Origin of the sequence: Sphingobacterium sp. BIGb0116 (assembly GCF_024808035.1) — a bacterium.
Classification (GTDB): domain Bacteria; phylum Bacteroidota; class Bacteroidia; order Sphingobacteriales; family Sphingobacteriaceae; genus Sphingobacterium; species Sphingobacterium paramultivorum.
In genome coordinates this window covers 1-57,671 of sequence record NZ_JANUDT010000005.1, presented here as the reverse complement: position 1 = coordinate 57,671, position 57,671 = coordinate 1, and the positions used below count along the sequence as shown (strand labels likewise).

Genomic DNA, 57,671 nt, shown 5'->3' with positions numbered 1-57,671 from the left:
CCAAAAATTTTACCCTTTGGGATTTGAATGGATACATCGTCCAATGCACGGTGATTGGCGTAATCTTTGGTGACATGATTGATTTCGAGTAACATCTATTTTAAGGTTTAATTTATTCGTTCTTTGGCTTTTTAAGAGCATTCCCTCTTTTTCCAAAGGCTGACGTTTATTTATGTTATTAGTATCTTGTACAGCTGAATTGTTACAGCACCCCTGAAAAATTTTATGCATATTTTCGCTTCGGAATGCGCTTAGTCGTTTGACTAATCGTTTGTAATGAAAGTTAAAAATAATTAGGGACATTTTATTATCCTGCCCATAAAATCGGAAGTGAAGCTTTTTTATGGAATAGAAGGGGTACAAATCTTGTCAAAGGGATTCATTTAACGTACCTTTGTTCCATGGAAGTGAAAAAAGCCGAATTCGTGTGTAGTAACACGAGAGTTGACAAATTACCTGCACCCAATTTGCCGGAGTATGCGTTTATCGGACGTTCAAATGTCGGTAAATCATCGTTGATCAATGCAATGACCAACAAGAAAGGACTTGCCAAGACCTCCCAAAAGCCTGGTAAGACTCAGTTGATCAATCATTTTGTCATCGACGATACATGGTATTTGGTGGATTTGCCAGGTTATGGTTTTGCTAAGGCCTCTAAAACAAGTCGTAATGAATGGGAAAAGTTCATCCGTAGGTATCTTACCCATCGGGACAATTTGCAATGTGTTTTTGTGTTGGTGGATAGCCGTCATGAACCACAAAAGATTGATCTTGATTTTTGCTGTTGGTTGGGCGAATGCGGTTTACCATTTATGTTGGTTTTCACCAAAGCCGATAAGCAATCGACTGTTAAATCCGATGCGAATATTGCGAAATTTAAAAAATCATTGCTCCAATGGTTTGAGGAGGTGCCGCCGATTTTCCTAACGTCAGCGGAGAAGAAAATGGGTCATGAGCCTATTTTAGAAGCTATCGATGAAGTTAATGGCCGATTTGTTCGCCCTGAACTCGACGGAAACGAACAGTTTTAGCTAGATTTTAAGTTCAGATGAAAAAATACTTGTCCTTAGTTTTATTTGCTCATAGTGTATTTGCATTGCCATTTGCCTTTATTGGCTTCTTTTTGGCATTGCACACAACGGACTATGCCTTTTCGTGGAAATTATTGGTTTTGATGCTCGTGTGTATGGTGACGGCCCGTAATGCTGCCATGGCATTCAATCGTTATCTGGATAGAGATATTGATGCCATTAATCCAAGAACGGCCATGCGTGATATTCCTGCTGGAAAAATTTCCGCTAAAAATGCATTGGTTTTTACGCTGGTAAATTGCCTGATTTTTATTGCAGCGACGTATTTTATCAATTCTCTTTGCTTTATGTTGTCGCCCATAGCACTTTTTGTCGTGCTTTTTTACTCCTATACAAAGCGTATAACGCCCTTATGTCATCTTGTATTGGGAGCAGGGCTGGGATTGGCTCCAATAGGCGCATATATGGTTATTACAGGACAATTTGCGACCGTTCCGGTACTTTATGGTTTCGCTGTGTTGACCTGGGTGAGTGGCTTCGATATTATTTACGCTTTGCAGGACGAAGCCTTTGATCGGGCAAATCATCTTAATTCGATACCCGTGTGGTTAGGAACGAAAGGAGCTATGCGCGTTTCGGAATGTCTGCATGTGTTTTCTTTTATATTTATTTTGATACCAGCATTTTTGATGCCGGTAGGTTGGATTTATTATTTAGGTGTGGCCTTTTATGGGGCATTGCTGATTTACCAGCATACCCTGTTTTCATCGACTAATTTAAGTCGGGTCAATCGCGACTTTATGACAACCAATGGTTATGCCTCGGTGATTTTTGCGGTATTTTACCTCTTGGATATCTGGTTGATCAAATAAACGTTTTAGCATAAAATAAGAAAGGCTTTAGGAATTCCTAAAGCCTTTCTTATTTTTGCATCTAAACCAATACACATGCTATGAAGAAAAGTATTCTTTTCACGTCTATTTTATGTTTGTCATTGTCTTCGCAGGCGCAAAAGCTGTCGAATTATGTCATTCAATATAATCAAAGTTTCAATGGGAATACAGCTGCCAATCAAAATGCCATTCTAGTCTATGCCAATGAAAAGGAGACTTTTGTTAGTTCGGCAAAAGAAATGAACGGACAGTTGGCGCCGCCATACGAACGGGTTGTGGTGGAGCGTGCCGGAGGCAATGCCTTACTTAAAATTGCTAAACTCAAAGACGGATCAATCATTCTAACCAAAGATTCGCTCGCGCTTTCGAAGCAAAAATTTAACGCCACAAACGAGACTAAAACAATCTTGGGCTATCCCTGTAAAAAAGTGGAGACGAGCATCAATTCCAATAAAATAGAAGTTTGGTATACCGATAAATTAGGGGTCAAAGGTGCGCCCTCGGAACTTGGTCAGGACCTTGGTCTGGTGCTCGAGGTAATCCGCAATGGGAATACACGTACCTTTGCCACCAAAGTAGAAAAGGTAAAGACTATACCGGATCAACTGAGGCTAAAAGGAAATGAAAAACCTTACGATGAACTTTCCTATAAAGATCTTATCTGGAAGAACCGTTTTATCCAAATACCTGTTTTTCGGAAGGAGAGTATACGTTTTTCGGATGGTGTAAAGTCGGATTCTATTTTGCGTTTTGCTAATGGGACAGTTTTGGTAAAAAAGGTGAAAATCCCAAAAATAAAGACAAGCGACAATGTATTTGTGCAGTTGGTTGAACAATCGAAAGGTGATGCCTATGATCGCACCGGATCAGTTTTTATCATCCCAACCAACAAGGCACAGAGCTTTTTGGATGGTATGATAAATGGTATGGGTACCCTTCCTAAGTATGAAAATGGCAATGGTAAAGCCTATCAAGGGGTTGTAAAAACAACATCCTTTGAGCCTATTGTTGAATTGATGCGTTTCTTTACACCATTTGGTGTTAAGCAGTTTAACTATCTTCAGTTAAAGGATAAGGTTTGGCAAGACTCGGTGCTGTACCGTCAGGACGTAACCGAATTGGCAGGTATGTTGAGCGAGCAGGAGGTGTATGTGGGCGCCTTCATTGGCAACTATGATAAAAATGGACATGAGGTTAGTGTTGAGCTGACGATACATCCGGGCTTCGATGCCGAGTCAAAAGGCAGCCTGAAAAAGACGATGTCTTTGTTTACGACGACCAATGTAATGGAAATGGGCGGTCAGGAGTACGGATCTATGTTTGATAAGGAGAAAGGCCTTACTGTTTCATTTCATTTGGACCAGGATGCTAAAAACGTGCAATTACGCTACATTACCACAGGGCATGGAGGCTGGGGTAACGGTGATGAGTTTGTGCCTAAAGAAAATCGCATTTTCCTAAACGATTCATTGCTCTTTAAATACACCCCTTGGCGCAATGATTGCGGTTCGTATCGTTTGTCGAACCCAGCTTCAGGCAATTTTGCTACAGGGCTGTCTTCATCCGATCTGAGTCGCTCCAATTGGTGTCCGGGTACAGTAACACCACCGATCTATATTGATCTGGGGGATTTAAAAGCTGGAGACCATACGATGCAGGTACAGATCCCACAGGGAGCGCCTGAAGGAACAAGTTTCAGTAGCTGGAATGTGACGGGTACCTTGTTATTCGATTAATTATTTTTTCATTGCTGTCATGTGCAATAGTGTTATCGCACATGGCAGCAATCTTCTCTCGTTTTAGATATTCTCTCGTTTTTAAGACAAAGATTAAAGGGGATAAGCCGTCTCGCTTTTTGTCTCCGATAATACAAAGTAGGTCTGTACGGTGTTTACTTGAGGTAATACAGCCAGTCGATGCCGCAGAAAAATATGATAAGCATCCATATCTTTGGTTGCTATACGTAACATAAAGTCGTAAGAGCCTGCCATTTGGTAGCATTCCATAACCTCGGGAAATTTAGCTACCTCTTTTTCGAATTCATTCAACACTTCAAACGTATGCGCCTTGAGAAAAACCTGGGAAAATGAAATTAACCCAATGCCTATTTTGTGGCGGTCCAAAATTGCCACCGTTTTTTTGATGTAACCCAACCGCTTTAGCTTTCTAACACGTTCATGAACAGCTGCAATAGATTTGTTGAGTTCAAAGGATAGCGCTTTATTACTCATTGAGGCATCTTGCTGTAGGAGACGCAATAATTTTACATCTATTTCATCCAATTCCATAATTTGAATATTTTCGGTACAGCTGTAAAAATACGCTATTGTTCTGAATTATTTATTGTTTTTTATGTCTTTTAATTTAATTTTTATTGAAATTATAGTCATGTGTTGAATATTATCTTGTCAATGGCCAATTTTGCAACAGAATAATCATTTATAAGAAATGGCTGAACAAGAATTATTAAGTGCGTGTTTGTCACCTGCATTGGACAAGAGATTTAAACATCTGTGGCGATTAGTCGGAAATACACCGATGTTGGAACTACAGTATACATACAAAGGTAAACCCGGACGAATTTTCGTAAAATGTGAGAACTACAATCTGACCGGTAGCATTAAGGATAGGATGGCTCTTTATATTTTATATAAAGCGTATATGAATTGTCAGATCCGCCCAAGTGATGTTGTTATTGAAGCTACAAGTGGAAACACGGGGATTGCTTTTTCAGCAATCGGTAAAGCGCTTGGTCATCAAGTAAAGATTATTATGCCCAACTGGCTGAGCAAGGAGCGTACCGATATTATTCGAAGTATGGGAGCCGATATTCAGTTGATAAGCAAAGAAGAAGGTGGATTTTTAGGAAGTATTCGTTTAAGTGAGGAGCTTGCTGCAAAGGGCGGTGTTTTTCTTCCACGGCAATTTGAGAATCAATATAATGCCGAAGCGCATGAGAAAACTACAGGTTACGAGATTGTAAAGCAACTGGAAGAACAGGGCTTAGTAGCTGATGCTTTTGTTGCTGGTGTGGGAACTGGTGGTACGGTAATGGGTGTGGGGAGAAGCTTAAGAAAGGTAAACCCAAATGTCCGTGTACATCCACTGGAACCGGCAGAAAGTCCAACCTTGACTACAGGACATAAAGTAGGTTCACACCGTATTCAGGGAATATCTGATGAATTTATTCCTGCTATTGTGGATTTAGATGAACTCGATACTGTCGTTTGTGCGAATGATGGCGACTCCATTATCATGGCGCAGAAGCTGTCACGTCAATTGGGATTGGCTGTTGGTATCTCTTCCGGAGCAAATGTAATCGGAGCGATTAAATTACAACAGGAGCTGGGTGATGAAGCTGTCGTGGTGACGCTACTTTGTGATGATAACAAAAAATACCTAAGTACTGATTTGGTGAAAGACGAGCCGGTAAAAGAAGGATATCTTTCTACAGACGTTGATTTTTCGGGTTTTCAACCTATTTGCAGATTGGCAAATCCCGTATTTGGAGCCTAAAAAGATTTAGTTTCATATGTTTATAGTTAACTCGGGGAGTCTCTAGCTCCTCGGGTTTCATTTATTCAAAAACCAATATATACCTAAGAATAACACAAAATGAAAGTCAATTTCAAATTATTTATCCTTCTCATGTTGCTGATAGCGCCTGTGGCCATGTTTGCCCAAGCGGATACAACAACAAACAAGTTGGAGGGGCTTGAGTTTACGGATGGTACAATAAGTCCCGATTCACTATCTTTTGAGGAGTCTCCAGATACCGCTGCCGTAAAAGTCGACTCGAACAAGACCACAGTAGCGGTAGTAGCAACAGGTGAAAAAGCTGCTGGTGCAGAAAAGAAATCATTGTGGAGTATCTTTATTGCAGGCCTTATAGGCGGTTTTGCAGCATTATTGATGCCTTGTATTTTTCCGATGTTACCCCTGACTGTGAGTTATTTTACCAAACAGGCGGGGAGTCGTGCCAGTGGTATCAGTAAAGCCCTGTTATATGGATTATTTATTATTGTGATTTATGTAGCCTTGGGGATGATTATCACGATTGCATTCGGATCTGATGCACTCAATGCGCTTTCGACTAACGGCATCTTTAACTTCATTTTCTTTTTGTTGTTGGTTGGATTTGCGGCTTCATTTTTTGGTGCATTTGAAATTACTTTACCAAGCTCCTTCGTCAATAAAATGGATGCCAAATCGGATAAAGGTGGTTTAGTGGGCTTGTTCTTTATGGCCTTCAGCTTGTCATTGGTCTCCTTTTCTTGTACAGGTCCGATTATTGGAACATTATTGGTTGAGGCAGCTTCGAAAGGCGAAAGATTAGGTCCAGCAATTGGGATGTTGGGATTCTCCATTGCCCTGGCCATTCCTTTTGGTTTGTTCGCTATGTTTCCTTCCATGCTTAAATCCTTACCGAAATCGGGTGGTTGGCTGAATAGTGTAAAAGTAGTGTTGGGATTTTTGGAACTTGCTTTAGCTTTGAAATTTTTATCCAATGTCGACTTAGCTTACCACTGGAACTGGTTGGATAGAGAGGTGTTCCTGTCGCTATGGATTGCTATTTTTGCTTTGATGGGTCTATACTTGATTGGCAAGATAAAGTTCTCCCATGACAGTGAACTGAAATTCCTATCTGTTCCCAGAACGATTTTGGCAATTGTTGTTTTTTCTTTTGTGGTCTATATGGTGCCAGGTTTATGGGGAGCGCCTTTAAAATCGATTTCTGCCTTTTTACCACCATCGGCAACACAAGACTTTGATCTTTCTTCGGGTGTAAGTGCTGGTGCTGCTGCACATTCAGACGGAAAGGTGAAAAAATATGCTGAAATTTTTCATGAAAGGGGCACGCCAAAGGGATTCGATCCTTATTATGATTATGAACAGGCATTGGCTACAGCTAAAGAATTAAACAAGCCTGTTTTAATTGATTTTACGGGTTGGAATTGTGTCAATTGTCGTAAAATGGAAGCGAATGTTTGGACAGACCAAGCTGTGGCCAAATTACTAAAAGAAGAGTTTGTTATGGCCGAACTTTTTGTGGATGATAAGACCGAGCTGGCTGCCAACGAACAATTTGTTTCCAAATATAGTGGCAAAAAGATCAATACTATCGGTAAGAAAAACAGTGATTTTCAGGCTGCTACATTCGATAGCAATTCACAACCGCTGTATGTAATTGTTGATCCGACGGGCAAAAAACTGGTGCCTCAGAGCGGTGCCAACTACAATGTAGAAGAGTACAAGGCATTCCTGCAAAGTGGTGTGGATGCATTTAAACATAAAAACTAACCATCGTCATATTCTAATTTTATCCTTCTTGTTATGTGCAAGGGGGATTTTTTTGTTGATAAGACATCGCTTTTTGTGTCTGCAGGGCTAATGCAGAGGGGCTTTCTTCATATTGTCTTCGTATTGTGTTCGTACCAGCTTCGGACGGGGACAATCTTGCAACATATATTGACCAAACCCTGACCAGATATTTCCTGTTCGGGGTCTGTTCAACAACTGTACAGCACCTGTTCAATATCTGTTGCTTGTCCGAAGCAGGTACGAACCTCGTCCGAAGCAGGTCCGAATCTTACCGCGAACCTTATCTGAGGTGAATGTGCCGCCCCTACCAAGTAATCCAGGTTTTCTACCTTCGCGGTCTTCATACCCATCACTACCATCTTATCCACCTATTTATCCTCCAGGTGGCGATGGCGACGGTGGTGGTGGTGGTGGTGCCGATGTTGCGGAAGCATAAGGCAAAAAAAGAAGCCCTGTCATTTGTATGAACAGGGCTTCAAATTATACTATAAATTTATGGAAACTATTAAAAGTCAAATTTGACCCGAGCGCGAATACCCCAAGCTGGTGCATCGACGTGATCAAGATAATTTAGACGTTTTACGTAGTCTACACGTAATATTTTAAAGATGTTGGATAGACCGATACTGGCTTCCATATAAGGTTCTGAACCGAACGTATAGGAGCTTTGTGTGCCATCCGCGTTGTGCTGCCAAGTGAATACCTTTGAACCATAATTCGGGTCGTCAGGATTGTTTTCTTTACGCAGTCCACCATATACCCCCTTGAAACTAAATACTTCGCGTAATTTAAGCTTTTTGATCAACGGAATCTTATTCAACAGAAAACCGTTCATGTAGTATTGTACATTTATTGACGCATTATGATCACTGACAAATTCAAGGAAGTTCATTAAGTTGTATGAATTTAATTGATAAGCATAGGTCTGATTGGCACGATGGATCGTCAAGAAAGGGAATGGTATCTCTTTCCCTGCAATATAATTCCCTTCTGCGGTCACGTCGGCATAGCCAAATTGACTCAAATAAAAGCGCTTGAATGCACCAACATTAAAGTTGTGGTAATTGTATTCACCTTTCGCTAATCCTTTGATTCCAGCGGTATAATTGAACGTGAAGATCGGATATTGATTGAATATAGGTGTCCGGTAAATCTTTCCTTGATAAAACTCTTCATGTGGAGCATATCTGAAATTTACAGACACTTCGGTCGAGTTCAGTTCATTGAACAGTCTACTTTCATTGTTGGCATCGACCATCTGGTAAGTCAGACTTCCAGCAGGTGTTTGTCTGTTGATATTGAAAGCAGCGCCAATAGCCAGGTGATTTAAAAATTCCTTTTTATACTCTAAGCCATAATTTGTCTCATAGATGTAACGGTCATTATCTCCGCGTTTGAAAGATAACAAGAAGTTGTCTTCCTGAATAAATTCCAGTTTTTGTCCCGGAATCTTCGTATCCTTTTTATAAGAGGCCCTGATGTAGTGCATCGGGAAGGAGTATACTGATTTGTTGTTGAACGCATAGGTGCCGCTGAAAAAGTATTTCCACTTTTGATCTTTAAAACCATAGGCAGCATAAGTTTCAGCATAGAAACGCTTGCTTAACGATTCTGTCGTACGTCCGCCGACACGTAAACGGAAACCTTCTACGGGATTAAAGCTATAGAATGTATTGACTGGGCCGATTTCAACTGGGCCAGCTTGTTTGTATCCTGACAGCAATAACGCAGCGATATCCATGAACGAACGGAATGAAGGGATCTTTTGTAATGTATCAATATTATGATAGATGTTCAGTTCGTTTTGCGCAAGGGCAAGCGGACGTTGTGTTTCAAATAAGGATTTTGTCGCTTTCTTATTTTCGACGTTATAGGCAATAACCGTAGACGGACCATCATAGGTACTGTCAGGTTGCTGGATGCCGACCTTGTAATTATTGTAATCCACTGTTCGGCTTCCGCGTATTCCCATGCCTTTTTCTGTTAAAGAAAAATCAATACCCAGGGTGCTTGTTTTTAGGTAGAAGCGACTTTTGCTGTCTTTCTCAAATTTAAGCTGTATCTGAAGGTCACGTACAAAGTTTAGATTAATGTCATCTGCAACAGTCATATTGGCGCCTTGAACAGCGTAGTTGCCGTCTAAAGTAACGTACAGTTGACCTTTGAATAACATGTCTGCCTTGTTGCGTGGAAAGAAGCTTAATTCGACCAACCAAGGTTGTACAGTCTTAATGGTATCCGTAATATAAAACTTATAAAAAGTAGGTGCGGAGTTTGCAATCGGACTTAAAAACTGATTGGTAACCAATGAAATGTTGTTGTCATAAATATCAACTTGTTCGTACAGTTTATTGAAGTAGGCTGTCAAACCATCGTTGTCAATAAATCTAGGGTCAAATTGTGCCCGTTGGTCACCAATGATATACTGTTTGGTTTTGCTTGGATCTTTACGGTAATATACCTTAGACATTTTTTCTTCAATGAACGCTGGCAAAACATATTTGTTGGCTGTTTTAGCCGAGTCGTCCGTTTCAAAAAGAAATTGATAGTTTTTGAATATTTTTTTATTGACAAATTTCTCCGAAAGATTGCTTAGTCCTAAAGACATCTTCTCGTATTGGTCAAATTCAGCATATTGTTGCCCTGAAAGTCTATTTTTTTCCTTATTCTCGATGACTTTTCGGATCAATGCGACAGCAGGATTATCTTTGTTGCTGTATTTTTTCTTTTTGGCCTTGACGACAACTTCTTCCAGCATGTTGTCCTGTTGATCCATCAGAATTTCTTTTGTTTGCGTGGCATCATTGGTAACAAAAGCATCTTTGCTGTCATACCCAATGTAGCTTGCTCTGATTTTCACATAAGATGTTGGAAAGACAAGTTTGTATTCACCATTTGCATTGGTCGATGTTGTGGTTCCAGCAGAAGCCGGGGCGCCAACAACGGCTACGGTAGCATAGGGTATAGGATTCTTGGTCTTTGCATCTCTAACTGTACCGGTTACGGTTTTGTTTTGGGCAAAAGCCATGGACACCGTTAGCACGAGCGTTATCGAAAAAAAGAGTTTAGTTATGAAGGTTGTTGCGTTTATTTTAGCTCTCATTATATTGCTATAATCTTGAAAATTCAAAATTGTTTTCCTGTTTTTACTTTATTTTTGACTTTATAGGTATTAAAATCAAAAATTCAGTGAACAAAGGAAACAAAAAATTAAGAATAATTAAAATTTTATTGTAATGTAATAAAGGAAAGTAATTGAATTACATTTCTGTATAAATAACTGTCTATTAGTTGTTTATGTTAAATTATTGATTTGGGTCAATAAATTTTACATTACATTTTGACTTGGCGATGATTTTCCGTTGCTTTATTTACTGACTTTTGTAACGATATAGTCAGCGCTATCAAAAATCTGGCTCGATTTCGAAGGTCATTTCTTGCTTGGAACGAGGATGAATAAAGGTAATTGAAGCCGCGTGAAGGTGTAATCTATTGGCTTTTCTGCCATAGAGATCATCACCAACGATAGGTGTATTTAGGCCATTTGGATGTACGGCATGCATGCGCAACTGGTGGGTGCGGCCAGTCAAGGGGTAAAACCTGACCCTCGTTTGATTATTCGCTATCGCAATTTTTTCCCATTTTGTCTGCGCTGGTTTGCCATAGGTGTAGCAGACCATTTGCCGGGGTCGATCGTCCAGATCTACGCGAAGTGGGAGGTCGATCAAACCTGATGAGGCTTCGATAATACCATCCAGTAAAGCAATGTATGTTTTTTTGATGGTATGTTGTATAAATTGATCTTGAATAAATTTATGGGCCTCTTTGTTTTTGGCAACAACCAACAAGCCGGATGTAGACATGTCCAGGCGGTGGATAATAATCGGTCCTGCCTTTGGGTAGCGTTGGAGAATACGGTTGTAGACCGAATCCTTTACATATATTCCCGGTACAGACAGAAATTCAGCCGGTTTGTTGATGATAATAATATCCTCATCTTCGTAAATTTGAGGAAGTGCTATATCCAAAGTCGTTTCCTGTTGCATGGGATTGGGATCTACGACTAAGCCTTCGAGCATATACCCTAATATTGGTTCACATTTTTTGCGGCAGGCAGGGTAATAGTTTTTGTGCCTGCGTATTTCAGATGCAGGTGAGCAGCCCCACCAAAATTCGGCCAAAGCAAGGGGTGTTAACTGGTTTTCATAAGCATATTGCAGCAATTTTGGCGCTGCGCATTCCCCCGATCCGGCAGGCGGTGTTGTGCGGTCAAATTCATCGAATATGCCGACTACATTTTTGTGTTGCCCTTTCGCATTGCGAAAATTATATTGTTCGAAAAGCTGTTTTTGAAGATTTCCTGAGCGCATTTTGCGTTCCTCTTTTAGCGCAGTAATCGTCGATAGCAATTGGTGTAAATGGTTACTTCCTGTCTCCAGGGCCAAATGCATTTCATATTGAAAGCGTTGAAGCTGTTGTTTGTCTTTTAAACTCTGGCTCCGCATGTCTTCCATCAATAATTCATACTCCGCATCCGATAAACTGACCTTCAATTTTGTACGGGTTTCTTTTCGTTCCTTCTTTTGAATTCTCAATTTCGATTTTAGTTCATCGAGTGATTTATCCCATCCGTTTTTTAATAGACCAAGATTACGTTGAGCATTTGCTAGCTCTTCACTTGTTTCAAGATTTTCTATTTTTCGGTTCAGTGCATTGAGATGCACCTCTTCGTTTAGAAAAAAACTGTTTTCTTCCAGCATATCGAAGATGGGGGGTACAAAATGTCGGTGTTTGTTGCTCCCGGCCAGTTTTCCCGAAACAGCGGCAAGGTAGCCAAGCTCATTATATTGGTTTTTGACAACCAGAACACCGAACATTTTTCCAATAGCGAGTCCCTCCACGGCGGCGTCTAGGCCAAAATTGTGGGACCAATCGTCTTGGGTTTCGATGTAGTGTTGGAGTTCTTGTGCGGCGGTGACGGCAAGGGGGTGCGGTTCATAGCAAAATGGGAAAGTAAATCGTGTCGGAAGTTCAATAGCTGAAATATCCTGTTTGAATTGATGAAAATATGTATTGTTGTCCATTTTGTCCGCAGCGCTCCCTCAAAATAAAGATGTCCGCAAAAATACAACATTATGTACTTTAAATACTAGCTTGATCGATTTTTGTTTAAAATGTTTCGTGCATAAGGAATGGTCTAGGTTTTAGTGCGGTCAACAAAGATCAAGGTCACTGCAGCTTCGGTATTTTCATTTTTTCAGTATAGCAAACTCTTTGTAGCTATACGAAATGCAATTCAGGTTGGGTACAGTGGGTTGAGGTAATTGTTGTGAATTTGAGTGGCTTTTTATTTGGTTTTTACCGCATTTTTGGGTAAATTTAACTAAGCATTTAAAACATATAGTTAACAAAAGAATATACATATGAAAACTTCAATTGGAATTAAAGATGCGGACTTGAAAAAAGTTGCAAAGTTGCTAAATGTGCTGTTGGCAGATGAACACATTATCTACATGAAAACGCGCAACGCGCATTGGAATGTGGAAGGTGCGGATTTTCATGCTGCTCACTTATTTTTGGAATCACAATACGATGAACTAGCTGAAGTGATCGATGAAGTCGCAGAACGTGTACGTACTTTAGGGCATTATGCGGTAGGTACCTTTGATAAATATTTGAAATTGACTCGTTTAACGGAGTCTACTTCAGAAAAAACCGACAGTCAGTCCTATTATAAGGAATTGTTGGCTGACCATGAATCTATAGCGATGTCAATTCGTGCCGATCTTTCCGTAGTTGAAGGAACAGCGGATAATGGTACGGAGGACTTTTTGGTCGGATTATTAGAAAAGCATGAGAAGATGGCTTGGATGCTTCGTGCGCATTTCATTAAGTAGGCTGTAGAAGTTTATCCACAGGTATTGAAAAAAATTCCGTCTATCCCAATAGGCGGGATTTTTTTTTGTGTTTTGTTGTCAGCGCAGGATTAATTTTCTATCTTAAAGAGGAATTAAGCCTTCAGAAACTTTTTAACATATTACAACTATGCTTGAAGACGACAACCTAAATCAAACCACACTAAATGAGGAGGAAAATGATGGTACTTTGGAGAGTATGCATCATGTGAATAATCCGGTATTGGATTTACCTAAAATTGAAAAGAAATACCTTGAAACCATAGTAGCCCACAATCAAAACGATAAGTCCTATTATTTTTCTGACGGCAAAGCCAAGGTAGAAATTAAGATCGTCACGGACGAGATTGTCAGGGTGCGGCTGGCTCCACAAGGAACTTTTTTGGAGGATTTTTCTTATGCCTTGGCCAAGAAAGATCATCGTGTCAGTATACATCAATGCAAGGAAGAGGCTGACCATTATCTGGTTCATACGAATACAATTTCTTGTAAGATCAATAAGAATGACTTTTTGATTTCTTTTGCTGATCGTTCAGGTAAGCTGTTTAACGCTGATTTGGCACCGATGCACTGGGAAGAAAATCCCGATTTTGGAGGTTACTATGTCTATAGCACAAAAGTGGCCTTTGAAAATGAAGCTTTTTATGGACTTGGGGACAAGGCCACTAAATTGAATCTGAGAGGTAAAAGACTTAAAAACTGGAATTCAGATACCTATGCTTTTGCTTATGATCAGGATCCACTTTACAAAACTATTCCGTTTTATATCGGTTTAAAAGACGGTGAGGCCTACGGCATTTTCTTTGACAATACCTTTAAAACGTATTTTGATTTCGCTGCCGAAGATCCCAGAAAAACAAGCTTTTGGTCCGAAGGTGGGGAACTGCAGTACTACTATATCCACGGTCCGCATATTATCGATGTTATCCGTCGTTATCATACGTTGACAGGTACGCATTACCTGCCGCCGTTGTGGGCAATTGGTTACCACCAGTGTCGCTGGAGCTATTATCCCGAAGCGAATGTCCGGAAGGTTGCTGAGGAGTTTCGGAAGCGACAGATTCCATGTGATGCTATTTACCTTGATATCGATTACATGGAAGGGTACCGCTGTTTTACCTGGAATAAGCAGTATTTCCCCAATCCTAAAAATATGATCAGCGATTTGGCCAATGATGGTTTTAAAACCGTGGTGATGATCGATCCGGGTATTAAGGTTGATGAGAACTACTGGGTGTTCAGGGAAGGGAAAGAAAATAAATATTTTTGTCGTCGAGGGGACGATTATTTTATGGAAGGATTTGTGTGGCCCGGACGTTGTCAATTTCCTGATTTTACCAATCCGGAGGTTCGCCAATGGTGGGGCACATTATACCAGGGGCTTGTGGAAGATGGTGTTGCCGGCTTCTGGAACGATATGAATGAGCCGGCGGTATTTGGTCGCGGAACATTCCCCGACGATGTACGTCACCAATACGACGGCCATCGGGGTTCACATCGCAAGGCACACAATGTTTATGGCATGCAGATGGTCCGTGCCACCTATGATGGCTTAAAGAAATTGTATAAAAATAAGCGCCCATTTACCATTACCCGAGCGGCTTATGCGGGTACACAACGCTATTCTTCAGTTTGGACCGGCGATAATCTGGCGAGTTGGGAACACCTCAAGTTGGGGACCTTGCAATTACAGCGTCTATCGACTTCGGGGATGTCCTTTTGCGGAACGGATATCGGTGGATTTACGGGCGAGCCCGACGGTGAGTTATTTACGCGATGGATGCAATTTGGCGTTTTCTCGCCCTTTATGCGTGTGCATTCTGCCGGCGATACCCGCGATCGCGAGCCCTGGAGTTTTGGGGAGGATTGGGAAAAGATCAATCGGAAATTTATCGAACTCCGGTATAAGTTGTTGCCGTATATCTATACCTGTTTTTGGGAGCAGACCAAGTATGGTTTTCCAATATTACGTCCGATTTCCATGGTCGAGCAGCATATAGCGACCAATTGGCAACGCGAGGAGGAATTCTGTTTTGGGGATAAAATATTGGTGTCCCCAGTATTGCAGCCAGGACAAAAAAGCAAGATTGTCTATCTACCTGAGGGGACTTGGTTCTATTATTTCAATAATGAAATCTACGTGGGCGGTAAGGAACATACCATCGCTACGCCGATTGATGAAATGCCGATTTTCATTCGCGGGGGATCTGTTATCCCTGAATATCCGGTGATGCAATATACTGGTGAAAAGAAAATTGAGGAGCTACAGCTCAATGTTTACTTCGCTGAAGGAGTAACCCGTTCGTATGTGTATTCAGATCATGGCGACACCTTTGCGTATGAACAAGATATCTATCTTGAAAAATGTTTTACGGTTTCAGGGCTCAAAGAATCCTTGTCGATCAAACAAACCAGAGATGGGCTTTTTACGGAGCGATATGAGGAATATAAACTACAGTTGATCGGCCTGCCTTTTCAAGTGAAGAAGGTGAAGACCGATGGTATTGATACAAAAGTACAAGTAGATGAAAAGGGGCGGTATTGGATTAATGTCGCACGAGAATTTGATAACATATTGATAGAAGGTTAAACATGGCCAATGAAGTAATTCCGCATAGTCTCTTTTCTGAATTTGATGTCGCCTTATTCCAGTCGGGTAAGCACTTCAAATTATACGAAAAGTTCGGTTCGCACGAACTGGAAGTCAACGGTGAAAAAGGCGTTTATTTTGCGGTTTGGGCTCCAAATGCAAAATCCGTTTCCGTAACCGGCAACTTCAATTTTTGGGATAAGGAGCATCACGCGCTCTTTGTGCGCTGGGATGGTAGCGGAATCTGGGAAGGGTTTATTCCGGGGCTTGGCAATGGAGAGACATATAAGTATGTTATCCAGACCTATACTGGTGAGCAACTCGAGAAAGGTGATCCTTTTGCCTTTCGGTGGGAAATTGCCCCAAAGACTGCTTCCGTTGTTCATTCGACCTGGTACGAGTGGCAGGATAAGCAATGGATGCAGGAGCGTGCTGTTAAAAATAGGCTGGATCAACCCTGGTCGGTCTATGAGGTACACTTAGGGTCCTGGTCACGGGATCCCGAAAGTCCGGATACTTTGCTCAATTATCGGGAAATAGCCGTGCAGCTCGTTTCTTACGTGAAGGAGATGAATTTCACCCATGTGGAGTTTATGCCTTTAATGGAGCATCCCTATTATCCTTCTTGGGGATATCAGATAACAGGTTATTTTGCGGCGAGTTCGCGTTATGGTTCGGCACAAGATCTCATGTATCTGATTGAGGAGCTGCATGCTGCCGGGATAGGTGTATTGTTGGATTGGGTTCCTTCGCATTTTCCAGGTGATGCACATGGACTTTATCGTTTTGATGGCACGAGCTTATACGAGCATGAAGATCCCAGGAAAGGGTTTCATCCCGATTGGCAATCCTATATTTTTAACTATGGGCGAAATGAAGTGCGTTCTTTTTTGATCAGTAATGCATTTTATTGGTTGGATCGTTTTCATATCGATGGACTTCGGGTAGATGCGGTAGCTTCTATGTTGTATTTGGATTATAGTCGAAATGCAGGCGAGTGGATTCCCAATGAATTTGGAGGAAATGAGAATCTCGAAGCGGTACAATTTTTAAAAGAGCTGAATGAAGCCGTTTACGGACATTTTCCAGATGTGCAGACAATCGCCGAAGAATCTACTTCTTGGCCGAGTGTCAGTCGCCCAACGTATGCTGGTGGATTGGGATTCGGAATGAAATGGATGATGGGCTGGATGCATGATACGTTGGATTACTTTAAAGAGGATCCGATTAACCGCAGTTATCATCATGATCGACTCACCTTTGCGACAGTATATGCTTTCCATGAGAATTTTATGCTGCCGTTGTCACATGATGAGGTGGTTTACGGAAAGCAGTCCCTAATTTATAAAATGCCAGGCGATGAATGGCAAAAGTTTGCCAACTTGAGAGCATTGTACCTCTTTATGTATACTTTTTCGGGAACAAAATTGCTGTTTATGGGCGGTGAATTTGGGCAAACTTCGGAGTGGAATGTAAACCAATCGCTTGATTGGCATCTTTTGGAGTTTGCGTCCCATCAGGGTATGAAACAATTTGTAGCCGATCTGAACGCGGTTTATAAAGCTCAACCAAGTCTTTACCAAAAAGCTTTCGATGCTGCAGGTTTCGAATGGATAGATGCAGGTGATCGTGAAAATTCGATTGTGGTCTATTGGCGAAAGGGATTTGACTCCTGGGATGATACGGTTGTTGTACTTAACTTAACGCCTGTTGTTCGGGAACATTTCCGTATTGGTTTACCTTACGCCGGTGAATGGGAAGTGCTGCTGAATTCGGATGATTTGACCTATTTCGGTTCCGGAATACATAATCTGCATATCCATAGTGAGCACCTGCATTGGATGAACCAAGTACAGTCTGCACAACTTCATTTGCCTCCGCTTGGCGGATATATTCTGAAAAGAAAGAGAGCGGTAGAGGAAGTCAATCCAATTAAACAAGGCGAGCGTATCCCTGTATAAAATCTTGTTATTAAATCTCATGCTGTAAAAGAAGAATGAAAGTATTTCACTTGAGTGTAGAATGTTATCCCGTGGCCAAAGTAGGTGGTCTCGCGGATGTCGTGGGAGCGCTGCCCAAATACCAAACCAAGCTGGGGTGGGAGGCGGCGGTTGTCATGCCCTGGTATGATCGTCCTTTTGTTAGGGATCATGCTTTTAGCCTAGTTCATGAAGGTACTTTTTATCAAGGATCTGAATTGCTGAGCTACGGCGTTTATAAGGAAGATCATCAGGTACTCGGTTTTGAGCTCTACTTGATTAAGATTCCAGGGAAACTCGATCGGCAGGAGGTGTATTGTTATCCCGATGAAGGCGAACAGTTTATCGCCTTTCAACATGCTGTATTGGCTTGGTTTAAGGATAAAGCTATAGTACCTGATATTGTGCATTGCCACGACCATCATGTCGGTTTGATGCCTTTTTTGATGAAGTATAGCAATGACTATAATTTTCTTGCCGATGTTAAAACGGTAGCCACCGTGCACAATGGGCAATATCAGGGCTGGACACATTGGAGCAAAGCCATTCTGTTGCCTGCTTTCGATAGCTGGAAATGGGGATTATTGGAGTGGGATGGTTTAATTAACCCGCTTGCGGCCCTAATTAAATGTTGCGATGCTTACACAACGGTCTCTGAAGGCTATCTGGAAGAGCTTTATGTGGAAGCAAATGGCTTACAGCATCTATTTTATGATGAGCGAAATAAATCCATCGGTATTGTCAATGGAATTGACTGGGAAATCTGGGATCCCAAAATTGATTATACCTTGTTCGAAAACTATGATGTTGTACAAGCTTTTTCTGGCAAATTGAAAAATAAGGAGGCTTTGGCGAAGCAGTATAAAATCAATCCAGATCGACCACTGCTTGTTTTTATCGGCCGATTTGCAACAGAAAAAGGAGCGGATTTACTACCGGAGATAATTTTGGATTTGACGGAGAAATATCGCGATAGATTAAGTATATTTATACTGGGTGCCGGAGACCCAGCGATCCAGTCGCGTGTGAAATCGCTCGTCGATGATGGAATTGATAATTTTGATGTGTTCTTTGGTTATGATGAAAATCTTGCCCATTGGCTTTATGCCAGTGCGGATTTTCTTTTAATGCCTTCCCGTGTTGAGCCCTGTGGGCTTAATCAGCTCTATGCGATGAAGTACGGTACATTGCCGATCGTGCATCAGGTGGGGGGATTAAAAGATACGGTAATCGATCTGAAAAATGATGGTTACGGTATAGGTTTTGATAGTTTGACAATCACTGAAATTAGTGCAGCGATTGTTCGGGCTATAAATTTTTACGACAGTAAAAAGCAGTTTGAGGAGAATCAACGTAAAATGATGCAGTTGGATTTTTCTTGGGATAAATCTGCAGCGAAGTATATAAGTCTATATAACCAAATAATGTAATTTGATATGTCACGTCATAATGTAGTAGCTATCGTCTTGGGCGGAGGAAGGGGCTCACGTCTGTATCCATTGACCGATCAACGGTCTAAGCCAGCGGTTCCCATTGCCGGGAAATATCGCTTGGTGGACATTCCCATCTCGAATTGTCTTAATTCGGGTTTTAACAAGATTTTTGTGTTGACACAATTCAATTCTTCGTCACTCAACTCCCACATTAAGAATACCTACAACTTTAGTATTTTTAGTAAGGGCTTTGTTGATATCCTGGCTGCTGAACAGACCAATGATGGCGATAAATGGTTCGAGGGTACGGCAGATGCCGTGCGGCGATCGTTCCGGAAGCTGGCTAGTATTGATTATGACTATGTATTGATTTTATCGGGGGATCAGCTGTATCAAATGGATTTTGATGCCCTGGTTGACTTTCATGTCGAAAACGAAGGCGACCTGACCATTGCGACTATTCCAGTAAACGCCAAAGATGCCACTGGTTTTGGAATACTGAAATCAGATGAAAAGAATCACATTACCTCCTTTATTGAGAAGCCGAATAGCGAGCAGCTGGTGGATTGGAGTTCAGAAGTGAGTGATCATTTAAAGGGTGAGGGTAGGGAATACCTGGCTTCTATGGGTATTTATGTTTTTTCAAAAGGCGTCCTGAAACGTATGCTGGAAGAGAATCGCGGAATGGATTTTGGAAAAGAAATTATTCCCGATGCAATTGATACGAATAGGGTGCTTAGCTATCAATTTGAGGGCTATTGGACAGACATCGGTACCATAGGTTCTTTCTATGAGGCCAACATTGGTTTGACTGATAATATTCCGGCCTTTAATCTGTTTGATAAAAATACGGTTTTCACCCGTCCAAGGATGTTGCCGCCTTCTAAAATTTCGGGTACAACATTAATCAATTCTGTCATTTCGGATGGCTGTATTATCCAAGCGGATAAAGTAGACCGTTCCGTCGTGGGCGTTCGTTCGCGGATTGGTACAGGATCTGTGGTACGCGGTACATATATGATGGGGTCTGACTATTATGAGGATCTCGTCGATATGGAGGATGCAAAGCGGAAAAATATACCTGTGGTTGGGGTTGGAGAACGCTGTTATATTGAGAATGCTATTTTGGATAAAAATTGTCGTATCGGTAACGATGTACGGATCAATGGCGGACCTCATTTGCTGAATGCCAATCATCCCACTTATACCATTTGTGACGGCATAGTTGTTATCAAAAAAAATGCAGTTATTCCAAACGGAACAACAATAGGATTGACAAGCCTATAAAATTTATAGAACAAGGGAGATAATATATTGTTATCATTGCAAGTTATTCTAATGGAAGTATCGCGAAATACGGCTAATCTACAGGCTCAATTTATGGGCAGATAGCAATAATTGTTTCATGGTACTGTCTTTGCTAGCAAAGAGCATTTTAATATAGTGAAATCGTATGCAATTGAGACAGGTTATCTCCCTTTTTTTTATACTGTTTGTCTTTGTAGGTTGTGATACCTCATTGATGGTTCAAGGTAGTGGTGTCTTGCGTGATGCCTCGCGTAGATTTGAACTTCATAACGGCAATCGAACAGTCGTTTACATTCCAATGCGGCATCTGGGTACGCGTGTGTACTATGATCAAATCCAGCGTGCTGTAGATTCTCTTCAACATTCGGGCTATGTTGTTTTTTATGAAAGCATCGCTTATCAGGTGGATAGTGCGGCACAACGTGATCTGTATGACCGCAAATTTAGAAAGCTTACTGGTAATCGGCTAGGGTTGCAGCAATGTATTGAAATACCGGGCGATACCTCCCGGGTTCTTCGGGCGCCCATGTACCGTAAACTGGGGCAGCGAATCATTAGTCAGCCCGATTATTCTTTTTTTCTGGTGAATTATGAAACGGCGGTGAATGCGGATATTCCCAAAAACAAATTGCTTGACGAGTTTGAATACCTGTATGGTACGATCAACCTGGATGATTGTGATTACAAAACACCGCTTCAGGAACCTTACTCCTGCAAACCTATTAAAGCAGCATTAAAAAACAAATTTGATAAAGAATTTGTCATGAAAAAAAGGGAAGAGAACCTGGCTTCGTTAGTTGCTGACGCTCCACAGCAAAAGATTTTAATCTTATTTGGAACCTCACATTTTAAAGGCTTTTTGCGTAATTTGCAGGCTCGGGATCCCAAATGGATACAGATCAAATAATATGCTAGGAAAACTATTCATTATACTGCTTATACCAGTAACCATTTATGTTGTTTATTACCTGTTAAATCGTACGGCCAAAAATAGCAAAGCCATTAAACGTGTATTAAGCGACGAAGGCAAGGAAATTCTAGAAAAAGAAGTTGCCTATTACCGCAATCTGTCCACTGCGGACAAAGCGGAATTTGAAACCCGCTGTTTAAAATTTTTGGATACGGTCAAGATTGAAGGTGTGGGTGTAGCGGTTGAGCTGAAAGATTATATGATGATTGCCGCCAGTGCAATTATTCCAATATTTGCCTTTAAGAAATGGACTTATCCCAATTTGACCAATATTATGGTTTATCCTTCCCAATTCAATACTGCATATGAATTTGAAGGCCATGCTGACCGTAATATTATGGGTATGGTGGGTGAGGGAGCCATGAACGGACAAATGATATTGTCTAAATCGGCACTGGAGTATGGCTTTAAGAATCCAAAAGATGGACAGAATACAGCGATACACGAATTTGTGCACTTGATCGATAAAACCGATGGCACAGTGGATGGCATTCCCACACATTTGATGGATAAAGCTTCAGTCATTCCTTTTATGAATCTGATACGGGAAGAAATTACCAAGATAAAGGAAAATAAATCTGATATTGATGTATATGGCATGACCAATCCAGCTGAGTTTTTTGCGGTTGCGTCTGAATATTTCTTTGAGAACCCCGCGAAATTCAAGACCCATCATGCCGAGCTCTATAAAGCACTTTCTGAAATTTTTGAACAAAGTTAGTTATAGATAAATAAAATTTTAGTATTTTTAAGGCAAACAGAAGTTGTTTGCCTTTTTTCTGCGAGCACCCTGCTCCTGGGCTAGAAAGAAGATCATCGCTTCGCTAAAGTTTTGTTAATTATAACTGTTATGCCTAAAACTACAATTTATTCTTCTATTGCCCTGGCTTGTATGCTATTTTGTGGCAGTAATCCGGGATTTTCCCAGCAGCGTTTTGCTACAGGGACAACATTTACTGAAATGGCCGATCCCACAAAGGATACTTTATCCAACTGGTCGAATGTTAAAGCCGGTCTACATGCTTCGTTTGTATCGATAGACAAACGTTATCCCAAATCTGTTAATCCAAATCTGACAACACAACGTACGGCGACTGTGGATGCCTGGAAAGGTGAGCAAGTATCGGCGCAAGTATTGTTATGGACCAGTGCTGCCGCAGCAGATGTTGCTGTATCGGCAAGTGAATTAAAGTCTACAACAGGCAAGGTGATCGGTAGCGATGCGGTACAAGCACGTTTTGTTCGTTATGTCATGACTGATGAATTTGCAAGTGGTTGTGGCCATCGTAAACCAGAAGATTTTAAAGCTTCTCTGTCGGCAGATATGTTGGATGATCTGAAAAGCTATGACCTTGAAGCTAAGAAAGTCCGTCCTGTATGGATTACAGTAACGGTTCCCAAAGAAGCTGCTGCTGGACAATATAAAACGACAATTTCGGTTAAGCAAAATGGTCAGGTAAAGGAACAGTTACAACTTACGGTCAATGTGCAAAATCATGTGCTGCCACCTGCATCCCAGTGGACTTATCATTTGGATCAATGGCAACACCCTTCTGCTGTGGCTCGCGTCAATAATGTGAAGATGTGGAGCGATGAGCATTTTGAAGCGTTGAAGCCTACTATGAAACAACTTGCAGCTGCAGGGCAAAAAGTGATTACTGCGACTTTAAATAAGGATGCCTGGAACGTACAGACCTATGATCCTTATGCGGATATGATCACCTGGAAGAAGGCAAAAGACGGTTCCTGGACCTACGATTATACTGTTTTTGATCGGTGGGTAAACTTTATGATGGATCTGGGGGTCAACAAACAGATCAATTGCTATTCGCTTTTACCATGGAATAACGAGGTACATTATTTCGATGAGAGCAAAAATGAACTGGTCAATGTTATTGCGAAGCCCGGTACAGCTATATTCGAGGAACTATGGACGCCTTTCTTAAAGGATTTTAGTAAACACATTACCGCAAAGGGCTGGTTAAAGATTACCAATATTGCGATGGATGAAAGAGGCCGGGAGGAAATGGATCCAGCAATAGCATTGTTGGAAAAAGTAGCGCCCGAATTTGGTGTTGCATTTGCAGATAATCATAAAAGCTACCAACGCTATCATAAAAGTACCGATATCAGCGTTGCCGCTGGAGATCCTTTTGATCAGAAAGATCTCATTGAGCGACGTAAAAAAGGGTACATCACGACATTTTATGTTTGTTGTTCGGACGAATTCCCAAATCAATTCACGTTCTCGGATCCAGCAGAATCCACCTATATGGCTTGGTATGCGCTAGCGGCAGGCTTCGATGGAGCATTGCGTTGGGCATTTAACTCCTGGGTCAAAGATCCGCTGCATGATTCAAGGTTCCGTACATGGCCAGCGGGAGACACTTATATTGTTTATCCACAAGGAAGAAGCTCTATCCGTTATGAGCGTATGTTGGAAGGTATTCAAGATTATACCAAAGTCGGCATTCTTAAAGCAAAGTTGGAGAAGTCAAAAGATCAAGCTAACCTAGCGAAGCTAAATGCGAAAATCGCAAAATTGAATACCGCTAAACGCTATGCGGACTGGAATAAAGATCTCAATGATGCGAAGCGTTTTGTCGATGAATTGTCGCGACAAATCAACTAAGGATTTATCAAGTCTATAATTTTAAAAAAGCTGTTTCAATCAATTTGAAACAGCTTTTTTGTTGATTACAATCTTTTTCTATTTTAAGTGCAGCGCACTGTTGGCTGAAATTTTCAGCGCAGTGTGTCCTTGCTCCCCATTGAGGCTATCGTTGTACATTCGATCGGTTTATACGCTTGGGTAATACAGTATTGTTCAGGTAATATCCCAAACCATTACGCTAAATTATTGTTGTTATTAAGTGGCGATAACATAATTTGCATAAGGTCGCTGTCACAAAATCTTAAATTATAGTATAGGTATGAAAAATGTAGCACACCAGATTGTGGGTCTTTTAAAGGATGCGGGAATTCAGCGTATTTATGCCGTAACGGGCGATAGTTTAAATTTTTTCAACGAAGCTGTTCATGCAGATGGAACGATGCAATGGATACATGTAAGACATGAGGAAGTGGGGGCATTTGCCGCAACGGCAGAGGCTGATTTGCACGGGATCGCCTGTTGTGCGGGAAGCAGTGGACCAGGACATGTGCATCTGATCAATGGGGTTTATGAAGCACACAAGACACGGGTACCCATGCTTGTGATCGCATCAACCTGTGCTACATACGAATTTGGAACCGATTATTTTCAAGAAACCAATCCAATCAAATTGTTTGATGATTGTTCTTGCTACAATCAAATGATCACTCGACCAGAGCAGGTGCAACGTATGGTGCAAAATGCATTACAACAGGCTATCTCTAAACGGGATGTGGCGGTTATCGGTTTGCCTGGTGATGTATCAGAAATGGAAGCGGTTCAAATGAATACCTCAACCAAGGTGTTTTTTACCGAGCCGCAAATTAGACCTTCGGAGATGGAAATTGGGCGATTAGCCCAATATATCAATCAAGCAGAAAAGATAACCTTGTTCTGTGGTGTGGGAGCCAAGAAAGCACAGGAGCAAATTGTAGCGTTATCACAAAAGATCCATGCGCCGGTGGGTTATTCATTTAAAGCAAAGTTGGATATTCAACGCGACAATCCCAATGAAATCGGCATGACCGGACTTTTGGGCATGGCGTCGGCATTTCAAAGCATGCACCATTCGGATCTTATTTTACTTTTGGGGACTGATTTTCCTTATAAGGATTTTATACCGACCAACAAAACCATTGTCCAGATTGATATTGAAGGTGAAAAGCTTGGTCGCAGGTCCATCGTAGACTATGGGCTTGTGGGGGATATCGAGCATACTTTAAAAGCGGTATTGCCTTTTGTGGAAGCGCGTTCGGATACAAAATTTCTGGAGAAGCAGCTTGCTTCTTATGCAAAGGTCAAGGAAGATCTCATGACTTATGTGGACGATTCGGGCAGTGAATGCGCGATACAGCCTGAATTTGTTGCGCATACCATTGATCAAAAAGCCAGTGATGATGCGATTTTTCTGCTTGATACCGGGATGTGCTGTGTGTGGGGAGCACGTTATATTAATCAGCGAAAGGATCGTATCATGCTGGGGTCTTTTAACCATGGGTCTATGGCTAATGCCATGCCAATGGCTATTGGAGCGGCATTGACACATCCTGAACGTCAGGTTATTGCTTTTTGTGGTGATGGGGGACTATCCATGTTGTTGGGGGATCTCGCAACAATAAAACAATATAACTTACCGATTAAAATCATCGTCTTTAACAACCGTGCACTTGGTATGGTTAAATTGGAAATGCAGGTATCAGGTCTGAAAGATCAGGAAACCAATATGGTCAATCCAGATTTTGCGATGATCGCTCAAGCGATGGGAATACGCGCATTTACGGTCACTCAGCCCCAAGAAGTGGATGCTGTTATCACTGAAGCTCTTGGTATGACGGACGAGCCTGTCCTGATCGATATATTTACCAATCCCAATGCATTGGCTATGCCGCCCAAGATATCCTTCAGTCAAATGAAAGGGATGACAGAAAGTATGGCAAAATTAATGTTGTCGGGTAATTTCGAAGAAGTATGGGATACCATTAAGTCGAACTATAAACATTTGAAATCGCTTTAATCACTTGTGATATTCGAATTGTTAAACATATTAAAAGCCCCTCGAAGCATAACAGCTGAGGGGCTTGTTTTGTGTTAAAAGTGACTTGAATGTGTGGCTGTCAGACCATAATATGCTGATCAGCGGATAGTCGAAATTTGGAGGAAAATGTTATCTCAACATTGACGTTGAACAAACCAAAGACTTTTAAGTAATTCTTCTTTACAGCGTCTGAGTTTTTCAACTTTGGATTCGGAAGAAATGGTAACTTGCTCTTTAACAATAATAGCCAAGTCTGTTTCAATGGACAATTTTGTGAGTGATGTACATCCACTATCAAATTTCTTAAAGCTTACATCTTTCATACTAATATTGGTTAAGAATTCCTGAATTTTATAGAGTACAATTTACTAATAAAAATTAGCTTTACAATAAGCCCGCAATAATTTTATTGTTACTAAATTGTTTATTTTTAATAGCTTATATCGTGCTAAAATAGTCGAGTGCTATCTAACTTATAAACAATATTTGCTTGCTTTTTGTTTTCTGAATTTTAAATTTTTAAATGTTAGTTATTTAAAACAAAATTTCTTTTGAATTGCTATCTATACTATCAAACAAAAAAACACGATGAGAATAATAAATTTTGGATTTATAGTGTTGCTGTGTTGCGCTGCCTGCCATCAGGAACAAAAAAAACAGGATACTTCGGCGAAACTCGGTGACACTGTTCAAAGTACTCAACCATTGGATACCGGGAGTTTTCTTACAGGAAAGAGTACGTATCAATACCTTAAAAATGGCGATACCATTTCATTATCAATCACTGTTGATGGAGAAAAGGTTCAGGGTGATCTAAGCTATGCCTGGAAGGAAAAAGATCGTAATAAGGGACATATTGATGGTGTATTGAAGGGGGATATTTTAACTGCCGATTATACTTTTTCTTCTGAGGGACAGGAATCCGTCCGCCAGGTAATATTTAAACTATCCAAAGAGCGTGCACTGGAAGGTTATGGTGCGATGGAAGAGAAGGCTGGAAAAATGACTTTTGCCGATCCTAAAAAGATAGCTTTTGATGAGAAATTCGCGTTAGAAAATTTAGCGAAGGGCCAATGAGATCAGCTTGGGAATAAAAATTAAGAGGCCGATCAATAGTGCAGTGATGCTGCTGATCATCACTGCCGCTGCGGCAACATCTTTAATTTTTTTTATGTTTGGATTATCTTCAGGACAGATAAAGTCGGCTATATTTTCCAATGCGGTATTTAACAATTCACAGACAAATACAAAACCAATGGAAAAGAGTACAGCAACCCATTCGTGGGTACTTATGTGAAGCACAAATGACAGGGTAATGGCAATAATGGCCGCTATACAATGCACCCTGAAATTATGTTCTTCCTGCCAGGCTGTTTTTAGCCCACTGAACGCATAGTGAAAACTCTTTAATCTAGCACGAAATGAAAAGTTGTTTTTGGCCATAGTTGTCCTACTATTTTCTGTAAAGATAGCGCTTTCTGCTTATCTTGGCATACTGGATTTTTTATTGTATTTAGTCCGAGCTATTCCTTTGCCATATCCATCTGATCCGCTTTCTTGTTCATCCTTTTTACTTTATGGGGCTTTTATTACAAATGCAGCCTAATTTTGAGTAAATTGCTGTATGATCTATAATTTTGATAAAACGATTGTTCGTCGTGGTACCGATTCGGTCAAATGGAATCAACATGATTATGACGATTTGATTCCACTCTGGGTTGCGGATATGGACTTTCCAGCAGCACAACCTGTTGTGGATGCGCTTGCGCAGCGGGTTCAACATGCTGTATATGGGTATGCTACTATTCCAGCTGCTTTTTACAGCGCGGTTATGAGCTGGTCTTCGCAGCGGCATAAATTTGTACTTCAGCCGGAATGGATACTTCCTGTGATCGGTGTCGTACCGGCGCTTTCGGCTTTGGTTAGCGCATTTACCTCACCCGGTGACAAGGTTTTGGTTCAAGAGCCTGTATATCATTGTTTTTTTTCCTCAATAGAACGCAATCAAGCTGAGGTGGTTTCCAATGACTTGATTTACCGCAATGGTGAGTATGCCATTGATTTTGAAGATTTTGAATATAAAGCTAGTGATCCGAAAGTCAAGTTATTTATTTTATGTAGTCCACATAACCCCGCTGGCCGTGTTTGGACTAGAGCTGAGCTTGAACGTCTCGGTGAAATCTGTTTGCGGCACCAGGTCTTAGTCATTTCGGATGAAATTCATTGCGATCTGGTATTTGAGGGCCATACACATATTCCTTTTGGGAGCATCAGTGCAGCCTTTTTGGCGAATTTGATTACCTGTGTAGCACCGAGTAAAACCTTTAATTTGGCAGGACTCCAGGTCGCTACGGTCTTCGTGGCCGATCCTGAACTCAAAAGGAAAGTGCAGCAGGCTTTCTTAGCCAACGAGATAAGTAGCATAAGCCCTTTTGCCATTACAGGCCTGATCGCTGCGTATGAGTCGGGTGGGGAATGGTTGGATCAAGCTTTAAGCTACATTCGTGCGAATTATGTTTATCTGAAAGGCTTTATGGCTGAATACCTGCCTGCTTTGCATGTGCTTCCTTTGGAGGGTACTTATCTGGTATGGGTAGATTGCGCCGCTTTGGGGATTTCAAGTCGAAAATTGGGGCAGTTCTTATTGGACGAGGCACATGTACAGGTCAATGTCGGTGCGATGTATGGCAAGGGAAGCGACGCCTTTATTCGCCTCAACATTGCTTGTTCAAGGGAAGTCTTGACAACAGGCTTGTTGCGTTTGAAGACTGTTTTCTCCTCTTTACTGCAAGGAGCAAAATAGTATACGAATAGATGCTGCGTTGGTAGATGAATAGGTTCCGATTTACGGAGAGTTCTTCGTTCATAGTATCATGCCGCCGAGCGAAAAGGAAATAGCGTAATGAACAAAAAAATCCGCTGTATCTCTCGATGCAGCGGATTTTTTGAGGTTTGTTTAGACCCTATTAAATACCCATTTCTTTCAGAATGAAATGCGCGTTGTCAATTTTATCGGCAACCCAGAGGACATAACGAATGTCGACTCCGATGGATCTGCTGTAACTCTCGTTCCAAGCGAAATCATTAATTGTTGCGTCATAAGCACGGTCAAAATTTACACCAATTAATTCACCATTGGCATTCATTATTGGAGATCCTGAATTTCCGCCTGTAGTATCCATATCATATAAGATATTGACCGGCACAGATCCCAGATCTTTTTGAAGATAAGGACCAAAATTCTTATTGAGGTAAGCTGTCTTGATTTCTTGCGGGTAGTCAAATTCTGCTAAACCAAGATTTCCTTTTTGAATGATTCCTTCGATTGTCGTGAATGGCTTCATATAAGTTGCATCAGCAGGAGAGTAGCCTTTGATGTGCCCATACGTCAGACGTAAGGTTGAGTTTGCATCAGGAATAAAGTTTTTGGCCTGAAAAATTTCCTTGACGGCAACATAATCGCCCATTAATTTGTTCAGTACCCCTTCACGTCTTTTTTGTTCAGCAGCGAACTGGACAATATCATTGTTCAGCTTACCCTGGAAATCCAATAATTTGTCGTCAAATTTCTGAAGTGCATCGGCATTGGCCAAGACAGTATTTAGTATGTAATTTTGATCGCCAAGTTTACTGTTCTGAATAATCTCGGTTGCAAATTCTTGTGCGGTACCCGTATTAAATTGCAATTTCTGAATGGAAGCCAATTGATTTTTACCTTGGAATGCGATGGCATCTTCCAACATTCTGGAGAAAATACGCTGATCAGCCTGCTTATTGTAGCTTTCGTAGGTTTCTTTAACAGCGATTTTTAATTTTTCGATATTCAGATCGAAAAGCTGCTTGGTAGCTTGGGAAGATTTTTCCTTTGCCAAGTTGGTTTTCAGAACGTTTAGGTCGCGAGCTACTTTCAATAAGCTCGTACTATTGTAAATATTATTGATCCAAAGTTCTTTCAGGGCATCTTGATCACTCAGCTGATAATAGGCGTCAATATCCGTGAGTAGACTTCCATATTTGTTTTTCAGTTCGGGTTTACTTAAGATAAAAGCCGCCAGTGCTTCGTCTTCTTGTTTTTTTGTCGATAGCAAGTCGATTCCTCGTAAACCTTTGAGTTTACCACGATAATTTTTCAATACATTCGCATTACGTTTTATGCGTGTTGCCAAGGACAAGGCGATATCGGTATTGTCTTTTCCTGCTTCCTCCATCTGTTTATTTTGGAAATCATACAGGTTGGATACGTAAGGCAAAAGGTATTCCTGTTGATATTGAATATATTGTGCTGGTCTGTGTCGGAATGTTTTTCCGGGATAACCAAGGATAAAGGTGAAATCATTTTCCCGTACACCATTTGGATTGACTTTAAGGTGTTTTTTGGGCTGGTAAGGAACGTTGTCTTTAGAATAAGGTGCAGATTTTCCGTTTTTGCCGACATAAGCTCTCAGAAAAGAATAATCTCCGGTGTGGCGTGGCCATACCCAGTTGTCTGTCTCGCCACCAAATTCGCCGATGTTTTGACGTGGAATATAAACCAAACGAACGTCTTCGATTGTTTTATAACGGAATAGGACATAACTTTTACCGATAAACATTTCCGATACTTCAGCTTTAATCGTGGGATCTTCTTTTTCCGCTTGTTCAACCAGTTCTTGTTGTTTACGTTTAATCGTATTGATACGCTCTACCGGGTCACTGATGTTGGCGACAGCATTTAATATTTTAGCGGAAACATCCTCATAAGAATCGGTAATTCTTATTTTTAATCCTTTTGCCTCAATTTCCTGTTCTTGATTTTGTGCGACAAAACCGTTTTTTAAGTAATTGTTGATTGCAGTACTGGCAAGTTGAACGGCAGAAAAAGCGCAGTGGTGATTGGTAATGATCAAACCACGGTTTGAGACAAACGACCCTGTACATCCACTGACTTGAACCAGGGCATCCACCAGTCCGACCTGACCGGGATTGTAGATATCTTTCTCACTGATCTTTAACCCAGCTTTCTTCAATCCAGCTCTATTTAATTCGCTCAATGGAAACATTCCTTCATCGGGATTTGCCTTGCTATAAGGACTGTTTGCCATGGTTAAGAATAAAGCTAGTGCAATTGTCGTGCGATTTATAAACTTCATAGGATTTTAACTATCAACTGTTGTAAATCTCCAAATTTAAGAAAAGCATTTTGATGAAATCGATTTTTTATGTGAACTAATGTAACAATAGTGGATATACAGCGCCTTTTTGGCAAGGTATTTATTGTATAATCGGCAGGCCAAATACTCCTGTTGACTTTAATTATAAAGGATTTGACATTGGTTTACGACAGGATTCGTAATTTTGTGCTTTAAAGATAGTAAGATGACCTTAATCCAACTGGAATATATTGTAGCTGTTGATACCTACCGAAGTTTTGTTGCAGCTGCAGAAAAATGTTTTGTCACGCAACCGACGTTGAGCATGCAAATACAAAAACTTGAAGAGTCTTTAGGGGCAAAAATCTTCGACCGGAGCCGTCAGCCTGTTGTTCCTACAGAAATCGGCGAGAAAATTATTCTTCAAGCTCGATTGGTATTGACGGAAAGCCGAAAGATCAATGAGATTGTACAAGATAAAAAAGGGGAAATTGAGGGTACACTAAGGGTCGGTGTTATCCCGACAATCGCACCTTATTTACTTCCGAATGTGCTGACCACATTTATGGAGAAATATCCGAAACTACAATTGCAGATATGGGAATATACGACAGAACGGATTGTGCATGAATTGAAGGTCGGACTTTTGGACTGTGGTGTGCTATCTACTCCCTTAAATGATCCCGGGATTTTGGAATCACCCTTATTTTACGAGAATTTTGTTGCCTATATTTCAGCCAATAGTCCACTGTTTCCAAAAAAGATACTGAGTGGTGATGATATTGCCGATGATAAACTTTGGTTGCTCAATGAAGGACATTGTATGCGCGGGCAGGTGCTTAATATTTGTCATCACAAACATAATCAAGATCTTACAGGGCGATTTGAGTATAATACGGGTAGTGTAGAGACCCTAAAACGTATGGTAGATATCAACGACGGAATCACGATATTGCCTGAGTTGTCGATTTGGGATTATTCCGATGAACAATTGGATAGGATCCGTTATTTCAAATCACCGGAACCAGTACGGGAGATATCATTGGTGACGACGCAAAATTATGTAAAGAGACATGCAATTCAGGCCTTAGAAAAAGAAATATTGGCCGTAGTACCCGATAAATTCAAAACAAAAAAGAAAAAGGAAGTGTTGAGCTTTCAATAGGACGATATGAGAAACCTCAAAAGACGTTTTTTTAAAAAAATAGACCAGATCAATCAATGGCGAATGAAGAAAGTTTCTAACCGGAACTTTATCATTATACTCGCGTTTTTGGTTGGAATTGTTGGTGGTATTATGGCATCTGTGCTAAAAAGATTAACCCATTTTATTGCAACGACTATACAGGATGATATCGATTGGAAAGTAAAATACTCGGTTTACTTGATTTTTCCATTGATCGGGATTCTGCTCAGCGTGTTTTTTGTTCGCAAATTTTTGAAAGGGAAGAAGATGGAGCACGGGATTACCCCGATTATTTATGCCATCAGTCGGAAAGGCAGCCGATTGGATCCCAGCAATATTTATTCTCAGGTGGTGACCTCGGCTATTACCGTTGGCTTTGGCGGGTCCTGTGGTTTGGAAGCTCCTGTTGCTTTGGGTGGTTCTTCTATCGGTTCTAATATCGCCCGTTTCTTTGGACTGCAGTATAAGGAAGTTACCATGTTATTGGCTTGTGGTGCAGCTGCAGGAATTTCAGGCGCCTTCAACAGCCCTTTGGCAGGAATGATTTTTGCTATCGAGATCTTGCTTCCCGAATTTTCAATTCCAGTGTTCATTCCTTTGCTGATCTCATCGGCATTGGCTTCTGTTGTCTCTCGGGTGCTTTATAATGAACCCTTATTCAGTACGTTCAATTCCGATTGGCAAGTTTCGGCATTGCTGTTTTATTTGCTATTAGCTGTGCTGATTGGGCTTTATACGATTTATTTTGCACGTGTTTCCAGGAGTGTAGGGAAATGGTTTTCTAAGATTAAGAATCCCTATAATAAAGTGTGGGTCAGTGGTATTGCCTTAGGTCTGATGATTTTTGTATTCCCAGCGCTGTATGGTGAGGGCTATATTACCATTCAGCAGATTCTCAATGGTCAGTTTAACTCGATTGTTAAGAACAGCTTGTTCGCAGACTACAAGGATATGGGATTAGTAGTCCTGGGCTATACGATATTGACTTTATTTGGAAAATCCCTTGCTGCGTTATTTACATTAAATGGCGGTGGAAATGGTGGGGTATTTGGGCCAAGTTTAGTGATGGGAGGTCTGTTGGGCTTTGCATTTTCTTATGGTGTAAACTTGACGGGAATTGCCGAGTTAAATGTACCAAATTTTGTGGTAGCGGGGATGGCCGGTGCGTTGAGCGGCATTATGCACGCGCCGTTGACGGGCATATTTTTGATTGCAGAAGTGACCGGAGGTTATACTTTGATGGTTCCATTGATGCTGGTTTGTTCCATTTCCTATTTGATTAATCGGTCGGTTTTAAAGCATTCCATTTACACCAAGGTATTGGCGGAGTCTGGTGATCTGATTTCTTATGAAGACAAGGATCGATCCGTGTTAAGTATGATGCGGATAAAATATGTATTGGAAACTAATTTTGTGATCTTACGCCCTGACGAAACACCAAAAGGTCGACAAACCGACATCATCCATAGTAAACGTAATATCTTTCCGGTGGTGGATTACGAAGGGAAATTTATGGGGCTTCTTTATAGCGAGTTTCTATTTTCGGTATTATTGGGCGAAGTGGATGGGGGAGATACGACCTTTGAAAAATTAGCCCAGAAGCCAAATGATACGGTAGGAATCAATGAAAACATGGAAATCGTGATGGCTAAAATGAATAAGGACGACACGTGGATACTTCCAGTTTTAGGGGATGAAAATAAATATATGGGCTTTGTTTCCAAATCGAGTGTATTCAACAAATATCGCGCGTTACTGATACGTCAGGGGCATTATTTGGAATAAATCGAGTACACATTGTTAGAACTCGAAATGAAGCGTGTTCGGATAGGCTTCCTTGGGTTGGCTTTAAACCCAAGGAAGCACAGCAAATTTTTTAACCGCGTAAAGCCATTATCTTTGTGACATATTTTCCGATAATATCAAACTCCAAGTTGACTGTGCTACCCACTTCAACTTGTTGCAAGTTGGTATGCTCTAGTGTATAGGGAATGATAGCAACGGAAAACTGATCGTCTTTAGAGTCTACTACGGTCAAGCTGATACCATTTACGGTAATGGATCCTTTTTCTACGGTGATATTTTGTTTGGAAACATCATATTGAAAGGTAAAAATAAAACTACCATTTTCATCTTTCTTTTGGATACAACGCGCAGTCTGATCCACATGTCCCTGGACGATATGTCCATCAAATCTTCCGCCTGCCAAAGTACAACGTTCCAGATTGATCAGGTCGCCCACCTTTAATTGAGCGAGATTTGTCTTCTGTAGGGTTTCATCAATTGCCGTAACTTTATGTAGATCATTGTTCAATCCCACAACGGTAAGGCAAACGCCATTATGGCTTACACTCTGGTCTATTTTAAGTTCATTGGAAATAGCAGAACTGACGTAAAAATGGATATTGCTTTTTTCCTGTTCGATATTTTCTATTTTTCCTAGGGTTTCTATGATTCCAGTAAACATGATATTTTTTTTGATTTATTCCAAAGTTACTAAATAATTAAATGAAATATCGCTGTTTAGATAGCACAAATACTGTCGCGATAAATCATGCCTATGCAAATTGAAACTAAACTTGATATTCAAGCCAATTGGATCGCTAAAAGGAGCTTTAAAAAGGGTAACCCCTAATTTCGAGCCTGTCTATTGAGCCAATTGAGTCTATAAAGAAAAGATTAATTGATAAAATGATGCAATGAGGTGACAGATCATTCTATAGTAAATTTAAATAATGCAATGGTTAAATACTGTGGTTGGGACTAGCTGAGCGAAGCTACCAAAAAAATAGCCTGTTGAAAAATGCAAAAAGATTGTAGTGTACATTGTACACTTACTATTCCTTTTGTGATTGCTGTGCTAAAACAAATTTATGGGAGTTGAAAAAAAATATAACAAAATTTTTGTTTATATCATTTGAACCACTATCTTTGTCCTAGGTTTAGGTTGATTGCCTCTTACAAAGAGGTATTTATAAAAGCTTAGCAGGTCGCCCGACCGAATGCTAAGCTTTTTTTTTTGATCATTTTTTTTTGATTATTATTTCCATAAACGCTTAATAGCGAGGTGTTTACTTTCTTTTATAAAATTCTGGGATGGGGATGCGGGCTGTGTGGTAGCCGTTAACTTTTGAAGGCATACCATGCTGTCAGCATTAGTATGGTGAGATATTCAAATTTTTTCGATTTGAAACGTTCTTTTAAGGCATGTAATGCTTTGGATCTCGCATAATAGATGGTTGATGCGGTTGTGTTCAATGTTTCGCAAATTTCATCTGTATTCAAGCCTTCCAAAAAACTGAGCTTGCAGATCTGAGCTTGTTGTTTGGGAAGCAAATTGATTTCAGCAAGTAACAACTCGGTGAGTTCTGTTCGGAATATCTTCTTGAGTACATCTTCATCTGGAACCGACATATGCTGAAGAATATCGAGCTCCTCTTTCCGTATTTTGAATTGAGTAGTTCTTTGCATATCGATACAGGCATTTTTAGTAGCGATAAAAAGAAAGGCTTTAAGGCTTTCATAATTCTCTACCTTTTGTCTATTATTCCAGAGTTTAACAAAAACATCTGAGACAATTTCCTCGGCATCGGTTTTGTTACGGAGGTAGGAAAAGGCAAAATAGCGTAAAGAATGACCAAAATGATCCATAAAAAAGCATAAAGCCATTTCATCACCTTCTTTCAGTGTATTGATGTATGATTCTATTTGCCGCATACTTGGTTATTGATCGTTTTACGTTGGCCGTCGGAATATGTTATATTCCTGTGTGGTCAATACGTCATTCAATAGGTAAATTCACATAAGAGCCCCGCTATGGATTGCTTGGCTAAATTACATAAAAAACTTGGGTTGCCATGATTCAATCCGGACAACCCAAGTTTTTTAAGATTAAAAAATTAAGAAAGAAATCGATTTATTTTTTAATCATCTTATTCGCTACAATCTCCCATTCCTGTATATGAGCAGGCTGGTGTTCATTATTGACAATTTCATCGAAATGCTGCAGCATTTGTGGGTGCTGTACCGCGATATCTTTTTCTTCCCAAGGGTCTGTTGTTAAATCATATAATTGCCATTTTGCTTTGGGGTTTTTCTTCAGATCGAGTTTGACTGCCTTCCAGCGTCCTTCGCGTATGGCGATCTGGCCGCCCTTTTCTGGATATTCGAAATAAAGATATTGATGTTTTTGTTGGTTCTTTTCACCCAGCCAGGTTGGAAGGAGGGAGAGCCCATTGCTGTGGCCGGGGCTTTGTTGAACCAGCTGAGCGAAGGTAGCCATGAGATCGTACTGGGCCGAAATCAAGTCTGTTTCGGAATTCGCTTTGATGCGGTTGGGCCACCTGACAATTAACGGAACTTTGATACCGCCTTCAAAAACATCCATTTTCAATCCTCTAAGTGAATCGACACTGCGAAAAAAACGATAATCTATACCCCCATTAAAACCAGTTCCGTTGTCACTGGAGAACAAAATAATGGTATTGTCATCTATTCCCAATGATTTGATATGCTTCATAATCGTGCCGACCTGGTCATCCAGATAGGTGATCATACCGGCATAGGTTGCTCTTGGATAGGGGGTAGCCGTATAGCCGTCCTGTCCGTAATAAGGTTTATCATGGAAGAGGTCCTTATATTTATCTACATATTCCTGGGGAACTTGTAGTGATAAGTGCGGCAATGTATAAGGAAGGTATAAGAAAAAAGGTTTGTGTTGGTTTTTGTCGATAAAAGCCAGTGCTTTCTCTGTCATTAGTTCAGGTGCATATTCCTTACCGTCAAACTGTTTGAATTCCTCCGCCGTGGCCTTACTGGAATCCAAAGGAGAATGGACAAATTTTTCCTTGTTTTGAAGGGGATATTTTGTTTCATTTTCCCAAAGATGTGTTGGGTAGTAATTGTGTGCCTGTTTTTGGTCCAGGTAACCAAAGAAATAGTCAAATCCCTGTTTATTGGGGCTTCCGGTGGAATTATTCATCCCAAGTCCCCACTTTCCAATGGCAGCGGTCTGATAACCAGCTTTTTTAAATAGGTGAGCCATGGTATATGTTCCTTCAGGTAGTGGCATCTGGCCACCCTCGAGGCTATCTGCGAAACCGCCCAATTCATAATTTCCACGAATATAAGATTGGCCACCATGCTTGCCTGTTAATAACATGCAACGGGCTGGGGCGCATACTGGAGTACTTGTATAGTGGTTTATAAAGCGTAAACCTTCATGTGCCAGCTGTTGGATATGTGGTGTTTTGATCAATCGTTGTCCATAGGGCTCAGTTTCGGCATAACCTAAATCGTCCGCATAAAAAAATATAATATTGGGCAATTTATGCTGCTTTTTCTTTTGTTGTGCAAAAAGAGTCCCCCATCCGAGGAGGATGAGGGAGAGTCCAACTTTTAGTTTCATTTTTTACGTTCTCCTTCCAATAATTGCTTGAGTTCAGCGACCTTTTCTGGATATTTTGAAGCCACATTATTCTTTTCGCCGATATCATTTTTAAGATCGTATAACTGATCTTCCGGAAGACTTCCTGTTTCTGTATCGGTTAATTTCATGTAGGGGGAACCTTTGCTTGGCGCAATATATTTCCATTCGTCCTTTACGATGGCAAGTGTCTGTGCATGCTGAACCATACTGCTACGTCCCTTATTATCTTGACCGGTTAAGGTTTTCAAGAGCGGCGCGCTGTCTTTTGCTTCATCTGCTTTTAGTGGAACATCCAATAATTGGGCACTTGTTGCCAAGAGATCTATTTGGCTGATCAATGCATTGGAAACTTTTCCCTGTGCAACGCCCTTGCCGCTTACGATAAAGGGCACCCGAGTTCCGCCTTCGAAGATGCTATATTTGCCACCGCGTAGTGGACCTGCGGGTAAATGGCCATTTTGCTGGGCCACAGCGCCATCCATATAGCCGTCGTCGAGAACGGGGCCGTTGTCGCTGCTGAAAATTATAATCGTGTTTTTGTCAAGTCCCAAAAGTTGCAATTGCTGTTGAATTTGTCCGACGGTCCAATCCAATTGAAGAATTGCATCGCCGCGGTAGCCGAGTTTGCTTTTACCTTTAAATTGTGTTGCAGGCATACGTGGGACGTGTGGTTCTGTCAAGCAGAAGTAGAGAAAGAACGGTTTGTTTTGATGTTGCGAAATAAAGTCCTGGGCTTTGTGAAGAAATGTTGTGGAAACTTCTTCATCTACCCATCTGGCACGTGTTCCACCGCTCATGTAACCGATTCTTCCGATACCGTTGACAATAGTTTGATTATGTCCCTGGCCAGGTGAAGAATGCATTTTGAGCAGTTCGGGATGCTCTTTTCCTGTGGGGTCGTTACCTATTTTCTTTTCATAGTCGACCAGGATTGGATCAGTGGCCTCTGCAGCCACGACCTGATCATTTTCAAGGAACACCGTTGGGACGCGATCTGCTGTTGCAGGAAAAATGAATGAATAGTCAAAACCTACATCATTAGGTCCGGGTTTGATGGGGGCATTCCAGTCTTTTTGGACCTGATTTCCGAGTCCCATATGCCATTTGCCAACAATGGCAGTAGCGTAGCCCGCATGTTTAAATACTTTGGGTAAGGTGATTTTATCAGTAGGAACGATTAGCTTGGCATCCCCGGGCAGAATGCCTGTTCCTTCCTGACGCCATGGATACGTTCCGGTCATCAATGCAAAACGGGAAGGGGTACAGGTTGCCGAAGTACTATGAGCATTGGTAAATCGTACGCCACTTTGGGCGAGCTTATCCAGGTTGGGGGTTTCGATCTGTTTGGCACCATAGCTGCTTAAATCACCAAAACCAAGGTCGTCAGCATAAATATAGATCACATTTGGTTTACTAGCCTTTTGGGCAAAACTAACCGTGGGGAGCGCTGCGAAAAGGCTCGAGGAGAGTAATAACGTTAGTGATAGTGGCTTCTTCATATACGTTAAGTTTTGTTTAAAGGGTATCGTTTGACAATTGACGATACCCAAGATACTATTTTAAATTTGGATTGATATTAACTTCATTTTGTGGAATTGGCCAATGTTCATCTTGGCCAGCCCGGAAGGACTTGCTGGTCACATACCATCGGCTATAAGGGTCTTTACTTCCACCGGATTTTATACGAAGATTTTTCGCATTTGGAAATGGAGCGCCATAAAAGTCACCTTTCAGTACATCCTTTGCGATACCCCAACGTAGTAAATCCCAATAACGTAGTCCTTCCAATGCGAGTTCAATACGTCTTTCGTTGCGTAACGTCGTACGCAAGGAGGTACTACTTTGGACGTTAATGGCTGGCATATTAACGCTGCTTCTTTTTCTGACAGCGTTGATGGTTTTGTCCAGTAGGTCGCTGGTAATAGGATCTCCATTTTCGAGTTTGGCTTCAAGGTAACTCAGGAGAACTTCGGCGTAGCGTACAATAGGAACGTCGGCTCCAGAGTTTTGTAAGTTTCCACTAAACCCTTCGTCGTTGAACTTGCGTAATCCGTAGCCCGTACGTGTGGCCTGTTTTGTGGTTGTCAATTGGTCGATAGATAGGGTGGAGTCGGGGTGAGACGTATATTTAAGGTTTTTGAAACGGTCACCATTCGTTATCACCGTGAAGGCTAAACGCGGATCCCGGTTTTTGCTGATGTCTTGCGCATTATACCGCGCATCATCGTACGAAAATGCCGTTCCATCGGTGAAACCATAGCTTTCTACAAGACTACCGAGCGGGCAGTGAAGATGCCAGCCGCCTGCGATTGCCGGAAAATTGTGCTGAAACATACCGTTTCCGGCAAGATCAACCAAGTACTGCGTGGCAAAAATAATCTCTTTGCTCGTTTCGTTGGTTCCATTAAACAAGCCTGAATAGTTAGGATCTATGCTATTTTCATTGGCATTGATGATCTGCTCATAGCTTTTGATAGCGTCGGCGTAAGATTTTTCTGCCAGTTGGATGCGTCCAAGGAAAGCGAGGGCTGCCTGTTTACTTGCGCGGCCCCGTTCTGCGGTAGTCAATTTGCCATAACTAGGTAAGTCGTTTGCTGCTTCCTGCAATTCACGCGCGACAAATGTAACCAATTCCTGTTTTTTCGCTTTGGAAACCTGATTTGCTTCACTGGGTGTTAAAGTTTTGGTAACTAAAGGGGCATCACCCCAGTATTGGGACAGGTAGAAATATTGGCAAGCACGAATAAACCGAGCTTCTGCTTTAAAGCGTGCGAGTAGATCTGCTGAAATGGGAGCCTTGTCAATATTTTCAAGGAAAAAATTTGTGCGGGCAATTCTTTTGTAGGAAAGTGTCCAGTAATTTCCGAGAACGCTATTATTGCTCGTTAAGGTACCATCGGATAGTTTATTGAAAACGGAATTATCTCCACGTCTATCGTAGGCATTGTCCGAAGCAAATTCCAGGTAAAGCAGACCGTTATAGGACCACCAATCTGTGGGGCTGAATTCGGCGAGGGAGTTCATTTGGATTTCACCTTTATATAGGCCCGTCAAAGCCAATTTTGCATTGGTTTCATTTGTCCAAAAGGTTTCGTTGGCAAATTTATCCAGTGGGTTGGTTTCCAGTTGCTTTTTGCAACTGGTACTCAGGCTTGATGCGAAGAGAATGCATAAGGCCAATTTTATAGGTTTGTATGAGATGTGTATCATGGTTTTTTATCGATTGGTTAGAAACTAAGGTTAACCCCAAATGTAAAATTGCGCATAATAGGGTAGTAGGCTCCGCTTGAATTGATTTCGGGATCCCAACCTTTTCTATAGCTGCTTTTCGTGAATAGGTTTTCGGCATTTGCGTAAACCCTTAGACCCGACAATTTCCATTTGTTAAGGATATGCTTAGGAATGGTATAGCCCAATTGGATGTTCTTGAATCGTAGGTAGCTCGCATCCAGTAACCAGTAGTCTGATAGCAGGGTATTTGGTGTGCCGGTATTCGGCAATTGTTCAATTCTTGGATATATGGCATTTCGATCGGGATTGGCTGCAGTCCATCTGCCGTCAGCTTGCCAGCGTTGGATATTGCCGTTTTGTGTCAACGCAAATCCAGCATAATTGTCCAATAAGCCTTTAACACCGCTTACACCTTGAAGAAGTATTCCTAAGTCAAATCCTTTGTAGTTCATCCCGATATTCATCCCGTAGGTGTATTTGGGGATACGTGATCCAATCACAGTCCGGTCGTACGTAGCGTCTACTTTTCCATCAGGTACACCGTCGGGGCCACTGATGTCCTTGTATCGGATATCACCCGGTTGCGGTTTGGGGTTGATGCTGGTTTGATTGGCATAGCTTGCAATATCGGCTGCGTCAACAAACAAGCCATCGGCCTGGTAGCCGTAGTAGGCTTGGATGGGGTAACCGATAAACAGAGTTGAACCATTTCCTACTAAGCCATTCGGTTGATTGATATTGCCGACACCCAAATCGACGATCCTATTTTTGACCGTAGAGAAGTTTAGATTTACGTTGTAAGAAAAATCATTTAATTTTTTTTGATGCCCTAACGTAAATTCCCATCCTGTATTTCGTAGTTTCCCAGAGTTTTGTAGGCCGACGTCAAAACCTAGCACATTCGAAACACTGGAACCTGGGCTCACCAAAATATCGTAAGTGTATCGGTTGTAATAGGTACTGCTGAATGTCAGTAAATTTTTAAATAAAGCCACTTCCACGCCCGCATCTGCCGTTCGGGTCGATTCCCAGCGTAGCGTAGGGTCAACAATTGTGGTTCGAGCTACGCCTGGAGATATTGCGTTACCAAATGGGTAATTATAACCGGTATTTAAAATATTTTGATAGGGGTAATTTCCGATATTTTGGTTACCGAGAACCCCATAAGAACCTTTCAGTTTCAGCTCGTCTATCCAACTATAATGGTCTTTTATAAACGATTCTTCGCTCAGTAGCCAACCTACTGCAATCGAAGGGAAGGTCGCATATTTTTTATTCGTTGGAAAGCGGGAAGATCCATCATATCGAACAACACCTTCGACAAGGTATTTCTTGGCATAGTTATATTGTACGCGTGCAAATAACGATTCCAATGCCCACTCAGTAGCAGTACCAGTGTTTTGTTGCCCATCTGGTGAACCTACATTTAACTCGGTAAGATCATTGCTGGGAAAATTCTGGCGGTAAGCACTTAAACCTTCGCTGTAGCCTTTCTCGAAAGAATAACCGCCCAATATTTTCAAGGAATGTTCCCCGATCGTTTTGTTATAGTCTGCTAAGGCCTGAAAAGTTTTATATGTTTCATAAGGAGCAGTTTGATTGAGGCTGGAAGGTCCGAGCGTAATGGAATTGTTGATCCGTTGTGAGGCTCTAAAAAGTTTTGTGCGGCCATTCGTCTGCGTATAGCCTCCGATAGCGGACAAGGTCAGATCTGAAATCGGTTTCCAGTCAAGTCTTGCGTTTCCTGAGATATTAGACACTTTTTCTTTGTAGAAGGATTCGCTCTCCAGGAAAGATACAGGTGTCCCCTTCAAGTTATTCCCTGCGCCCCAGTCGCCATTGCTCAGGCGTATAGGGTATATGGCTGGATAGCGAATCACTTGAGAAATAATATCCGTCATGCGGGAGAAGTCAAGCGTTGCTGGTGCTGCGGGTTCGTCTGTTTCGGTCTGAATTGCCGCTACCCGCGTTGTTAATTTGAGCTTGTCATTGAGGTTTGATATGAAATTGAGACGGACATTGTATTTGTCAAAATTGTTTTTGATGACAATACCTTTTTGATTGAGAAAGCCAGCAGATAAGGTGTATTGTATTTTATCTGTGGTATTGGATATATTTAAGTTGTGGCCTGTTTGCGCCGCTTGGGACTTGAATGAACTGGTCAAGTAATTACTATTTGGGTAGTTGTCCGGATCCGAGCCATCTTTAAATTTTTGGATCTCCTCTGCGGTGTAGCCTCCGCCGCCACTTGTGGTTTCATTGAGCAAGGAAGCGTACTCCCAAGAGTTGACAAATTCGGGGAACGCTGTTGGTTTCTGGATACCGTAATAGCCATTGTAATTGACCGTTAATTTTCCACCTGTTGCCCCGGTTTTTGTTGTAACTAGAATAACGCCGTTGGCGGCTCTAGCTCCGTATATGGCTGCCGAAGAGGCGTCTTTCAGTACCGATATCCATGCAACATCATTTGGATCGATATCATTGAAGGAATTGGTGGGTATACCGTCGACTAAAATAAGTGCGTCGGTACTTGCGCCGAACGAACCCACACCACGGATCTGTATGGTATTGTTTGCTGCTCCAGGCTGACCAGATCGTTGTATAACGGTCACACCGGGCATTTGACCTGTAAGGGCCTGAGCAAGCTGGGGAACCGAGCGTTTTGCTAGTTGTTTCCCATCAACTTGCGAAACCGAACCGATTAATTCTTTCTTTTTTGTCGTACCGTATCCTACGACGACGACTTCTTCCAAAGCATCGACCTGTTGGCTAAGTTCAATATTCAGGTAAAGCTGGTTGGATAATGGGATTTCTTTGGTTTGGTAGCCGATCATTTTAATTACGAGTACGGCATTATTATTTGCTTCGATCTGAAAGTTACCACTTTCATCTGTGGTGGTTGCCCTTGTCGAACCTTTTATTATAATCGTCGCGCCTTGGAGTATTGTTCCTTTGCTATCGTGAACATTTCCTTTGAATGTGCGGGTTTGTTGTACTAACGTGTAGTTATTTGGAAGCTCATAAGTCGGATAATTTGTTTTTAACTTCGTTACGACAAGCATATTATCCTGAAAACTCCAATCGACAGGTTGGTCTTTTAAGAGAACCTGTATGGCTTTTTCTAAAGGCATATTACGAACCTGCGCCTCAATTTTAATGTCGGCAAGTTCTTTACCATTCAACAGAAAGGGGACGCCACTCTGTTTTTGGATGGTACGTAATACCTGCACCAAAGACATTTTTTTGGCGTTAATAGTAATTGATTGTGCGTAGCTAGCTGCCGACAGCTTAACAACACATGCAAGGGTAAAAAAGGCACTAAGCTTCATTTTGGTCTTCCATTGCTTGGGTATGTTCACAGCAATTCGATTTCTATGAACAAGAAAATTAAAATTCATAAATTTGTTGAATTAGGGATATAATCTATTATTAAACTGATTGGGTAAATCGGTCAAAAATGGAGATCGCTATTATGGCCGATTAATGTTCGTAGCATTGGTCGGCTTTTTTAGTATCTCGTTTGGTCTCGTTAGGTTGGTTTTCTCATAATTGTTGTTTTTGGGTTATTTTATGGATAATTGGTTAGTTTGAAACAAAGAGTTTACGAATTCCATTTTCTTGGATCAATTCAAATTTAATATGGCTACGCTCCAGGATCTTTAGGACTGCCGCGAGACTTTTCGTGCGTTTAATCTCGCCATATAAAAGTGTTTCTTTTATCGGTTGCGTGTAGATGATTTGCAGGTCATACCATTGGCCGATCAGTTGTAGAGCAGTATGAAGGTCCGTTTCATTAAAATAGAATTTATTGTCGAGCCATGCGATGTAATTAGCGGGATCGACCACTTTTTTAGATAGTTGACCCGAAGCTAAGAGCGCTTGCTGATTGGGCTTGAGCTGTAATGTTTGCCCTTGCGCCGATAGATTGATACTTCCCTCCACAAGCGTTGTACTACTTTGGGATTTCGAATAGGTGTTTACGTTGAATTCAGTACCCGTGACTTCAATTTGTTGCCCGTTGGAAAGGACATGGAAGGGCACCTTTTTATTTTTTGCAATTTTAAAATAGGCTTCGCCGTCCACTTCAACAACACGTTTGTTTTTTGCAAAATGAAGTGGGTATTTAAGTGTTGTTTTTGCATTGAGCGTAATCTCCGATCCATCTTCCAATTGGAGTTGCAGCATTGTGCCTGCGGGGGTATTGACTGTGGCCATCAGATCTCCTTTTAAAGATGCGTTTTGAAGGATAGTACCGTCTTCGTAGGTTAAATTGTCTCCTGAAACCAAGGCTCCTTTCTGACTCGATACCTGGAGCACTTTGCCGTTCGAAAGCCGTATTTCTGCCTGGTTGCTCTGTGCTTCTACGTCATTTAAGACGATTCGATTACTGACTGGTGCAACTTGTTTCCTAACCATGAAATACATCAAACCTCCTAAGATTATGCTTATTAAAGCTGCAGCGTAGGGAAGCAAGCGTTTCATATTTCTGATGGGGGATGATTTTACCGCAGTGGTCCGAATTGTTTCTAGGGTCTTTGCTTTTAACCTTTCGTTCCAATCCATTGCATCTGAAGCCTGAAGCTCGTTCCATTGATTTAAGTCGTTTATCAAATCATTGCTATCCAGGAGGTCTTCAAAAAAAATACGGTGTTCTGCTGATTCATCCAACCATAACTTTAAATCAGCCTTTTCATCGGACGTTAAGTTGTCGCCAATGTACTTTATGATTAGTTGTTTGATATCATCAGTCAATCTCATGGTGTATAATTTTAGATAGATACGTAACAGGAAGGATAAACCTTAGTAAAAAAATGAAAAAATAATCAGGGGTAGCGTGCCGACAAATATTAAGGTCCAAGCGTCCAATATCGTCAATACCACGTCCAATATTACTTTGACATTTATCTTTCAAGGATTAATTTGCACCTTTAAAAAGATTATTGTCTTTATTAAAGCTTGATGTTAGTGGGATTTTTCAGCTGTAACTTGTAAAAGGTCGGCGTTGAAATCAGTTTTGGAATTGCAGCTCCCCGTAGGAACTGGTCGAAATTTATTAAAGGGAAATAGGAGGGAACGAGGAGTTCAGGCCTATTCGCCGCTTTGTTTATTTATTTTAAAATATTGTGCTGATGAAAAGAAAGCTAAGTTTTATTTTCTTGCGAGTTATAGGGTTTAGTGTATTGACGACCTTTGTCCTTACAGCTATACTTCAGGCAAATAATGAGGCGGCAAAAAGAGCACGGTGTTACATGCCCTTATTTACTGAATTGCTGCTTTCATTCGTGGCACTCTGTATTGCGATTGGTACGATGTCTATTTTTCTAAATCTAAATAAGCAATTCAGAAGCAGTAGGCTCGCACGGGCACTATCCTTTGTTTTATTGCCCGCCGCAGTTAGCCTATTGTTTTCGTCCTTTCTGATCCAAACTGGTGGAGCATCCAACTTATTTGAAATGCTCCACATGGCTGCAACCATAGTTCCGGTATGGGGGCTGATCTTATGGCAATATAATAGATTTAATCATTGGCTGGCTACTACGACTTACCAACATTAATTATAATGACGGCCATTAAAATCAGGAGTATGCCAAACCATTGGAATCCTGAAACAACTTCCTGTAGAACCAACATGGCAGATAAGGTAGAAACGGGAATTTCTAAACTGGAAATAATATTTCCCATCGCTATGCCGGTTTTTGGGATTCCTTTTGTAAATAGTAAGGGTGGAAGAATAGTTCCAAAAATGGCAATCAATAATCCCCAAGGTAATGCATTAGGTTGCATATACCGAATAATATCAATGTTCCAAAATGCTACGATGAGCAGCAGTCCGCCTAAGACCAAGAATTGGCTACGTATCGGACTCGGTAACTCTTTCTCCACTGTGCTTGAAGCATAAATTGCCAACGCATAACTTATTCCCGCTCCGAAACCCAGTATTATTCCTCTGTAATCAAGGTTATTATTGTTTTGGAATAGATTGGTTGCTAAGGTCGTGCCGAGCAAAACAATAATAACTCCTGTTATCTTGCCTTTTGACGGAAACTTTTTAAACAGCACTGCTTCTGCAACCAAACTTATCCAAATGGATTGCATCAGTAAAATAATTCCAGCGGATACGGGGATATATTGGATGGAGAGATAGTAAAGTGTTGTTGTTAGACCAAGGGAAATGCCCCAGACCATCAGTTTAATTTTTGATGAAAATTTGATGGCGTTATGTTCTTCTGCATTACGCTTTGACAACAGATTAAAGGACAACAAAAAGAGAAAACCAAACATAAACTGCAGAAAGGTCAACAAACTTGTATGTATCCCTAAATGGTTTGCATATTTCACAATTGTTGCGAGCAGTCCATAACTACATGCGCCTGCAGCAACATAGAGCGTCGATTTATAGTCCTTCATGTTGAAAGTAGTTTTGAAATAAAGCCAATTGTTGTGATAGTGATTTGCTCCAATAAGCAGTATCGTGTCCTCCTTTTGATTCGATGTAAAGATGCTCGATATTTTTGTCGGTCAGATGCTTGTGGAATGTACGGTTCATTGCCAGCATTTGTAGGTCCTCGGTCCCACAATCGAGGATATAGCGTTGTTTATTGTGCTTCATTTTATCTTCGTTGCTGTAGATGCGGTCTACATCGTTCAGATTTTTATAATCGCCCAATACCTTGTCTACCTGATATTGCTGGTAGGCTTGTCCGAAGCGGTCGAAATCAATAGCACCGCATGAACTTCCGACGATCGAAAATGTCTGTGGATAGGCTATGCCGATGTGCAATGCTCCGTAGCCACCCATGCTCCAGCCCAGTATTCCGCGCGCATCTCGGTTTTGTTTCGTCGGGTAGTGATGATCGATGTAACTTACTAGCTCATTTCCGATAAAAGTGGTGTACTGTGCATGTGGATCGATGGGACTATCTACGTACCAAGAATTGAAATTTCCATCTGGTAGTACATAGATCGTCTGAAATGTTTTTGCTTTTTGGATTAAGTCCGGAATGTCTTCTTGCACTGTACGGGTCGGGTTGCCGCTATAACCATGGAGAATATAAACTGTTTTATAATTGATCCCGTCTTGCATGTCGGGTGTAATTATAATGGTTTCAATGTTTTTGTCCATTTTGGCACTATGGATTTTTGTCTTAACGACTTTTTGCGCCGCCAGTGGTAGGCTAAGGGCAGAAAATAGGAGTGTGTATACTGTTTTCATAGCTTAAAATTTTGTCTTTATAAGGCAAAATTCAACAGTATAATCTTTAAAAACGTGTACACATGTTGATGGAATTATTCTTTTAATTCCTTACGGATACGGCTTAATTGCGTGGGAGTTACACCAAGATAGGAGGCGATATGATGCTGCTTGAGGCGTTTGAAAAGCACCTGATTCTTAACAAGTTCAAGATAACGTTCCTTTGCAGATTCCCACTTGAGCTCGATTTCAAGTGGTTCTTTTTTGACCACCCAATTCTTTTCAAGGTAGGCTATCTGAAAGAGCGCCAAATCATGCTTTGTGCGGACAAGCTCACGGAAAGCCTTGGCTGAATATTGAATTAGCTCCACATCTTCGAGTGCAATGATGTTGAAGGTGCTCGGTTTTTCTTCAATGATGGCGGCGGTGGAAGCGCAAAAGCTATTTTCTTCAAAAAACATTTTGTAGATGGTATCACCATCAGGATCTAATTTATAATAACCTAATAATCCTTTGCATATAAAATAATAGTACTTAGCATATTCTCCAGCACGTAGAATATGTTCATTTTTTTTGAACTGCTTCACCTGAAAGATAGTTTTCAAAATTTCTGTCGTAGCTGGGCTAAGCGCAGCATAAGTATTCATTTCGAAGAGGAGTTTTTCTATCATCGTTGCTCCATGTTTTCTTTTTTATCAATACCGAGTCATGTAATACCGAATTGCAAAGCTAAGGAAAAAAGAATTTATGCAATTGGACAATGCCATGTATAAGCATTATTCGTCTGAAAACAGGAGTAAAATCATTACAAGGTATTTACGACTTGTTGGAGAATAAAATCTAGCTGTCGATCAAATTTTGTGTTTAAGTCTTTTGGTTGTAATGCTATTTCAACATCTGGTTTTATGCCTTTTGGATCACTCCTAAAATTCGGCGTCTTCATTTTATACTGGAAAGTAGGTATCCAAACTAATGTTTTCGAATATGGTAAGGCAAAAGCCTGTCCACCTGCATTACTGTAGTTACTTCCCTGGCTATATTCACCATAGAATTTTCCAATTTTATATTCCCGCATTAGGGATAATAAATGCCCTGTGGTTGAAAAACATCCACCATTTATCAAAACACTAATTCGTCCGGTATAAAAATTCGTTTTATTTTCTTGTTTTTTAAACCACCAATAATCATCAGGACTATTGGTCGATGTGTAGCAGTTTAGTCCGTATTTATTCTTCGTTTCTTCTAAGTCTATTTCTTCGATATTATCAGGAAACTGTGCATAGTGTTTCCAAGCTTTTACGCTGTTGTATTTGGCTGCAACATAGTCAAAATAATCATAGGGCACATTGACCAGATACGAAAATAAGTAATTGGCTATTTCTGCGGCGCCGCCACCGTTGTCACGTAAGTCAATAACTAGATTTTTTATTTTTAAACTGTCAACTTTTGCGAAAAAAGCATCTAGTTGACTTTGTGCAATTTTTCTGTCAGCTTCGTTGTAGCCATTTTCAAAAGAATGAAATCTGAGTATGGCGACATTATTTGATTTGAAGTCTGTCGTTAGTGGTTGAATATTTTCGGTACTGGCTTTAGTGAACGCATCAAAAGTAATCCCAGGAAAAATCGCTTTCTTGACATGTCCATTTTCCTCCATATATTCAATTTCGAATGTCTGAGATGGGTTATAAATAAAATAATAAAAGGGGAAATTTTTAAACCTTGTGTTTAATCCAGTCTCATTATTTCCTTCCAGATGGATATAGTTTTTAATTTCTTTAACAACCGAATGGATGTTCTTCCCGTTGATTTTCAGAATCTGTAAGCCGGAATAGTTGCTGTTTTCTACGACAGACTTATCAAAATAGTATTGATCTTTAATTTTATAGATACTGAATGGGAAAACCAATCTCTCTTTTAGTAATGCTAAAATTTTATTTCTGTCAACTGCAGTATGACCATCTTTAACCTTTGCCATTAATGTAGCGGTCAATTTATAGTATTCTATGATTGACAAATCATGCTTGATGGAGTTTTTTAGATCAAAATAAGTTTTGTCAAATTCTTTCTTCGAGGTAAACATAAACTCTCCAGGATGAATGCTATTCATCAAGTTATATAGCGTAGTAAATTCGGCGGTAATACTGTCTTTTTTTAGGGTTTTGTCAAACAAAAAGTTGTTTTGCGCAAAGCTGAAATTTATTTTAAAAAATAGGAGTAGAAATAATACTTTAAAATTCATAATTGATTAGTTATTAAGTCTCGCAGTTGACCGACCTGCTGGCGATTAATGGAAAAAATATAGACGCCGTGTAGACTAAGTTGTACAAAATGTTCAATTTCAAATCATACGCGCCAATACTTTTTCAGCTTGTCCAAACTTAAAGAAAAAAAATAGTACGAAGGGCATTGATGTGTACATATTTTATGCTTTTTTGGGGTACAGATGAAAACTTATTAGGATTTCATTCCGACGGTTCTTTTTTACTACCCATTTCTTTTCGAGATAAACAATCTGAAAGAGCGCTAAATCGTGCCGGATCATCATTACACTCACGGAAAGGTTTGACTGAATTCGGAATCAACTCTACATCGTCGAGTGCAATGATGTTGAATGCGCTCGATTTTTTTTTGGTGATGGCGGCGGTGAAAGCACAAAAGCTATTTTCTTCAAAAAAGACTTTGTAGATGGTATTGCCATCAGCGTCCAGTTTAGAATGACTTAATATTCCATTGCATATAAAATAATAGTGCTTGGCATATTTCCCAGCACGTAGTTGAGTAAAGGATTTTTACCGACTACAGCCTCTAAACCCCGCAGTGTCGAATTGCGCAAGATTCGGATTTTTTAAATTTTTAAGTATATAGATATTTGTATTATAAATATTTTATGCTATGAAAGTTAAAAATTGTTTAACAAGCGATATTGAAGATATAATGGCACTTTATAATGCCGCCAGAGATTTGCAAATGCAGCGGAAAATGGTCGTTTGGCCTTTCTTTGAATATTCATATCTAAAAAAGGAAATAGACGAGAGCCGTCAATGGAAAATCGTTATAGACCATATAATAGCATGCAATTGGACCATCACCTTCGAAGATAAGGAGATTTGGGGCGAAAAAGATAAAAACGATGCTATTTATATTCACCGTATCTGTACGAATCCAAAATTGAGGGGAAATAGATATATCGATGAAATCGTAGACTGGGCAAAAGAATATGCAAAGAACCTTGGAAAACGTTTTGTCCGCCTTGACACTTTGGGAAATAACACAAAATTGATTCAACATTATACTTCGGCAGGTTTTAGTTTCTTAGGAATGGTTAAATTGACTGAAACAAACAATTTGCCGGCTCATTATCAAAACGAGAGAAATTGCTGTCGCTTTGAATTAGATCTGCAAATTAGGAATTGATTCCTGAATCACTATTTATATCACTCAAATATTTATATTTGAGTGATATAAATAGTGATGCCATTAACGATGTTCTCTCCACTAACCATACTGAATACTATTGCGAGTATCTCTGCTTTAGTTCATTCACCTAGACTGCAAGCCTTAGCCAAAATGGATAGGGGTGCAATTGTGCTAAAAACAGGGCAAAAAGTAACGAATTTATTTAAGCAGCATCTTCTTGTTAAAATAACTATTCAACAAAAAGATGGCAAAGTCTTCAGATCATCTGTTTATCCCGCGATTTATATCGTTATCACAATAGCAGGCATCTCAAAGAGGGGAGGGCAGTATGAGCTTTGCTGAAAAAATTCTTTTCTTTATTAGTTTGTTGGGAGCATTTAACGCGTTCATTTTAGGCGTTTATTTTATCTTCTTTACAGCTAAGAAATATTTGCCTAATTACCTTTTAGGTGGATTGTTGATGGTACTGAGTATTCGGATTGGCAAATCGGTTATTTATTTTTTTGACGCCAATTTACCACGGACATTTCTTCAAATCGGGTTAACCGCATGCCTTTTTATCGGACCTTTTTTGTATTTCTTCATAAAATCTGAAATCAGAAAGATTAAAAGATTACCTCGCCTGTGGTTATGGCAACTTGTCGCCTGGTTTGTATTGATTGTTGTAATCGGTGTTATTTACCCTTACCAATATTTTGCGCCTTTATGGTGGCATTACATCATCCCTCTTATTTATTTTCAATGGGGGATTTATATTGTTTTTTCAGTCTTTTTACTGATGCCAATAATAAAAAGGGCGTTTGGTAAAGAAGAAATAAAAGTTTTTGAAAAATGGATATTGACTATATGTGGTGGGGTATTGCTACTTTTTGTATCCTACGTTTGGGCATTTTTTAATATTACCAAGGGCAGCTATATCCATGCCGCTATTTTCTTCTCTTTGATTATTTATCTCGTCATATTTACGTTGCTTTATCGAAAAAAAACGAACGACCTCTCTTCTTTCTCTTTGCAGAAATATGTAGACAAAAAAATAGATACTGAGGAGGTAAAGCAAATAATAGGGAAGTTAACACTGGTAATGATTGAAAAGGAGCTTTTTAAAAATCCAAACTTGAAGATATCAGAGTTGGCAAAAGCAATCAATATTTCCACTCATCAACTTTCACAGATTCTAAATGAAAGTATTGATAAGAATTTTACCCTTTTTGTGAACGAGTATAGAATAAATGAGGCCTGCAAACTATTGTTAAGTAATCCAAGCCTCACGGTTGAAGCTGTGGCGGATGAAGTCGGGTTCAATGCAAAATCAACTTTCTTTGCCGCGTTTAAAAAGATACAGGGTATAACTCCCAGTGTTTATCAGAAATTAAATACTCCAGAATTATAAAATCGTAGTACCGCATTTAGGTTATAAGACCCTAATCATAAAAGTAAGGTGCAAATTTGAGCGTCAAATAAAAATTTTATTACTTATCAAAACACTTTTATGAAAAATGTAATTCTGACTCTCTTGTTAATTGTCGTTATTTTTTTTTCCGCATTTTCTCAAAATCAGCCGACAGAAAGACAGCTAATAGAAAAGACAATAGAGCTTTATTTCGATGGTTGGGCAACCGGAGATAGTACTAAATTAGAACAGGCTATGCATTCTTCCTGTCATTTAAAGAACTATAACAATGGTAAATTTGTGGAGTTTACCAGAGATCAATACCTCAGTTTATTCAAACCTCATGAGCGCAACAAAAATTTAAAAACGCGCATAGTGGCGATGGATATTACCAACAATATGGGGAGCGCAAAAGTTGAAATCAGCACGGAGAGAGATTTGTATACAGACTATTTTAATCTGATGAAAACCAACGAGGGCTGGTTTATTGCCGATAAAGTTTCGACACGAACACCCCATAAAATAGTGGATGTAAACGCTATTCTACCGAAAAAGGAAACCATCATAGAAGGTTTAAAACGGCCGTGGAGTATTGCTTTTATGTCGGAGAATGAAGTGTTGATATCAGAGAAAGAAGGCCATCTTGTGAAGACTAATCTTTTGACCAAAGAAAAGACTAGGATACAAGGTTATCCAACCGATCTGGAGAATAGCATCGCTGGTTTTGGGGACAATACCGGGAAATTTGAAATATTGTTAGATCCCGATTTTAATACAAATAAGTATGTTTACTTATCGTATGTCGCCAAAAAGTCAGCGAGCAGAACGACAAAAATTATAAGAGCAGTGCTGAAAGACGACTCCTTACAGCAAATTAAAGTCCTTTTTGTCGCTGAGCCTTATACGAAAGAGCGGTATCACTACGGTGGTGGAATGGTGTTTGGGAACGATGGTAAACTCTATTTTACCATTGGCGAAAGATTGTTTTCTGAGCAGGACGAACCAATTATTCCTATTGCTCAAAATATCGAAGATAAAAGAGGGAAAATCTATCGAATTAATTCTGATGGAACTATCCCAAAGGATAATCTGGATTTTGGAAGTAAGGCGACTCCTGGATTATATGCGATAGGAATTAGGGCGGCGCAAGGAATAACGCTTGATAGAACTCATAACAAAATATGGTTTACCGAACACGGTACGCATCAGGGAGACGAAATTAATGTGCTCCATGCAAAAGCAAATTACGGTTGGCCAATGAAAACGACTGGGAAGTATCGTTTTGCGGAGTTTGCACCCAAAGCTATCCCCAATAATGTCTATACGGACCCTGTATGGTACTGGTTACACACTGTTGCACCGACAGGGTTACATTTTTATTCGGGAAGTGAGTTTGCAGCTTGGTCGGGAAACTTACTTGTGGGCGGATTATCGAAAGGTAGTTTATGGCGAATGGTTATCGAAGGGGAGTATGTACAACGTGTTGAAGAATTATTTACTGATGATAGAGTAAGGATACGAAAAGTGACACAAAGCCCCATGGGTAAATTATATATTCTTACGGATGAAATTGATGGTAAGTTAATCAGAGTAAGAAATGCAGCTTTCTAAGCGGAAGCGAGTTATTGCGAATATTCCCACCGAAAGAAATTGCTAAATAAAATACGCAGATTTCTTATATAACATCAAGGAGGAAAAGGGGCTTACGGCAGATACATATAAAAAAATCGTCCGGGCGATTTATAGTGACAGGTGTTGCTAATGTGTCTGCCGTATTTATAACCGGCTTTATACCGACATTGAGGTTTTTACTGTGAGGTGTCATTTCTCCTACGGATGCTATCGTTGCTACAACTGCTTTTGAAGAGATTGAAGGCTCCGAACAAAATGCTTGCTATTCTTTTTGGATGTAGTACTCGGTTCCATTCAGACCGACATATATTTCCTTGTCGAGGTCACCGCGATAGCCAATAAACAGCGGATACTGCTGTTCACGTAATGGATTATTATAAAGCTCCTCAATATTCGCATACTTTGCTTTTACAATGATTTGATTGGTCTCACTATTTTTTATTCCCTTTAGTAAAGTGTTCTCACTGGTAAAATCTACGTAAGGTATTTCTTTTCTTTTGGGGCGGAAAATCAATTTAACTCCTTCCTCAATCAACTCCTTATTTTTTATGCGAAATTCCTGAATGGATTGCTCTTCCGGAAATATTTGTTTTCCGCTCTGGTTGTCTTTGATGTGTTGAAAGAGTGTGTTTTGATCTATGCTGTCGCTAAAATAAACAGTTGAATTTTTGTACAGATAAATTGTTGTTTCACCTGTTTTAAAATCTGCGGCATTGTATTTATATACTCGTGTTCCCTTTTTATCGATACGGTAGCGTTCGCCATTGAATAGTACCCAAGCATAGTCTTCTGTTCCATATTTAATGATCTCAGGATTATTTACATGGAAAAGTTGGAAATTGTAATCAGCTTCGAATAGTTCTGCTTTTTCAAAAAGTGCCTTTATTTTAACGTTTAGTGATTTGTCACAGTAACCATAAAAGCTGTTCTGCATAAGTGTCGGAATTAAATCAGGATACACCAAATCCGTTGAAGCTAATTTATCTTGGGCTGGCGAAGGTATACTTAAGAGGGTTAGAAGAAGTAAAACAAAATTTTTCATCCGTTGTGCTATTTAATGTGCATAACAAAACTATCAAATTAGATCTGTTAAAAAATCAATGAAAATAGTGATTTTTAATCGGGGAATATTAGTGCCAATTCACCGTTAAAAATTAATCCAAATTTTCTATCTTTGTGGTCTGTTATACTATATCTAACATATTATCTGGTCTTACTCGAAAGACAACTCTAAAACAGAGTGATTAATGCATTGAAATCTTGTGGTTTTTAATGCACAGATAATCCTATCGACATATTTCTTAATCTTAAACAAAACAAACGATTGTCAAATCGATTGCATTATCACTTTTGCAGTGTATTCAACATTTCAAAATGTGGTGACACGATGAATAAAAATGAATAGTAAACAGTTAATAAGTAGAGATATAGAGCTATTTTACAATAGAGCATCCGAAGAAACTCGACTTGACAAAGGAATGGGCGTATTTGAATTTGAAAGAATTAAATCACTCGTAGAAAAATATATACCAACTTCATCTTCAAAAATAATAGATATTGGTGGTGGTACGGGAAAGTATTCGGAATGGCTTGCTAAAAAAGGACATCAAGTTCATTTGGTAGAGCCAGTTGCAAAACATATACAAATAGCCCAAAACAGAGCGAATAGATTAAAGAACAAGTTTTTTGTACATTTAGGAGAAGCTCGAAAATTGGAATTTCCAGATAATTATGCAGACCTAATAATACTACACGGCCCTCTTTATCATCTTCAAAAAAAGGAGGATAGAGATTTAGCCATTTGCGAAGCTAAACGTATTTTAAAGAATGATGGGATTATTTTGAGTTTTGCCATCAATTATACGGCATCAACATTGGTTGGTCTTTTAAACGGCTTAATTCACAAAAAGCCATTTTTTGAAATGTGCAAAGAAGAACTAATAAGGGGGATGCACAATCCGCCCGATGATTTCCCTTGGCTTTTAGCAGAAGCATTTTATCATAAGCCACAACAGCTAAAAGATGAATTTATAAATCAAGGCTTAACCTATCTAAATACTTATGCGGTTGAGGGTATGGCATGGTTGGATAAAGAATACTTTACCAATATGCTGAATAACAAAAAACGAAGAACATTAATGGAACTTATTCAAGTTACTGAAAACGACAGCTATCTTTTACCCTTTAGTCCACACATGATGATAGCTGTGCAAAAAAAATATAATTATGGAAAATAAAGAAAAATATTACAGAGCATTAATAGAAAATGACGGTCAACTCAATGAAATTGACCTCGGGGAAAAAATAGGACTTAATGAAGATGAAACAAACGAAATAATTGTACAGCTTCTATCTGAACATAAAATTGAATATGCAGAAAACAGAGCGTGTAATTACAGTCTAATGAAAAGGGTAAGAAAGAAAAATAACAGCAGGTAATGAGAGCTAAATTTTACAATCAGACATTGTCTAAACTGGAAACGGCAATCAACGAATTGGAAATTGAAACCGATTGCTCCGTACAACGGATGGAGGCTGTTATACACTTTATCCTTGAAGCACAGCGCTGAGCCTCCATTGGACCGAACCCGGCCGACCTTTCTTTCGAATCCTAATAGTCTTAAAACAAGAAAAGCTAATCTTGCGATTAGCTTTTTTCAGTGATCCCGCTGGGATTGGCTCAGCCCCTCATTTCCCAAGCACAGCCCTGAGCCTCCATTGGATCGAACCCGGCCGACCCTTCTTTCGAATCCTAATAGCTTTAAAACAAGAAAAGCTAATCTTGCGATTAGCTTTTCTTTTGTGATCCCGCTGGGATTGGCTCAACCCCTCATTTCCCAAACACAGCCCTGAGCCTCCATTGGATCGAACCCGGCCGACCCTTCTTTCGAATCCTAATAGCTTTAAAACAAGAAAAGCTAATCTTGCGATTAGCTT

At 40.3% G+C, this 57,671-nt stretch carries 45 protein-coding genes (1 of these 45 running past the window's edge); 26 read left to right on the top strand and 19 right to left on the bottom strand.

The window, feature by feature from the left end; all coding sequences use genetic code 11:
• Window positions 1-95 carry the start of an ABC transporter ATP-binding protein gene (locus tag M2419_RS13270; protein ID WP_153846880.1) on the bottom strand. Its footprint begins 841 nt before the window's first position, so the window shows 95 of its 936 coding nt (coding positions 1-95); its start codon is at window positions 93-95; the stop codon falls past the left edge of the window.
• Window positions 96-401: 306 nt separating this feature from the next.
• Between M2419_RS13270 and yihA the strand changes: the two genes are divergently transcribed.
• The 3 genes from yihA to M2419_RS13255 all read left to right on the top strand — a co-directional run bounded on the left by yihA (window position 402) and on the right by M2419_RS13255 (window position 3,660).
• Window positions 402-1,031 (top strand): ribosome biogenesis GTP-binding protein YihA/YsxC, encoded by a 630-nt coding sequence (gene yihA / locus M2419_RS13265; RefSeq protein WP_153846881.1) that lies wholly within the window; start codon window positions 402-404, stop codon window positions 1,029-1,031.
• A gap of 17 nt (window positions 1,032-1,048) precedes the next feature.
• Window positions 1,049-1,903 (top strand): UbiA-like polyprenyltransferase, encoded by an 855-nt coding sequence (locus M2419_RS13260; RefSeq protein ID WP_120334694.1) that lies wholly within the window; start codon window positions 1,049-1,051, stop codon window positions 1,901-1,903.
• A gap of 80 nt (window positions 1,904-1,983) precedes the next feature.
• Window positions 1,984-3,660, top strand: coding sequence for a PNGase F N-terminal domain-containing protein (locus tag M2419_RS13255; protein WP_153846882.1), 1,677 nt, complete (start codon window positions 1,984-1,986; stop codon window positions 3,658-3,660).
• Window positions 3,661-3,753: 93 nt separating this feature from the next.
• On the opposite strand, the gene M2419_RS13250 is transcribed toward M2419_RS13255, so the two are convergent.
• Window positions 3,754-4,212: an Lrp/AsnC family transcriptional regulator gene (locus M2419_RS13250; RefSeq protein WP_046675839.1), complete on the bottom strand. Its 459-nt coding sequence runs from the start codon at window positions 4,210-4,212 to the stop codon at window positions 3,754-3,756.
• 160 nt (window positions 4,213-4,372) lie between these two features.
• Between M2419_RS13250 and M2419_RS13245 the strand changes: the two genes are divergently transcribed.
• The 3 genes from M2419_RS13245 to M2419_RS13235 all read left to right on the top strand — a co-directional run bounded on the left by M2419_RS13245 (window position 4,373) and on the right by M2419_RS13235 (window position 7,682).
• On the top strand, window positions 4,373-5,440 hold the full coding sequence (locus tag M2419_RS13245; protein ID WP_153846883.1) for a PLP-dependent cysteine synthase family protein: 1,068 nt from the start codon (window positions 4,373-4,375) through the stop codon (window positions 5,438-5,440).
• A gap of 99 nt (window positions 5,441-5,539) precedes the next feature.
• Window positions 5,540-7,225, top strand: a complete 1,686-nt coding sequence (locus M2419_RS13240) for a protein-disulfide reductase DsbD (RefSeq protein WP_153846884.1) — start codon at window positions 5,540-5,542, stop codon at window positions 7,223-7,225.
• 310 nt (window positions 7,226-7,535) lie between these two features.
• Window positions 7,536-7,682 carry a hypothetical protein gene (locus tag M2419_RS13235; RefSeq protein WP_153846885.1) on the top strand — a complete coding sequence of 49 codons (147 nt, stop codon included), beginning with the start codon at window positions 7,536-7,538 and terminating at the stop codon, window positions 7,680-7,682.
• A gap of 69 nt (window positions 7,683-7,751) precedes the next feature.
• On the opposite strand, the gene M2419_RS13230 is transcribed toward M2419_RS13235, so the two are convergent.
• Together M2419_RS13230 and M2419_RS13225 are read right to left on the bottom strand one after the other, a co-directional pair.
• Window positions 7,752-10,349, bottom strand: a complete 2,598-nt coding sequence (locus tag M2419_RS13230; protein WP_227550239.1) for a DUF5686 and carboxypeptidase-like regulatory domain-containing protein — start codon at window positions 10,347-10,349, stop codon at window positions 7,752-7,754.
• A 301-nt stretch (window positions 10,350-10,650) separates the two neighbouring features.
• Window positions 10,651-12,330: an RluA family pseudouridine synthase gene (locus M2419_RS13225; protein ID WP_153846886.1), complete on the bottom strand. Its 1,680-nt coding sequence runs from the start codon at window positions 12,328-12,330 to the stop codon at window positions 10,651-10,653.
• 339 nt (window positions 12,331-12,669) lie between these two features.
• Here M2419_RS13225 and M2419_RS13220 point away from each other — a divergent pair, with 339 nt between their 5' ends.
• The 9 genes from M2419_RS13220 to M2419_RS13180 all read left to right on the top strand — a co-directional run bounded on the left by M2419_RS13220 (window position 12,670) and on the right by M2419_RS13180 (window position 26,108).
• The gene (locus M2419_RS13220; RefSeq protein ID WP_153846887.1) at window positions 12,670-13,143 is read left to right on the top strand and encodes a Dps family protein; all 474 of its coding nucleotides are present in this window, start codon (window positions 12,670-12,672) and stop codon (window positions 13,141-13,143) included.
• 148 nt (window positions 13,144-13,291) lie between these two features.
• Window positions 13,292-15,751, top strand: coding sequence for a glycoside hydrolase family 31 protein (locus M2419_RS13215; protein WP_153846888.1), 2,460 nt, complete (start codon window positions 13,292-13,294; stop codon window positions 15,749-15,751).
• Window positions 15,752-15,753: 2 nt separating this feature from the next.
• On the top strand, window positions 15,754-17,712 hold the full coding sequence (gene glgB / locus M2419_RS13210) for a 1,4-alpha-glucan branching protein GlgB (protein ID WP_153846889.1): 1,959 nt from the start codon (window positions 15,754-15,756) through the stop codon (window positions 17,710-17,712).
• 35 nt (window positions 17,713-17,747) lie between these two features.
• Entirely contained in the window at window positions 17,748-19,160 is a 1,413-nt protein-coding gene (locus M2419_RS13205) for a glycogen synthase (RefSeq protein ID WP_153846890.1), read from the top strand.
• Window positions 19,161-19,166: 6 nt separating this feature from the next.
• Window positions 19,167-20,450: a glucose-1-phosphate adenylyltransferase gene (locus M2419_RS13200; RefSeq protein WP_153846891.1), complete on the top strand. Its 1,284-nt coding sequence runs from the start codon at window positions 19,167-19,169 to the stop codon at window positions 20,448-20,450.
• A gap of 166 nt (window positions 20,451-20,616) precedes the next feature.
• Entirely contained in the window at window positions 20,617-21,378 is a 762-nt protein-coding gene (locus tag M2419_RS13195; protein ID WP_153846892.1) for a hypothetical protein, read from the top strand.
• Window position 21,379: 1 nt separating this feature from the next.
• Window positions 21,380-22,162, top strand: coding sequence for a zinc-dependent peptidase (locus tag M2419_RS13190; protein ID WP_153846893.1), 783 nt, complete (start codon window positions 21,380-21,382; stop codon window positions 22,160-22,162).
• Between the two features lie 129 nt (window positions 22,163-22,291).
• A complete protein-coding gene (locus M2419_RS13185; RefSeq protein ID WP_227550240.1) occupies window positions 22,292-24,073 on the top strand; it encodes a DUF4091 domain-containing protein in 1,782 nt (593 codons plus the stop codon).
• 301 nt (window positions 24,074-24,374) lie between these two features.
• Complete coding sequence (locus tag M2419_RS13180; RefSeq protein ID WP_182332700.1) at window positions 24,375-26,108, top strand: thiamine pyrophosphate-dependent enzyme; 1,734 nt, start codon at window positions 24,375-24,377, stop codon at window positions 26,106-26,108.
• 155 nt (window positions 26,109-26,263) lie between these two features.
• Here M2419_RS13180 and M2419_RS13175 read toward each other — a convergent pair whose 3' ends face one another.
• Window positions 26,264-26,452, bottom strand: coding sequence for a hypothetical protein (locus M2419_RS13175; RefSeq protein WP_075992013.1), 189 nt, complete (start codon window positions 26,450-26,452; stop codon window positions 26,264-26,266).
• A gap of 265 nt (window positions 26,453-26,717) precedes the next feature.
• On the opposite strand from M2419_RS13175, the gene M2419_RS13170 reads away from it, so the two are divergent.
• The gene (locus tag M2419_RS13170; protein WP_153846895.1) at window positions 26,718-27,206 is read left to right on the top strand and encodes a hypothetical protein; all 489 of its coding nucleotides are present in this window, start codon (window positions 26,718-26,720) and stop codon (window positions 27,204-27,206) included.
• Here M2419_RS13170 and M2419_RS13165 read toward each other — a convergent pair.
• Window positions 27,189-27,572, bottom strand: coding sequence for a diacylglycerol kinase (locus M2419_RS13165; RefSeq protein WP_153846896.1), 384 nt, complete (start codon window positions 27,570-27,572; stop codon window positions 27,189-27,191). The two genes, M2419_RS13170 and M2419_RS13165, sit on opposite strands and share 18 nt — an antisense overlap.
• 181 nt (window positions 27,573-27,753) lie before the next feature.
• On the opposite strand from M2419_RS13165, the gene M2419_RS13160 reads away from it, so the two are divergent.
• A complete protein-coding gene (locus tag M2419_RS13160) occupies window positions 27,754-28,932 on the top strand; it encodes a MalY/PatB family protein (protein ID WP_153846897.1) in 1,179 nt (392 codons plus the stop codon).
• A gap of 163 nt (window positions 28,933-29,095) precedes the next feature.
• On the opposite strand, the gene M2419_RS13155 is transcribed toward M2419_RS13160, so the two are convergent.
• Entirely contained in the window at window positions 29,096-31,258 is a 2,163-nt protein-coding gene (locus tag M2419_RS13155) for a S46 family peptidase (protein WP_153846898.1), read from the bottom strand.
• A gap of 226 nt (window positions 31,259-31,484) precedes the next feature.
• Between M2419_RS13155 and M2419_RS13150 the strand changes: the two genes are divergently transcribed.
• Window positions 31,485-32,423 (top strand): hydrogen peroxide-inducible genes activator, encoded by a 939-nt coding sequence (locus tag M2419_RS13150; protein WP_153846899.1) that lies wholly within the window; start codon window positions 31,485-31,487, stop codon window positions 32,421-32,423.
• A gap of 6 nt (window positions 32,424-32,429) precedes the next feature.
• A complete protein-coding gene (locus M2419_RS13145; RefSeq protein ID WP_153846900.1) occupies window positions 32,430-34,229 on the top strand; it encodes a chloride channel protein in 1,800 nt (599 codons plus the stop codon).
• Between the two features lie 91 nt (window positions 34,230-34,320).
• Here the strand turns inward: M2419_RS13145 and M2419_RS13140 are convergent, their stop codons facing one another.
• The 7 genes from M2419_RS13140 to M2419_RS13110 all read right to left on the bottom strand — a co-directional run bounded on the left by M2419_RS13140 (window position 34,321) and on the right by M2419_RS13110 (window position 45,861).
• Complete coding sequence (locus tag M2419_RS13140; RefSeq protein ID WP_153846901.1) at window positions 34,321-34,911, bottom strand: riboflavin synthase; 591 nt, start codon at window positions 34,909-34,911, stop codon at window positions 34,321-34,323.
• 656 nt (window positions 34,912-35,567) lie between these two features.
• Window positions 35,568-36,161, bottom strand: a complete 594-nt coding sequence (locus M2419_RS13135; RefSeq protein ID WP_153846902.1) for an RNA polymerase sigma factor — start codon at window positions 36,159-36,161, stop codon at window positions 35,568-35,570.
• 199 nt (window positions 36,162-36,360) lie between these two features.
• On the bottom strand, window positions 36,361-37,851 hold the full coding sequence (locus M2419_RS13130; RefSeq protein ID WP_182332694.1) for an arylsulfatase: 1,491 nt from the start codon (window positions 37,849-37,851) through the stop codon (window positions 36,361-36,363).
• Window positions 37,848-39,371 (bottom strand): sulfatase-like hydrolase/transferase, encoded by a 1,524-nt coding sequence (locus tag M2419_RS13125; protein ID WP_182332692.1) that lies wholly within the window; start codon window positions 39,369-39,371, stop codon window positions 37,848-37,850. Before M2419_RS13125 ends, M2419_RS13130 begins: the two co-directional genes overlap by 4 nt.
• A 55-nt stretch (window positions 39,372-39,426) precedes the next feature.
• A complete protein-coding gene (locus M2419_RS13120) occupies window positions 39,427-41,082 on the bottom strand; it encodes a RagB/SusD family nutrient uptake outer membrane protein (protein WP_259255231.1) in 1,656 nt (551 codons plus the stop codon).
• Window positions 41,083-41,099: 17 nt separating this feature from the next.
• A complete protein-coding gene (locus M2419_RS13115; protein WP_153846906.1) occupies window positions 41,100-44,501 on the bottom strand; it encodes a TonB-dependent receptor in 3,402 nt (1,133 codons plus the stop codon).
• A 184-nt stretch (window positions 44,502-44,685) separates the two neighbouring features.
• On the bottom strand, window positions 44,686-45,861 hold the full coding sequence (locus M2419_RS13110) for a FecR family protein (protein WP_153846907.1): 1,176 nt from the start codon (window positions 45,859-45,861) through the stop codon (window positions 44,686-44,688).
• Between the two features lie 371 nt (window positions 45,862-46,232).
• Here M2419_RS13110 and M2419_RS13105 point away from each other — a divergent pair, with 371 nt between their 5' ends.
• Window positions 46,233-46,658 (top strand): hypothetical protein, encoded by a 426-nt coding sequence (locus M2419_RS13105; RefSeq protein ID WP_153846908.1) that lies wholly within the window; start codon window positions 46,233-46,235, stop codon window positions 46,656-46,658.
• Here the strand turns inward: M2419_RS13105 and M2419_RS13100 are convergent.
• The 4 genes from M2419_RS13100 to M2419_RS13085 all read right to left on the bottom strand — a co-directional run bounded on the left by M2419_RS13100 (window position 46,639) and on the right by M2419_RS13085 (window position 50,534).
• Window positions 46,639-47,511 (bottom strand): DMT family transporter, encoded by an 873-nt coding sequence (locus M2419_RS13100; RefSeq protein WP_153846909.1) that lies wholly within the window; start codon window positions 47,509-47,511, stop codon window positions 46,639-46,641. The two genes, M2419_RS13105 and M2419_RS13100, sit on opposite strands and share 20 nt — an antisense overlap.
• Complete coding sequence (locus tag M2419_RS13095) at window positions 47,498-48,316, bottom strand: alpha/beta hydrolase family protein (RefSeq protein WP_153846910.1); 819 nt, start codon at window positions 48,314-48,316, stop codon at window positions 47,498-47,500. The genes M2419_RS13100 and M2419_RS13095 overlap by 14 nt, the downstream gene beginning before the upstream one ends.
• A gap of 74 nt (window positions 48,317-48,390) precedes the next feature.
• A complete protein-coding gene (locus tag M2419_RS13090) occupies window positions 48,391-48,966 on the bottom strand; it encodes a Crp/Fnr family transcriptional regulator (protein WP_182332680.1) in 576 nt (191 codons plus the stop codon).
• Between the two features lie 134 nt (window positions 48,967-49,100).
• On the bottom strand, window positions 49,101-50,534 hold the full coding sequence (locus tag M2419_RS13085) for a S41 family peptidase (protein WP_153846911.1): 1,434 nt from the start codon (window positions 50,532-50,534) through the stop codon (window positions 49,101-49,103).
• 653 nt (window positions 50,535-51,187) lie between these two features.
• Between M2419_RS13085 and M2419_RS13080 the strand changes: the two genes are divergently transcribed.
• The 3 genes from M2419_RS13080 (at window position 51,188) to M2419_RS13070 (ending at window position 54,713) form a co-directional block, all read left to right on the top strand.
• Window positions 51,188-51,709, top strand: coding sequence for a GNAT family N-acetyltransferase (locus tag M2419_RS13080; RefSeq protein WP_153846913.1), 522 nt, complete (start codon window positions 51,188-51,190; stop codon window positions 51,707-51,709).
• Window positions 51,710-52,040: 331 nt separating this feature from the next.
• Window positions 52,041-53,102, top strand: a complete 1,062-nt coding sequence (locus tag M2419_RS13075; RefSeq protein ID WP_153846914.1) for a helix-turn-helix domain-containing protein — start codon at window positions 52,041-52,043, stop codon at window positions 53,100-53,102.
• 99 nt (window positions 53,103-53,201) lie between these two features.
• Window positions 53,202-54,713 (top strand): PQQ-dependent sugar dehydrogenase, encoded by a 1,512-nt coding sequence (locus M2419_RS13070; protein ID WP_153846915.1) that lies wholly within the window; start codon window positions 53,202-53,204, stop codon window positions 54,711-54,713.
• A 283-nt stretch (window positions 54,714-54,996) separates the two neighbouring features.
• On the opposite strand, the gene M2419_RS13065 is transcribed toward M2419_RS13070, so the two are convergent.
• Window positions 54,997-55,776, bottom strand: a complete 780-nt coding sequence (locus M2419_RS13065) for a hypothetical protein (RefSeq protein ID WP_153846916.1) — start codon at window positions 55,774-55,776, stop codon at window positions 54,997-54,999.
• Window positions 55,777-56,131: 355 nt separating this feature from the next.
• Between M2419_RS13065 and M2419_RS13060 the strand changes: the two genes are divergently transcribed.
• From M2419_RS13060 to M2419_RS13050, 3 genes are read left to right on the top strand one after another with little or no spacing between them, the layout of a single operon-like run.
• Window positions 56,132-56,971 (top strand): bifunctional 2-polyprenyl-6-hydroxyphenol methylase/3-demethylubiquinol 3-O-methyltransferase UbiG, encoded by an 840-nt coding sequence (locus M2419_RS13060; protein ID WP_259255230.1) that lies wholly within the window; start codon window positions 56,132-56,134, stop codon window positions 56,969-56,971.
• Window positions 56,961-57,173: a hypothetical protein gene (locus tag M2419_RS13055; protein WP_159728625.1), complete on the top strand. Its 213-nt coding sequence runs from the start codon at window positions 56,961-56,963 to the stop codon at window positions 57,171-57,173. The genes M2419_RS13060 and M2419_RS13055 overlap by 11 nt, the downstream gene beginning before the upstream one ends.
• Entirely contained in the window at window positions 57,173-57,304 is a 132-nt protein-coding gene (locus M2419_RS13050) for a hypothetical protein (RefSeq protein WP_259255229.1), read from the top strand. The genes M2419_RS13055 and M2419_RS13050 overlap by 1 nt, the downstream gene beginning before the upstream one ends.
• The last annotated feature ends 367 nt before the right edge of the window (window positions 57,305-57,671 follow it).

Coding starts and splice junctions, on each gene's coding strand:
- M2419_RS13050 (WP_259255229.1), top strand. CDS start 57,173: ATGAGAGCTAAATTTTACAATCAGACATTGTCTAAACTGGAAACGGCA.
- M2419_RS13105 (WP_153846908.1), top strand. CDS start 46,233: ATGAAAAGAAAGCTAAGTTTTATTTTCTTGCGAGTTATAGGGTTTAGT.
- M2419_RS13155 (WP_153846898.1), bottom strand. CDS start 31,258: ATGAAGTTTATAAATCGCACGACAATTGCACTAGCTTTATTCTTAACC.
- M2419_RS13230 (WP_227550239.1), bottom strand. CDS start 10,349: ATGAGAGCTAAAATAAACGCAACAACCTTCATAACTAAACTCTTTTTT.
- M2419_RS13080 (WP_153846913.1), top strand. CDS start 51,188: ATGAAAGTTAAAAATTGTTTAACAAGCGATATTGAAGATATAATGGCA.
- M2419_RS13095 (WP_153846910.1), bottom strand. CDS start 48,316: ATGAAAACAGTATACACACTCCTATTTTCTGCCCTTAGCCTACCACTG.
- M2419_RS13220 (WP_153846887.1), top strand. CDS start 12,670: ATGAAAACTTCAATTGGAATTAAAGATGCGGACTTGAAAAAAGTTGCA.
- M2419_RS13065 (WP_153846916.1), bottom strand. CDS start 55,776: ATGAAAAATTTTGTTTTACTTCTTCTAACCCTCTTAAGTATACCTTCG.
- M2419_RS13160 (WP_153846897.1), top strand. CDS start 27,754: ATGATCTATAATTTTGATAAAACGATTGTTCGTCGTGGTACCGATTCG.
- M2419_RS13185 (WP_227550240.1), top strand. CDS start 22,292: ATGCCTAAAACTACAATTTATTCTTCTATTGCCCTGGCTTGTATGCTA.
- M2419_RS13100 (WP_153846909.1), bottom strand. CDS start 47,511: ATGAAGGACTATAAATCGACGCTCTATGTTGCTGCAGGCGCATGTAGT.
- M2419_RS13175 (WP_075992013.1), bottom strand. CDS start 26,452: ATGAAAGATGTAAGCTTTAAGAAATTTGATAGTGGATGTACATCACTC.
- M2419_RS13135 (WP_153846902.1), bottom strand. CDS start 36,161: ATGCGGCAAATAGAATCATACATCAATACACTGAAAGAAGGTGATGAA.
- M2419_RS13165 (WP_153846896.1), bottom strand. CDS start 27,572: ATGGCCAAAAACAACTTTTCATTTCGTGCTAGATTAAAGAGTTTTCAC.
- M2419_RS13240 (WP_153846884.1), top strand. CDS start 5,540: ATGAAAGTCAATTTCAAATTATTTATCCTTCTCATGTTGCTGATAGCG.
- M2419_RS13150 (WP_153846899.1), top strand. CDS start 31,485: ATGACCTTAATCCAACTGGAATATATTGTAGCTGTTGATACCTACCGA.
- M2419_RS13085 (WP_153846911.1), bottom strand. CDS start 50,534: ATGAATTTTAAAGTATTATTTCTACTCCTATTTTTTAAAATAAATTTC.
- M2419_RS13145 (WP_153846900.1), top strand. CDS start 32,430: ATGAGAAACCTCAAAAGACGTTTTTTTAAAAAAATAGACCAGATCAAT.
- M2419_RS13125 (WP_182332692.1), bottom strand. CDS start 39,371: ATGAAGAAGCCACTATCACTAACGTTATTACTCTCCTCGAGCCTTTTC.
- M2419_RS13200 (WP_153846891.1), top strand. CDS start 19,167: ATGTCACGTCATAATGTAGTAGCTATCGTCTTGGGCGGAGGAAGGGGC.
- M2419_RS13075 (WP_153846914.1), top strand. CDS start 52,041: ATGAGCTTTGCTGAAAAAATTCTTTTCTTTATTAGTTTGTTGGGAGCA.
- M2419_RS13115 (WP_153846906.1), bottom strand. CDS start 44,501: ATGAATTTTAATTTTCTTGTTCATAGAAATCGAATTGCTGTGAACATA.
- M2419_RS13055 (WP_159728625.1), top strand. CDS start 56,961: ATGGAAAATAAAGAAAAATATTACAGAGCATTAATAGAAAATGACGGT.
- M2419_RS13110 (WP_153846907.1), bottom strand. CDS start 45,861: ATGAGATTGACTGATGATATCAAACAACTAATCATAAAGTACATTGGC.
- M2419_RS13245 (WP_153846883.1), top strand. CDS start 4,373: ATGGCTGAACAAGAATTATTAAGTGCGTGTTTGTCACCTGCATTGGAC.
- M2419_RS13260 (WP_120334694.1), top strand. CDS start 1,049: ATGAAAAAATACTTGTCCTTAGTTTTATTTGCTCATAGTGTATTTGCA.
- M2419_RS13180 (WP_182332700.1), top strand. CDS start 24,375: ATGAAAAATGTAGCACACCAGATTGTGGGTCTTTTAAAGGATGCGGGA.
- M2419_RS13170 (WP_153846895.1), top strand. CDS start 26,718: ATGAGAATAATAAATTTTGGATTTATAGTGTTGCTGTGTTGCGCTGCC.
- M2419_RS13225 (WP_153846886.1), bottom strand. CDS start 12,330: ATGGACAACAATACATATTTTCATCAATTCAAACAGGATATTTCAGCT.
- M2419_RS13140 (WP_153846901.1), bottom strand. CDS start 34,911: ATGTTTACTGGAATCATAGAAACCCTAGGAAAAATAGAAAATATCGAA.
- yihA (WP_153846881.1), top strand. CDS start 402: ATGGAAGTGAAAAAAGCCGAATTCGTGTGTAGTAACACGAGAGTTGAC.
- M2419_RS13195 (WP_153846892.1), top strand. CDS start 20,617: ATGCAATTGAGACAGGTTATCTCCCTTTTTTTTATACTGTTTGTCTTT.
- M2419_RS13190 (WP_153846893.1), top strand. CDS start 21,380: ATGCTAGGAAAACTATTCATTATACTGCTTATACCAGTAACCATTTAT.
- M2419_RS13215 (WP_153846888.1), top strand. CDS start 13,292: ATGCTTGAAGACGACAACCTAAATCAAACCACACTAAATGAGGAGGAA.
- M2419_RS13060 (WP_259255230.1), top strand. CDS start 56,132: ATGAATAGTAAACAGTTAATAAGTAGAGATATAGAGCTATTTTACAAT.
- M2419_RS13250 (WP_046675839.1), bottom strand. CDS start 4,212: ATGGAATTGGATGAAATAGATGTAAAATTATTGCGTCTCCTACAGCAA.
- glgB (WP_153846889.1), top strand. CDS start 15,754: ATGGCCAATGAAGTAATTCCGCATAGTCTCTTTTCTGAATTTGATGTC.
- M2419_RS13130 (WP_182332694.1), bottom strand. CDS start 37,851: ATGAAACTAAAAGTTGGACTCTCCCTCATCCTCCTCGGATGGGGGACT.
- M2419_RS13090 (WP_182332680.1), bottom strand. CDS start 48,966: ATGATAGAAAAACTCCTCTTCGAAATGAATACTTATGCTGCGCTTAGC.
- M2419_RS13070 (WP_153846915.1), top strand. CDS start 53,202: ATGAAAAATGTAATTCTGACTCTCTTGTTAATTGTCGTTATTTTTTTT.
- M2419_RS13205 (WP_153846890.1), top strand. CDS start 17,748: ATGAAAGTATTTCACTTGAGTGTAGAATGTTATCCCGTGGCCAAAGTA.
- M2419_RS13120 (WP_259255231.1), bottom strand. CDS start 41,082: ATGATACACATCTCATACAAACCTATAAAATTGGCCTTATGCATTCTC.
- M2419_RS13255 (WP_153846882.1), top strand. CDS start 1,984: ATGAAGAAAAGTATTCTTTTCACGTCTATTTTATGTTTGTCATTGTCT.